Annotated in this window: 56 protein-coding genes and 2 pseudogenes (1 of these 58 running past the window's edge); 14 read left to right on the top strand and 44 right to left on the bottom strand. The window is 33.0% G+C overall.

The window, feature by feature from the left end; genetic code table 11:
- Both GC105_RS05660 and GC105_RS05655 read left to right on the top strand, forming a co-directional pair.
- The coding region (locus tag GC105_RS05660; RefSeq protein ID WP_152802592.1) for a transposase at positions 1-778 on the top strand (778 nt) is incomplete at its 5' end.
- 203 nt (positions 779-981) lie between these two features.
- A pseudogene (locus GC105_RS05655) lies at positions 982-1,170 on the top strand (transposase); the annotation flags it as partial.
- Positions 1,171-1,340: 170 nt separating this feature from the next.
- Here GC105_RS05655 and GC105_RS05650 read toward each other — a convergent pair.
- From GC105_RS05650 to GC105_RS05610, 9 genes and pseudogenes are all read right to left on the bottom strand, one after another.
- On the bottom strand, positions 1,341-1,484 hold the full coding sequence (locus GC105_RS05650) for a hypothetical protein (protein WP_207706945.1): 144 nt from the start codon (positions 1,482-1,484) through the stop codon (positions 1,341-1,343).
- A 59-nt stretch (positions 1,485-1,543) separates the two neighbouring features.
- Positions 1,544-1,651: pseudogene (locus tag GC105_RS17700) on the bottom strand (IS3 family transposase); the annotation flags it as partial.
- Positions 1,652-1,688: 37 nt separating this feature from the next.
- Positions 1,689-1,931, bottom strand: a complete 243-nt coding sequence (locus GC105_RS17695) for a DDE-type integrase/transposase/recombinase (protein WP_193708296.1) — start codon at positions 1,929-1,931, stop codon at positions 1,689-1,691.
- A 212-nt stretch (positions 1,932-2,143) separates the two neighbouring features.
- Complete coding sequence (rlmN, locus tag GC105_RS05635) at positions 2,144-3,124, bottom strand: 23S rRNA (adenine(2503)-C(2))-methyltransferase RlmN (protein WP_152802588.1); 981 nt, start codon at positions 3,122-3,124, stop codon at positions 2,144-2,146.
- Between the two features lie 46 nt (positions 3,125-3,170).
- The gene (locus GC105_RS05630; RefSeq protein WP_425481520.1) at positions 3,171-3,320 is read right to left on the bottom strand and encodes a cysteine-rich KTR domain-containing protein; all 150 of its coding nucleotides are present in this window, start codon (positions 3,318-3,320) and stop codon (positions 3,171-3,173) included.
- 409 nt (positions 3,321-3,729) lie between these two features.
- Positions 3,730-3,960 carry a hypothetical protein gene (locus GC105_RS16800; protein WP_207706944.1) on the bottom strand — a complete coding sequence of 77 codons (231 nt, stop codon included), beginning with the start codon at positions 3,958-3,960 and terminating at the stop codon, positions 3,730-3,732.
- A gap of 499 nt (positions 3,961-4,459) precedes the next feature.
- Entirely contained in the window at positions 4,460-4,900 is a 441-nt protein-coding gene (locus tag GC105_RS05625) for an NUDIX domain-containing protein (RefSeq protein WP_152802584.1), read from the bottom strand.
- Between the two features lie 253 nt (positions 4,901-5,153).
- Complete coding sequence (locus GC105_RS05620; RefSeq protein WP_152802582.1) at positions 5,154-5,915, bottom strand: class I SAM-dependent methyltransferase; 762 nt, start codon at positions 5,913-5,915, stop codon at positions 5,154-5,156.
- Positions 5,916-6,361: 446 nt separating this feature from the next.
- Positions 6,362-7,231: an alpha/beta hydrolase gene (locus tag GC105_RS05610; RefSeq protein ID WP_193708294.1), complete on the bottom strand. Its 870-nt coding sequence runs from the start codon at positions 7,229-7,231 to the stop codon at positions 6,362-6,364.
- Positions 7,232-7,383: 152 nt separating this feature from the next.
- On the opposite strand from GC105_RS05610, the gene GC105_RS05605 reads away from it, so the two are divergent.
- Positions 7,384-7,920 carry a TetR/AcrR family transcriptional regulator gene (locus tag GC105_RS05605; protein WP_152802578.1) on the top strand — a complete coding sequence of 179 codons (537 nt, stop codon included), beginning with the start codon at positions 7,384-7,386 and terminating at the stop codon, positions 7,918-7,920.
- A 383-nt stretch (positions 7,921-8,303) separates the two neighbouring features.
- Here the strand turns inward: GC105_RS05605 and GC105_RS05600 are convergent, their stop codons facing one another.
- The 3 genes from GC105_RS05600 to GC105_RS05590 form a co-directional block, all read right to left on the bottom strand.
- Positions 8,304-8,642, bottom strand: coding sequence for a pyridoxamine 5'-phosphate oxidase family protein (locus tag GC105_RS05600; protein WP_152802576.1), 339 nt, complete (start codon positions 8,640-8,642; stop codon positions 8,304-8,306).
- A gap of 301 nt (positions 8,643-8,943) precedes the next feature.
- Positions 8,944-9,303: a hypothetical protein gene (locus GC105_RS05595; protein WP_152802574.1), complete on the bottom strand. Its 360-nt coding sequence runs from the start codon at positions 9,301-9,303 to the stop codon at positions 8,944-8,946.
- Between the two features lie 368 nt (positions 9,304-9,671).
- The gene (locus GC105_RS05590; RefSeq protein ID WP_152802572.1) at positions 9,672-10,037 is read right to left on the bottom strand and encodes a DUF4180 domain-containing protein; all 366 of its coding nucleotides are present in this window, start codon (positions 10,035-10,037) and stop codon (positions 9,672-9,674) included.
- A gap of 533 nt (positions 10,038-10,570) precedes the next feature.
- On the opposite strand from GC105_RS05590, the gene GC105_RS05585 reads away from it, so the two are divergent.
- Positions 10,571-10,750 (top strand): hypothetical protein, encoded by a 180-nt coding sequence (locus tag GC105_RS05585; protein WP_152802570.1) that lies wholly within the window; start codon positions 10,571-10,573, stop codon positions 10,748-10,750.
- Between the two features lie 533 nt (positions 10,751-11,283).
- On the opposite strand, the gene GC105_RS05580 is transcribed toward GC105_RS05585, so the two are convergent.
- The 3 genes from GC105_RS05580 to GC105_RS05570 all read right to left on the bottom strand — a co-directional run bounded on the left by GC105_RS05580 (position 11,284) and on the right by GC105_RS05570 (position 13,256).
- Positions 11,284-12,441: a carcinine hydrolase/isopenicillin-N N-acyltransferase family protein gene (locus tag GC105_RS05580; RefSeq protein WP_152802568.1), complete on the bottom strand. Its 1,158-nt coding sequence runs from the start codon at positions 12,439-12,441 to the stop codon at positions 11,284-11,286.
- 28 nt (positions 12,442-12,469) lie between these two features.
- Positions 12,470-13,018 carry a MerR family transcriptional regulator gene (locus GC105_RS05575; RefSeq protein WP_152802566.1) on the bottom strand — a complete coding sequence of 183 codons (549 nt, stop codon included), beginning with the start codon at positions 13,016-13,018 and terminating at the stop codon, positions 12,470-12,472.
- 94 nt (positions 13,019-13,112) lie between these two features.
- Complete coding sequence (locus tag GC105_RS05570; protein WP_207706943.1) at positions 13,113-13,256, bottom strand: hypothetical protein; 144 nt, start codon at positions 13,254-13,256, stop codon at positions 13,113-13,115.
- Positions 13,257-13,524: 268 nt separating this feature from the next.
- Between GC105_RS05570 and GC105_RS05565 the strand changes: the two genes are divergently transcribed.
- Together GC105_RS05565 and GC105_RS05560 are read left to right on the top strand one after the other, a co-directional pair.
- The gene (locus tag GC105_RS05565; RefSeq protein WP_193708293.1) at positions 13,525-14,409 is read left to right on the top strand and encodes a transposase; all 885 of its coding nucleotides are present in this window, start codon (positions 13,525-13,527) and stop codon (positions 14,407-14,409) included.
- A 542-nt stretch (positions 14,410-14,951) separates the two neighbouring features.
- Positions 14,952-16,310: an MFS transporter gene (locus GC105_RS05560; protein WP_152802562.1), complete on the top strand. Its 1,359-nt coding sequence runs from the start codon at positions 14,952-14,954 to the stop codon at positions 16,308-16,310.
- A 464-nt stretch (positions 16,311-16,774) separates the two neighbouring features.
- Here GC105_RS05560 and GC105_RS05555 read toward each other — a convergent pair whose 3' ends face one another.
- From GC105_RS05555 to GC105_RS05530, 6 genes are all read right to left on the bottom strand, one after another.
- Positions 16,775-17,518, bottom strand: coding sequence for an ABC transporter permease (locus tag GC105_RS05555; protein ID WP_152802560.1), 744 nt, complete (start codon positions 17,516-17,518; stop codon positions 16,775-16,777).
- On the bottom strand, positions 17,505-18,233 hold the full coding sequence (locus tag GC105_RS05550) for an ABC transporter ATP-binding protein (RefSeq protein ID WP_152802558.1): 729 nt from the start codon (positions 18,231-18,233) through the stop codon (positions 17,505-17,507). The genes GC105_RS05555 and GC105_RS05550 overlap by 14 nt, the downstream gene beginning before the upstream one ends.
- A gap of 159 nt (positions 18,234-18,392) precedes the next feature.
- Positions 18,393-19,139, bottom strand: coding sequence for a MerR family transcriptional regulator (locus GC105_RS05545; RefSeq protein ID WP_152802556.1), 747 nt, complete (start codon positions 19,137-19,139; stop codon positions 18,393-18,395).
- A 278-nt stretch (positions 19,140-19,417) separates the two neighbouring features.
- Positions 19,418-19,612: a hypothetical protein gene (locus GC105_RS05540; RefSeq protein ID WP_152802555.1), complete on the bottom strand. Its 195-nt coding sequence runs from the start codon at positions 19,610-19,612 to the stop codon at positions 19,418-19,420.
- A gap of 113 nt (positions 19,613-19,725) precedes the next feature.
- Positions 19,726-20,190 (bottom strand): hypothetical protein, encoded by a 465-nt coding sequence (locus GC105_RS05535; protein ID WP_152802553.1) that lies wholly within the window; start codon positions 20,188-20,190, stop codon positions 19,726-19,728.
- A 238-nt stretch (positions 20,191-20,428) separates the two neighbouring features.
- Complete coding sequence (locus GC105_RS05530) at positions 20,429-20,686, bottom strand: hypothetical protein (protein WP_207706942.1); 258 nt, start codon at positions 20,684-20,686, stop codon at positions 20,429-20,431.
- A 344-nt stretch (positions 20,687-21,030) separates the two neighbouring features.
- Between GC105_RS05530 and GC105_RS05525 the strand changes: the two genes are divergently transcribed.
- The 4 genes from GC105_RS05525 to GC105_RS05510 all read left to right on the top strand — a co-directional run bounded on the left by GC105_RS05525 (position 21,031) and on the right by GC105_RS05510 (position 25,144).
- The gene (locus GC105_RS05525) at positions 21,031-21,696 is read left to right on the top strand and encodes a Crp/Fnr family transcriptional regulator (protein WP_152802551.1); all 666 of its coding nucleotides are present in this window, start codon (positions 21,031-21,033) and stop codon (positions 21,694-21,696) included.
- A 118-nt stretch (positions 21,697-21,814) separates the two neighbouring features.
- Complete coding sequence (locus GC105_RS05520) at positions 21,815-22,054, top strand: MTH865 family protein (RefSeq protein WP_152802549.1); 240 nt, start codon at positions 21,815-21,817, stop codon at positions 22,052-22,054.
- Between the two features lie 216 nt (positions 22,055-22,270).
- The gene (locus GC105_RS05515; RefSeq protein WP_152802547.1) at positions 22,271-23,305 is read left to right on the top strand and encodes an ArsR/SmtB family transcription factor; all 1,035 of its coding nucleotides are present in this window, start codon (positions 22,271-22,273) and stop codon (positions 23,303-23,305) included.
- Between the two features lie 135 nt (positions 23,306-23,440).
- The gene (locus GC105_RS05510; RefSeq protein WP_152802545.1) at positions 23,441-25,144 is read left to right on the top strand and encodes an ABC transporter ATP-binding protein; all 1,704 of its coding nucleotides are present in this window, start codon (positions 23,441-23,443) and stop codon (positions 25,142-25,144) included.
- A 512-nt stretch (positions 25,145-25,656) separates the two neighbouring features.
- On the opposite strand, the gene GC105_RS05505 is transcribed toward GC105_RS05510, so the two are convergent.
- From GC105_RS05505 to GC105_RS05450, 12 genes are all read right to left on the bottom strand, one after another.
- On the bottom strand, positions 25,657-25,866 hold the full coding sequence (locus GC105_RS05505) for a hypothetical protein (RefSeq protein WP_152802543.1): 210 nt from the start codon (positions 25,864-25,866) through the stop codon (positions 25,657-25,659).
- A 163-nt stretch (positions 25,867-26,029) separates the two neighbouring features.
- Positions 26,030-26,905: an SDR family oxidoreductase gene (locus tag GC105_RS05500; RefSeq protein WP_152802541.1), complete on the bottom strand. Its 876-nt coding sequence runs from the start codon at positions 26,903-26,905 to the stop codon at positions 26,030-26,032.
- Between the two features lie 298 nt (positions 26,906-27,203).
- Positions 27,204-28,457, bottom strand: a complete 1,254-nt coding sequence (locus tag GC105_RS05495) for an MFS transporter (RefSeq protein ID WP_152802539.1) — start codon at positions 28,455-28,457, stop codon at positions 27,204-27,206.
- Between the two features lie 78 nt (positions 28,458-28,535).
- A complete protein-coding gene (locus tag GC105_RS05490; protein ID WP_152802537.1) occupies positions 28,536-29,402 on the bottom strand; it encodes an SDR family NAD(P)-dependent oxidoreductase in 867 nt (288 codons plus the stop codon).
- 134 nt (positions 29,403-29,536) lie between these two features.
- Positions 29,537-30,436, bottom strand: coding sequence for a 3-methyl-2-oxobutanoate hydroxymethyltransferase (locus tag GC105_RS05485; protein ID WP_152802535.1), 900 nt, complete (start codon positions 30,434-30,436; stop codon positions 29,537-29,539).
- 810 nt (positions 30,437-31,246) lie between these two features.
- The gene (locus GC105_RS05480; RefSeq protein ID WP_193708292.1) at positions 31,247-31,996 is read right to left on the bottom strand and encodes a response regulator transcription factor; all 750 of its coding nucleotides are present in this window, start codon (positions 31,994-31,996) and stop codon (positions 31,247-31,249) included.
- Positions 31,997-32,190: 194 nt separating this feature from the next.
- Positions 32,191-33,087 carry a type I phosphomannose isomerase catalytic subunit gene (locus GC105_RS05475; protein WP_152802531.1) on the bottom strand — a complete coding sequence of 299 codons (897 nt, stop codon included), beginning with the start codon at positions 33,085-33,087 and terminating at the stop codon, positions 32,191-32,193.
- Between the two features lie 42 nt (positions 33,088-33,129).
- Complete coding sequence (locus GC105_RS05470) at positions 33,130-34,758, bottom strand: acetate and sugar kinases/Hsc70/actin family protein (RefSeq protein WP_193708291.1); 1,629 nt, start codon at positions 34,756-34,758, stop codon at positions 33,130-33,132.
- A gap of 231 nt (positions 34,759-34,989) precedes the next feature.
- The gene (locus tag GC105_RS05465; protein ID WP_152802527.1) at positions 34,990-35,757 is read right to left on the bottom strand and encodes a DeoR/GlpR family DNA-binding transcription regulator; all 768 of its coding nucleotides are present in this window, start codon (positions 35,755-35,757) and stop codon (positions 34,990-34,992) included.
- A 101-nt stretch (positions 35,758-35,858) separates the two neighbouring features.
- A complete protein-coding gene (locus GC105_RS05460; protein WP_152802525.1) occupies positions 35,859-36,863 on the bottom strand; it encodes an ABC transporter permease in 1,005 nt (334 codons plus the stop codon).
- Entirely contained in the window at positions 36,847-38,361 is a 1,515-nt protein-coding gene (locus GC105_RS05455) for a sugar ABC transporter ATP-binding protein (protein ID WP_152802523.1), read from the bottom strand. The genes GC105_RS05460 and GC105_RS05455 overlap by 17 nt, the downstream gene beginning before the upstream one ends.
- Before the next feature lie 87 nt (positions 38,362-38,448).
- Entirely contained in the window at positions 38,449-39,567 is a 1,119-nt protein-coding gene (locus tag GC105_RS05450) for a substrate-binding domain-containing protein (RefSeq protein ID WP_207706941.1), read from the bottom strand.
- An 833-nt stretch (positions 39,568-40,400) separates the two neighbouring features.
- Here GC105_RS05450 and GC105_RS05445 point away from each other — a divergent pair.
- The gene (locus GC105_RS05445; RefSeq protein WP_152802521.1) at positions 40,401-41,336 is read left to right on the top strand and encodes a ribokinase; all 936 of its coding nucleotides are present in this window, start codon (positions 40,401-40,403) and stop codon (positions 41,334-41,336) included.
- 246 nt (positions 41,337-41,582) lie between these two features.
- Here GC105_RS05445 and GC105_RS05440 read toward each other — a convergent pair whose 3' ends face one another.
- The gene (locus GC105_RS05440) at positions 41,583-42,281 is read right to left on the bottom strand and encodes a GNAT family N-acetyltransferase (protein WP_207706940.1); all 699 of its coding nucleotides are present in this window, start codon (positions 42,279-42,281) and stop codon (positions 41,583-41,585) included.
- Between the two features lie 88 nt (positions 42,282-42,369).
- The gene (locus tag GC105_RS05435; protein WP_152802517.1) at positions 42,370-42,627 is read right to left on the bottom strand and encodes a TfoX/Sxy family protein; all 258 of its coding nucleotides are present in this window, start codon (positions 42,625-42,627) and stop codon (positions 42,370-42,372) included.
- 337 nt (positions 42,628-42,964) lie between these two features.
- Here GC105_RS05435 and GC105_RS05430 point away from each other — a divergent pair, with 337 nt between their 5' ends.
- Positions 42,965-43,498 carry a DUF2284 domain-containing protein gene (locus tag GC105_RS05430; protein WP_152802514.1) on the top strand — a complete coding sequence of 178 codons (534 nt, stop codon included), beginning with the start codon at positions 42,965-42,967 and terminating at the stop codon, positions 43,496-43,498.
- A gap of 82 nt (positions 43,499-43,580) precedes the next feature.
- On the opposite strand, the gene GC105_RS05425 is transcribed toward GC105_RS05430, so the two are convergent.
- From GC105_RS05425 to GC105_RS05395, 7 genes are all read right to left on the bottom strand, one after another.
- On the bottom strand, positions 43,581-43,910 hold the full coding sequence (locus GC105_RS05425) for a hypothetical protein (protein WP_152802512.1): 330 nt from the start codon (positions 43,908-43,910) through the stop codon (positions 43,581-43,583).
- A gap of 46 nt (positions 43,911-43,956) precedes the next feature.
- Positions 43,957-45,339, bottom strand: a complete 1,383-nt coding sequence (locus tag GC105_RS05420; protein ID WP_152802510.1) for an FtsW/RodA/SpoVE family cell cycle protein — start codon at positions 45,337-45,339, stop codon at positions 43,957-43,959.
- The gene (locus GC105_RS05415) at positions 45,329-45,670 is read right to left on the bottom strand and encodes a PadR family transcriptional regulator (protein ID WP_152802508.1); all 342 of its coding nucleotides are present in this window, start codon (positions 45,668-45,670) and stop codon (positions 45,329-45,331) included. The genes GC105_RS05420 and GC105_RS05415 overlap by 11 nt, the downstream gene beginning before the upstream one ends.
- 298 nt (positions 45,671-45,968) lie before the next feature.
- Complete coding sequence (locus GC105_RS05410; RefSeq protein ID WP_152802506.1) at positions 45,969-47,540, bottom strand: hypothetical protein; 1,572 nt, start codon at positions 47,538-47,540, stop codon at positions 45,969-45,971.
- Positions 47,533-48,243, bottom strand: a complete 711-nt coding sequence (locus GC105_RS05405; RefSeq protein ID WP_152802504.1) for an ABC transporter ATP-binding protein — start codon at positions 48,241-48,243, stop codon at positions 47,533-47,535. Before GC105_RS05405 ends, GC105_RS05410 begins: the two co-directional genes overlap by 8 nt.
- A gap of 61 nt (positions 48,244-48,304) precedes the next feature.
- Entirely contained in the window at positions 48,305-49,960 is a 1,656-nt protein-coding gene (locus GC105_RS05400) for a MutS-related protein (RefSeq protein WP_152802502.1), read from the bottom strand.
- 2 nt (positions 49,961-49,962) lie between these two features.
- Positions 49,963-50,214, bottom strand: a complete 252-nt coding sequence (locus tag GC105_RS05395) for a hypothetical protein (protein ID WP_152802500.1) — start codon at positions 50,212-50,214, stop codon at positions 49,963-49,965.
- 333 nt (positions 50,215-50,547) lie between these two features.
- Here GC105_RS05395 and GC105_RS05390 point away from each other — a divergent pair, with 333 nt between their 5' ends.
- Entirely contained in the window at positions 50,548-50,832 is a 285-nt protein-coding gene (locus GC105_RS05390) for a PTS sugar transporter subunit IIB (protein ID WP_152802498.1), read from the top strand.
- Between the two features lie 146 nt (positions 50,833-50,978).
- Here GC105_RS05390 and yneA read toward each other — a convergent pair whose 3' ends face one another.
- Complete coding sequence (gene yneA, locus GC105_RS05385; protein ID WP_152802496.1) at positions 50,979-51,284, bottom strand: cell division suppressor protein YneA; 306 nt, start codon at positions 51,282-51,284, stop codon at positions 50,979-50,981.
- Positions 51,285-51,610: 326 nt separating this feature from the next.
- On the opposite strand from yneA, the gene lexA reads away from it, so the two are divergent.
- Positions 51,611-52,228: a transcriptional repressor LexA gene (gene lexA, locus GC105_RS05380; protein ID WP_246169732.1), complete on the top strand. Its 618-nt coding sequence runs from the start codon at positions 51,611-51,613 to the stop codon at positions 52,226-52,228.
- Between the two features lie 17 nt (positions 52,229-52,245).
- Here the strand turns inward: lexA and GC105_RS05375 are convergent, their stop codons facing one another.
- Positions 52,246-53,178 carry the 3' portion of a methionine gamma-lyase family protein gene (locus GC105_RS05375; RefSeq protein WP_343029958.1) on the bottom strand. It continues 366 nt past the right edge of the window, so only the last 933 of its 1,299 coding nucleotides appear in the window; its start codon lies beyond the right edge, outside the window — the gene reads right to left on this strand; the stop codon is at positions 52,246-52,248.

The following is a 53,178-nucleotide window of genomic DNA, read 5'->3' as shown; positions in this document are numbered from 1 at the left end:
TTGTCTTATGGATACACACGTCCACATTCAGCTTGATCCTCAAGGTTGTGATATCTCTAAATATATGCATGGTTTAAATCTTTGCTATGCTCAGTATTACAATCGCAAATATAAACGACATGGTCCAGTTTTTCAAGGTCGATTTCTCAGTAAAGTAATTGACGTGGATGAGTACAACTTAATCGTATCTGCTTACATTCATAACAATCCAAAAAAACTACCTAGTTATAGTGATTGTGTACATACTTATCGTTTTTCTTCTTATGGAATCTACTTAGGCATTTATCATGATGATCATGGTATGTTAAATACTAACTTCATTCTATTTCAGTTTAGCAATAATTCTGATGTTGCTAAAACTGTTTATGCCAATTTTATTACTAGCTGTAACAATGTTACTCAAAAACAAAAACAGTTTGAAATTATTGATGCTTATGTATCAAGAGAACCTTATGAATATCGAAGTGAACGATATATTTATTATAGAGATGTAACTCCAAGGAAAGTCATTGAAACCGTTGCAGAAGTACTTGATATTAGTACTCCTGAGTTTATAAAAATCAAATACAGTCATAGTGTTACTAGTTTTAAAGCTATATCCATATTTTTAATGAGATGCCTTTGTGATTATTCTTACAAAGACATATGCAAGGAAATTGGGAACCTGACTCTCTCACAAGTCGCTAATCTTTGTAGTAGAGGGTTTAAACTTATCCAAACTGACCCGAAATACCACAATCTTTTGCCACAACTACTTGAACAAATAAGAGTAGCTTAAACAACTCCTATATCCTTTTCTCTTAACTATTAATTTTCACCTATTCATACTTAATTAATTAATTATAGTTTTCTTACCCTGTTTGTTTTTATGTCTCACAGTTAGCTAATTCAATTTTAGCTTTCTTTTTTTTGTTCATTAACACTTTATCAAGCATTAATCTGTAATATTTTGTATCTATATTGCTAAAGGTTGATAACTGTCCCCTAGTCGTTATGGATGCAATTCATTACAAGGTTAGAGAAGATGGTAGAATCCTCAATAGAGCTGCTTATATTGTTTTAGGAATTACGCTAGATGGAACAAAAGATATCTTAAGTATTACAATCGGAGCCAATGAATCTTCAAAATTTTGGCTAGGTATACTAAATGATCTAAAAAACAGAGGAGTGATATAGGAACTGGGATATGGTAATAAACCAACTCAATATCATATATGGTGATATCTTAGCCCAGTATTTGTAGGATGATGGAAAAAGAATCGTCGCTAAAAAAATAATGCAGTTTCTTTGCGCCGAACCTTATTCCGTCGGCAATAATATTATTGCCATACTATTAAATTTTATTCCAGAGGTCGGGTATGGGCAGAGACATTATCCAAGGTGATTGCATCACGCTCAGCAGATTGTCGCCTTAACTTTGCATCTTCTATTTTTTCTTCTAACTCCACAATAATATCATACAGACCATCTAAACGAATAGACATATCATGCAATTTTCTCTTACAATAGCGGGTTGGATTGTCAACACTAATTAACACATTTATTAGTCGAACGATATATTTTTATAATCAACTGGCGTAAGATAGTCCAATGAGCCATGTAATCGCTTGTTGTTATACCAATTTACATATTCAAATAATTCTAATTTGAGTTGTTAAAGATTTTTAAATATCCTTTGAACACAAATTTCATTTCCCCTGTCCGTATGAAATATATTGATTTTTATTAAGTGATGATTGAATCCTAGAAAATGCCTTGGTAACTAAGCTAATATCGTTGTTTTTACCTGCTGAGTACCCAATTATCTCACGATTAAAGAGATCTATTAATACGCATATATAATGCCACTTACCATTGACATTCACATATGTTAAATTAAGGTTTTTTTTTTTGTAGATGCTTGCTCTAGATATTTTTAATATTTTGCTCATAGCACTGATATTGTGTCGAAATAAAATGAACATGACGCTACTTCCCCAAAACACCGCCATATCCTTAAAAAGGTCGACTTTATTATAGCCCCGTAATTCTATTTTTAAAAAGAAAAAAGCGGCTTAGTATTTGTTGCCATAAAAAATAAAGAGCCAATAACTGTGATTTTTACTCATAGTTATTGGCTCTGCGACTTAGCGACTGGCACTTTTTATTCATTTGTTTCGTTGTATTTACTAGCCAACTGTCCACAAGCCGCGTTAATATTTCTGCCATGAGAACTTCTCATTGTAACTTCAATCCCTGCTCGTTCCAACTGCTGCTTGAATACAGCCATTTCCTGTTTCGCTGGCTTTTTAATTTGCGTATTACTTGTAGGATTGTATTCAAGTAGATTGAGCATGACATTTTTGCCACGGAACCAATTTGCTATTTGCCTTATATCGGAAGGTCGGTCATTTATTCCCGGCAAAATCAAATACGCAAACACGACTTTTCGATTATGCCGTTTGGCGTAAGACAATGCTCCATCGACAACATCGCTAATTTTAGATAAGTGCATATTGGGAATAATACGGTTTCTTACAACCTGTGTTGTTGCGTGCAGAGATATTGTCAGTTGAATTTTCAGATGTTCCTCACGCAATTTTTTTAATTGTTTAACTGGACCAACGGTTGATACAGTAATGCCGTCCGTGGGAAAATTCATACCGTTTCTATCCCGCAGAATGTGAATTGCCTTTATAAAGTTGTCATAGTTGAATAACGGCTCACCCATACCCATAAAAATGATACGGTTTACCTTTCGGAGCAGTAGTATAACCTGCTGAACGATTTCTGCTGTTGTCAGATTACGAACAAATCCATTCCGCCCAGATTCGCAAAAAATACAACCAACAGAACAACCGACTTGCGTACTCACACAAACCGTTCCGCCACCTCGACGTTTAATAAAAACCGTTTCAATATACATGCCATCCAACAGTTCATAAACATATTTTTCGGTATCGCCATCCTTGTAGACTGTTTTTAGCGACATATTTAGGTGTTCTTTTTTGGGTGAATGCTTATATAGTGACGAGTATAAAATTTTTGCTTCTCTCTCACCAATGACTTCAACCATTTCTTTGTAGGTAAATCCATATGGAGCACTCCAAATATCTACAGGAGTATGTCTTTGTAAATTTTTCATTTTCTAAGTCCTCTCTCCGCAAAGGGTAAAATATAAGCTCTGCGACTTAGCGACTGGCACTTTTGATTACAATTTTCAGTTCTTCCACATCAATAATGTGTATCGTTTTGCATTTGGGGCAAAAAAGAGGAAAATCTTTCAATAATGTATTCTTAAATATTTGAACACGAGTTTTTCCATTGCAAACTGGACACACTATCCAATACTTTTCATTCACTAACTTCACTTCCTTATCAATTGATTTTTTTAATGGAATATAAAAAAGGCAATAAAAAATGCAGGTCAATTCTCAATGTGAGCATTGACCTGCATATATAGTGCGAGTATTAACACAACAAACATAGGTATAATTTTATAAATTATACCCTAAATAAAAAATTACTTGTTTGCTATTAATACATTCGCAAAATAGGCATGACAAAAAAAGCTCACATAAAAATGGAAACTGCTTCTTTTACTGCCTATATTTTTAAATGTAATTGTAGCTAAACATGAGTAATTACTCCTTTTTTTCTAAAATCATAACTATTATATACAAAAAATGGTGTTCCGTCAACCTCTCCCAATCATCATTATGATATGTATTTCTTCGCATACCAATCGAATCATATGGCTCTTTGAAAATACTCACTTAATCTTTCAACAATATCAGCCCTCTGATTCCAATCGCCATTACTAAATAAGGAAACATCTAATTGTCGTTCGGGATCGCCTCTCTTTTGATGACTTATATATTCAAAGGATTCTACAGAAGGGCTTGTCCCAAATGACATGACTAATCTACCAGTAAAAAATCTGATAATACTTAATATAACGGTTACCTTTCTATTTTCCATCGTTAAAATATAAATTGATACAAAGCCCAAATAATATATTGCCTTTTTCTGTTTCCATCAACAGCCATATTTATCAAATTTGTTTCCACCTGATAGCATTCATATGAGCTAAATATCCTTTATTGATTTTGGTTCAAGAAAAAGACACTGTCTTTTCAATGCGTTTTCATTCAAAAATCTGGCCCGCCTCAACAGTTGGAAAATAGTAAGGCTTATTTTCAAAGCTTTGAAGTAAAATCATCATTTTCTTTCACCCACAATTACACAATATCCAACTACTCGAAATATAAAGTGAAACTTTATTCAGTAAGAGTTTTCTTCATCCCCTACTGAATATTAGTTATCGCGAAACAACGAGACAAACAAAAATATGTTTTCGCAGTACCTTAGTAACGGAGCAGTTAAATATCTTGCTATTTTAACTGTGTAGTTATTAGGGTACGTAAATGAAGCTGCTTTCACTTGACAAATGTCATGAATAATTTTCTATAACAAATATTCATCGAATAAACGCTGATTTTCTATTTGATAAAGCATCTTTTAACCATCGAGGATTCATTTTCAATAAATCTTGCGGTAAATTAGTATGTTCAAAAAATTTGATATCTAATGACTCGCTTGAATTACATTTAAGCTCGCCGCCTGTAATCTCAGCAAGAAAACAAGTTGTTATAAAGTGCGTTACTTTACCATTTGGATATTCGAATACCTGTGAATTTGGGTCGGAGTACACACCGATTAATTTTTTTATTCTTATATCCAAATTGGTTTCTTCTTTTACTTCCCTAATAACTGCCTGCGAAACTGTTTCGCCTATTTCAACATGCCCTGATGGAATCCCCCAAAGGCCTACGTCAGACCTTTTTTGTAGTAAAACTTGGTTTTGATTGTTAAATATAACAACCGCTATACCAGCTTTTAAATTATTAATGCTTTCCATAATAATATAACCTCCCGAAATTATAAAAAGATCCAAAGAAAGGTTTCAACGTATAACAAACACGCTGAACCTTTCCCCTCGGACCTTTTATGTCAATAGGTGCCTTTTACATATTGCAAAAGATGTAGCCCTCGGTCACTGCCCTAACTAAATAGCGGAACCCTAGCTACAATTTTCCAGTTCATTCTTATTGTACTATAGTTTCATAAAAAATAATAGTCTCTTTCTTTTTCTCTTTCCTAAACCTAGTGAGCTAAATAACCTGCAAAAGCATCGTAACCCCAATTATTTCGTTTTCCAGTTCATCACATTCAACCTGTTGGCTTCTTATATAACTTTCAAACAATTGTGTTTTTTCAAGATATTTTTCTTTTAGTTCATTAGCTCTTCTTACAATAAATGACTGCTGTTCATCATTTAATCTTTCCAATGCATCTTCTTCGTTAAACCTTTCATCAAGTAACTTGACTCCTGCATTTTGAAAGAACATAAGCCATTTTTCTTTTGTTGGATATCTCCCGTCAAAATCGTCATTTCCATAAGCATCATCAATGAATATGTACCCACCGTTTTTAACTGTACCTTTTAATTTTTGAATTGTTTCCTCGATAGTTCCTAGTACATCTCCTACAGCACCGAGTATAACAATATCATAACCCTTTTCAACCGTTACTGTTTCGTTTATGTCTCCAATTTTAAAATCGCATAAACTATCAACACTATATTCTTGAGCTTTTTTATCAGCAAAATCAACAAACTCAGGAATAATGTCCACGCCCTTTACCTTACAACCTAAGACCTTGGCAACTTGGACACTAACAGCCCCTTTCCCGCAAGCCAAATCTAGCACCTTGATTTTCTCTGATACCTGCATATTCTTTTGTATCATGTTAATGATATCCTTTGGTGATGAGCCCAGTTCCCATAAATCCTGCAATAAATATGGAAGGTACGGTATCAGTTCTATGGATTCTGCAGTCAATGACTTTGCAAGCTTTTCTTCAACATTTAACATAGTATCTTACCCCTTTTAAAGAAATAACTACCTTCTATTCTTTTCAAGCTTCATAATCCTCCGTTGAAAGCTTATCATCCCTTGAATAAGCACCCAGTTTTGCACCGAATATTTCAATCCTTCTAAAATCCAAAGATTTAAGCAGCCATGCGATTTCACTTGGAACATAGTATCTTTCATTACACTCGAGCTTATATTCATTGCCATCATCAGGTCATTAAATCAAAAGTATCACTTTTGTAATGTGCTCCTTCCTGCATGGGTGAGAATTTCATGTCTAGATAATTTTAACAATCCGTCTAATGTTTTTTGTATCTATATTGCTAAAGGTTGATAACTGTCGCCTAGGTCGTTCTAAGCACAATTATTCTCTCGCTGACTTTATCTAGCTAAGGATAATGACATGAATTTTAACAAATAAAACAAGAATTATTATGATACGTTATCTATTTATTGTGATCGTTTATAAATCTCTTAACCATAGATATATATGTGTCTATCTTTAAAAACATAGTGAGATGCCCACCGCTCAAATCATAGCACACCTTAGGATTTGGCATTAGATTGACAAGTCCCTGTTTTATTGCTTCACTAAAAGTCTCATCGTCTTTAGATAATATGAGTAACACCTTCCCATCAAGATAAGAAAAGTCTTTACTGCTATTTCTAATATTTATCAAGTCTAACATAAGCTCACACATATGCCTTTCTCCTTTGTTTGTAAGCCTTCCAAACATAAGTTTAAACAGATCATGCATATATTGGCGTTCTTCATTGGTACACTCCTTTAAGTACTGCATGGATCGCTTAATAAATTTTTTTCTTAACAATGCTACAGGAATAATTCTAGTTATCCATTTTACCTTTTTAATTTTATTTAGCATTGCATAGATTGACTTCATATCATTCTCATCAATTTCCTCAGTCATGCAGCCTGTATTGGATAAAACCATCTCCCCCACAATTTCCTTATGGCGGCTAGCTATGACCTGAGCAATGAAGCCACCATAGGACTGTCCGATCAATGCCACCTTACCCAAATCAAGTTCTCTAATAAGTGATGCTATACCATCGGCAAGCACTTCATTATTTTTGAAGTTAAGGGGATAATCAAACAACAGTACTCTAAAGTCCTTGGCAAATTCTCTTGCATGATTGTACAAGGCATCCGACATGCCTAGTCCTCCCACAAGCAATACAATTGTTTTTTCACCATTACCTGCAAATCTGTATTCAAATTTCACTCCGTCTATAATCTTCATCTGATTTGGAAATAACTTTTCATACTCTTTCAAATCTTTTTCAAAGTTCACCATAGTATTCCCCTCCTGACTATTCAACAGATAAGCCATGTCACACTTGTGACATTTTTGATTTTATTATATAATCCTTATATAATTAATGTCAATAAAACCACCGCAAGTGCTACAAAACTTGGGTTTTGTGACAATATGGAGGTATTTAGTATATGCATACAAATAAATTAGCTGCCCAGTCCAGGAGTTGGCTTTTAGATTCCTTCTACAATATTCTGAGGGAAAAAGCCTTTCAAAACATCACCATTTCAGAAATATCAGAATGTGCTGATCTAGATAGGAGAACTTTTTATCGACACTTTAAATCAAAGGAGGCCATACTTCAGGAGTACTGCCAGTCAATAATATCAGAGTTTGCTAGTCTAATATTGAGCCAGGATAACATTAGCAAATCAAACGTGACGGTTGCATATTTTACATTTTGGAAAAACCATCTGGATTTTCTCAAACTTCTAGAAAGAGACAATCTACTATTTTATTTGCTAAATGAATTTGAATTGCTACTGTCAATAGTCAGAAATACTGTGAAGCCTGAGATAGATGAAGGTTCCATAACAAAAATAGAGCATTATCATCTCTCCTTTTTTATAGGAGGCTTCTTCAACCTATTAGTAAAGTGGTTATCTAAAGGGGCCCTAGAATCACCGTCTGAAATGGCAGCTATAATGGAAAAGGTTTATCCTCAATAAAAACCTATCATAATCAAGTAAAGTTGCGGTGTTTTTGCTAAGCACGCTATCACAGAATTATTTTCTACATAACTGTATATTGCTTAAACATACACAAAATATTTGCCATCTAAACTTGAAATTTTTAGACTATTTCACATTTTTAATAAACCCAGTAAATATGCTGCGTTTAAGTTGGTTTTAAGTCCACCCTAACCTCTCAATAAATAATTAAGGATTTATTAGTAAATATAAATTCTTGTTTAACGCAATGATGTACCAACTAAGCGCGTGAGTGGTTTTTGAAAAGATTATAACTATTACAGGGTAATACTACTGCTGTTCTCTAAGTCGATGGTTACATCAGCTTCTTTAAAATGCACCTCAAATAAAACAAGATATTCTCATACTTGCTCTATTGTCATGGCATAGTCAGGTATTTTCTTAATAAACTCATCCTTCATGTCATAAACGGTATAGTTACTTTTTTGAACAGTTCCTTTGTTTACTCGAACATGAGCATTACCATCGTGTGGAACAGTTGTAAACGCAACGACCGGATTTTTTTCAAACTCTTCTACTTTTTGATTATCGCCAAACGTAGAAAAATAAATAACCCCCTTAGAAGTGCTGTTATAACAGAAATTAACAATCCTTACGTTAGGATTTCCTCCTTTGCAAGTAGCCAATGCAATTTCTTTTTGTTCTTCCATAATACAGTTAAATTCTTTTACAAAATCCATTTTTAAACCTCCTTTTATTTTGATATTCATATCATACTACAGTAACCTTTACAACAGTACCTCTTGTTTACACTTTTTAGGATAATGCTAAGTCAATTGTAGCTACTGGTACCATGTTTTTATTCTTTTTCGTTTACTTTTATAACTTTGGAGTGATTAAGTCCGGGTTAGGACAGTACCACTTCTTTGATGAACAAATGGAGAGAATGTTTTCCGTTCTTGGTACAATTATGATTATCCTAGGAGTGATAGCCAATATTCTCGGTAGACTTGAGTTAAAAGCAAATTGGGCAAATCATAACTATGAATCGACACTTATTTGGCTCTCGATGAATGTTTTTGAAATAAGCATAGCTTGAATTATATGTTGAAAGCGATTGAATTGTGAACTTCCTTTTTCATATTTACTTTGAGCTTTTGTAGTTTTATTTATGATTGAAACTATTGGAGGTAGTGCTTCTCTCAAATCTTTGCTTGTATAATTTGTTGTTTTATTCTCTGACAGAAGAACCTTTGAAATATAGAGTGCTTTAATTCTGTTTTTTAAGAGTGAATGTTGAGACGACCCCTCCGAAAACTTAAGTTGCATTTTTCTACAATTTGTAATGGTAGAAGATAGAAACGATATCGCCCTTTCTAATTCTTCTTTACTGAATTCCATCACAATTCCTCCTATTCAAATTGGAATTTGTGTTATTAATAATATTCTGTTTAATATATACATTCTAATATTTCAATTGCAAATATTCCATAAATACTTTTTAGCAAGCTCCAACTTATTACATATCATTGTATTTATTATCCTTCATATTTTTACAGATATCTGCTTTTGCTTTATACTAAAGTTCGTAAAATCTATAATAATTCCTCTCTTTCACCCCTATAACATGTCCACGCATGATTATATGTACTTTGATTAGTAGTACATATATATTGTAATCTTTCATCATAAACCATCTGAAAAAAAGATGTTTTCAGATCTGCTAACAATTTGATTATAAATACTCTTCATTCTCATAAGAACTGGAACTAATCAATACTTAATTTTTCGATAGCTTGTTTTTCACTTGCCAAAAAAAATATATCTTTTCCTTTATTACATTCGTAAATAAAATCTTTCAAACTCTTGCTTGTATATATAGAGAAATCTCCTATGATAGCTATTTTCTTTCGATAATTTATAAATTTTTGCAGTATATCTCCTGCTATCTTAGTGCTTAGATCAAAAAACTCTTCACATATTGATGATTTATTTATAATCATACGACTACATCCTGTTTCATAATCTACTGTTGCAAAAAAATCCAATGCTGATTGCACATCTGTTATTAGTATATCTCCACTAGATACAATTGCAATTTTAATATTTTTCTCTTTAATAACACTTATTTGCATATTAATCCTCCATATCGATAAATTATTTGTTGCGTATAAAAATACTTATATACATTATACAAACACCATATTAACTTATCAATCTATTACTTCATATCCCTAACCTTGCTTTTCTCATTTTTATTCTAAAATTATACTCCCATTATTAATCTACGTAAATCTTCTTATGGTGTATTATCTCATCAATAGTTGTATTGTCAAACAAGAGAAATTTTTCATTGTTTCCACATTATCAAGCATTAAATTGTAATATTTTGTCTCTGTATCGCTAAAGGTTGATAACTGTCCCCTAGTCGTTTCTATGCATGTTTAAATCTTTGCTATGCTCAGTATTACAATCGCAAATATAAACGACATGGTCCAGTTTTTCAAGGTCGATTTCTTAGTAAAGTCATTGACGTGGATGAGTACAACTTAATCGTATCAGCTTACATTCATAACAATCCAAAAAAACTACCTATAGTGATTGTGTACATACTTATCGTTTTTCTTCTTATGGAATCTACTTAGGCATTTATCATGATGATCATGGTATGTTAAATACTAACTTCATTCTATCTCAGTTTAGTGAACGATATATTTATTATAGAGATGTAACTCCAAGGAAAGTCATTGAAACCATTGCAGAAGTATTTGATATTAGTACTCCTGAGTTTATAAAAATCAAATACAATCATAGTGTTACTAGTTTAAAGCTATATCCATATTTTTAATGAAATGCCTTTGTGATTATTCTTACAAAGACATATGCAAGGAAATTGGGAACCTGACTCTCTCACAAGTCGCCAAACTTTCAGGTAAAGGTTTTGCTCTTATTCATTCTGAACCTAAATATCAAAATTTATTATTTCAATTGCTAGAAAAAATAAGTGCTGCCTAAGCAACCCTTTTATATAACTAGCCTTCTTTTGACACCATTAATAAATGGTTTTATTAACATGTCATTCTTTCATTTATACAAGCTAACAATTAAGTTTGTCTTATTTTTTGTCTGTTATTTTCATTTTCTATAATTTTAATTACAACTGTTTTTTTAATAATATCTCAATTTTATATATTATTTAAGGTTAAACTGATAAAAATGCAGATATGTCCCCTATTGTTTCTTATAGCAGGCATCTTAGGGCGAGCCTGCTATAATAAGGCTTTTATCATTTACAAAAAACAGCACGGTACAATGGATATGATACTTACAAAGTAGACAGTCTAATAAATACTCTGCCATTATATTCCTGTATGATCTATTCTAGCATTCCAAGGAGAATCTAAAATATGAAGTCCGAGTGGATTCCTTGTTTTCTTCTCTATGTTTTTTAGCTCTATCTCTTAGATAAAAGTTAACCTCTAGACTTCTATTATCGATATCATAAATACTATGTAATAAAGTACGCACTGGTACCTCAGGAGGATTTTTAAAAGAACTCTTCTCAATAAATACCAAAGTATTTGTATCTTTAGCAAAATCCATGGTGAATTTTTCCTTATGCTGTTCAACTGTACCACTAAGGACCTTATACCTATTATAAGGACAAATTTTTTCGTCACTTACCCTTGGAATTTCATTTACTGATTCATAGGAATGTAATAAAAAGTTTGTAATAATTTGCGGCTTATCTTTTCCATCAATAATATATTCTTTATTGTGAGCATGAGAATACTCCCATATAAAAGAGTTTCCAAATCTATCTGCAATTAATAAATGTATGGGCTGAAACATATAAAAGTGCTTATTCATTAAAAGTGCTTCTTTTGCCTCCTCCACAGTAGCACAGGTGTCTAGCAGTAATTGTATGCTCTTAAGTTCATTTAGCCCAACAGCATTACAATAGGTTGGCTCCAGGTGATATTTTTCTGGTGATTCATCGTCAGCTAAATGAATTACCGTTAACCCCTCTGAGTTAATTCCTTCAAGAGCTTCTCCCAGCAACTGAAAGCTCAAAATTGAAATGGAAGGATATCCTTCATTAGGATACATTTCAATAATATATGGTTTTGATAAAGCAGGCATACTACTTGGCACATAGAAATCTAAATTCCTGCTTATAATTCCATGACTTGATGCTGTACTGCAAGGAGGATAATAAATTGCTGAACAACCTGTTCCTAGCATTGCTTCCCCTAATATAGAAAAATCAATTAAATCTTCTCTAAACTTTGAATTGTATGCATCTGCTACACCTTTCATCCTCTCAAAGAAAATTGGATAGTTTTTTTCTAAATACATTCTTTGACACCGAGTTTGTAGTGGATCCTCTGTAGGTAATTTTTTTATACCATGTCTTTCTTTTGCTATCTGGGCTAACTTCTTGCCGATTTCATAATTACTTCCCTTTAAAATCAAGTGACGAATCTCTAAAAAATCTTCCGGGCTGCTCAATATTACATTTTCTTTAAAGTCCAACAAATATTATCACTTCCACCTTCCTATTTAGTTAATTTTTCATAGTTTGAATTATTAATACATTTGCATATGCCCTTATTTTTTTAATCTCTTCTCCATCAACTCCTAGTGCTTCTAAGAAAATCTGATGCCCTTTTGGAGACATTTCTTCTAATTTTGCATGAAGTCTATCCATATCATCATCGTCTATACCTGCTAACTTTAATATTTCAATCAGTATATCTTTTTCAACAATTTGAAGACGTTTTAATAGTTCTTCACTCTTTAAAATGCTTAATATTAAATGCTGTTGTTTTCTAATGTTTTTTGCTTCATTATTGAGTACGTTTAACCTCTTCTCAAGAACCTCTTTGATCGTCCCTTCAGATGCCTCCAATAAACTTTTTATCTCTTCTAAAGATATGCCAGTTTGACGATATGTGCATATTTGCTCCAGTCGCTTTATATCCTCCTGTGAATACCTTCTATAATTATTATGTCCTCTACTGAACGGTGTCAAAAGTCCAATAGAATCATAATATAACAAGGTACTCCTAGAAAGACTAAATTGTTTGCATAAATGATTAATTGAATAATTCAATGTTACCCCTCCTCTTATATATAGCTTAAACTATAAAGCTATAGTCATGTCAATCTCATAATATCAAAAAAGAAGAACCTTTTGCGGTTCTCCCCTAAAGCTTTTGTATCATGTTAATAATATCCTTTGGTGATGAGCCAAGTTCCCATAAATCCTGCAATAGATATGGCAGATATGGAATCAGCTCTGTGGATTCTGCAGTTAATGATTTTGCAAGCTTTTCTTCAACATTTGACATCGTCTTTCCCCCTTTCGATTCGACTATTTACCATGATTCAAACATCTAATATCGTTAGTGAACAAGTACTGTGGGAGCCCATAGAGACAAGGCCATAGGGACACAAGGCCATAGGGACATGTCTCATCTTTTTATCATTATATCTTACTCTATTTATAAATTATAATATTTTTGTAAGTCTCATTGTATAATTTGTTGAATGTTCTGGTTGAATGTTCTTAGAATTTATATAATAATATACCCAAACACATGTTTGGTGGTGATTGTTATGCCAAGAGTTGCAAGAAGAAGAAATCCAGAAAACCCACACCATGTTATGTGCAGAAGTATTAGCGAAGTGACTCTTTTTAGAAATGATAGTGATAAAATTAAATACCTACAGCTAATGGCTTTATACTGTAAAAAGTTTAAATGCAGTATTTTGGCTTATTGTCTTATGGATACACACGTCCACATTCAGCTTGATCCTCAAGGTTGTGATATCTCTAAATATATGCATGGTTTAAATCTTTGCTATGCTCAGTATTATAATCGTAAATATAAACGGCGTGGTCCAGTTTTTCAAGGTCGATTTCTTAGTAAAGTGATTGACGTCGATGAGCACAACTTAATCGTATCTGCTTACATTCATAACAATCCAAAAAACCTACCTAGTTATAGTGATTGTGTAGATACTTATTGTTTTTCTTCTTATGGAATCTATTTAGGCAAATACCATGTTGATTATGGTATATTAAATACTAACTTCATTCTATCTCAGTTCAGCAACAATCCTGATGTAACTAAAACTGTTTATTCCGATTTTGTTACTAGCTGTAATAATGTTACTCAAAAACAGAAACAGTTTGAAATTATTGACTCATATACCTCAAAAGAGCACTATGAATATCGAAGCGAACGATATATTTATTATAGAGATCTAACACCTAGGAAAGTCATTGAAACTGTTGCAGAAGTATTTAATATTAGTACTCCTGACTTTATTCAAATTAAGTACAATCACAGTGTTACAAGTTTTAAAGCTATATCTATATTTCTTATGAGATGCCTTCGTGATTACTCTTACAAAGACATCTGTAAAGAAGTTGGGAACCTGACTCTCTTGCTAATCTTTGTAGTAGAGGGTTTAAACTTATCCTACTTGAACAAATAAGAGTAGCTTAACCAACTCCTATATCATTTTCTCTTAACTGTTAATTTTCACCTATTCATGCTTAATTGATTAAGTATAGTTTTCTTACCCTGTTTGTTTTTTATGTCTCACAGTTAGCTAATTCAATTTTAGCTTTCTTTTTTTTGTTCATTAACACTTTATCAAGCATTAATTTGTAATATTCTGTATCTATATTGCTAAAGGTTGATAACTGTCCCCTAGTCGTTTCCGGGGCAGTGACATCTAATCCGCTCTGTACGGGGTCATAAGGCCCTCTTGATATATAACTCTTCATTCGAAAATAAAAACACTACAATCTTTTAATTATCTGCCAATTTTAATAATAATGTGGTGTGGCTACAACCTAATATGTGTCATAAAATATATGATGAAAACATATACTCAAATAAGGTAGAATTTTATATAATGTATACGATTTACAATATTTGTATAGAGTGTAATTATTAGTATTCTACCTTAAATATTTGAAAGGAGAGAAAAAGTATCTTCAGTTTAAAAATTGAATTGAAAGGGTGTATTAGATGGATAATATGAACTCGTTATCAGCAACTAAAGTTAGCACTAAAGAGGTCTTAGCATTTAGTATGGGTTACATGGCCTTAACACTTGGAGGACTTGGTAATAGTTACTTATCTTTTTTCTGGACAGATATTGCATTAATTCCTCTTTCTGCTGTAGGTATGATATTTTTAATTTCTAGAATATTTGATGGTGTTACTGATATTATTATTGGATTCATGATTGACAAAACGAAGAGTAAACATGGAAAAGCGAGACCTTGGCTTTTATGGATGTTAGTTCCATCTGTTGTGTCAATGGTAGCGTTGTTTTATATGCCAAATATCAGTACAACTGGCAAAATAATATATGCCTTTATTGTTTATAATGCTGTGGCATTCTTTTTCGCAACGGCCACTGCAATTCCTTTACAAACACTTTGTTCAAGACTATCTAGCGATGGTGCTGAACGTTTAAAATTGAACATGGTAGCACAGATATTCGGTAGTGCTGTATCTGTTTTAGGTAACTATTTCGTTATAATCGGTATTACAAAATTCGGTGATGGTGCAGGAGGATATTTTAAGTTTTTCGGTTTATTGTCTATCATTTCAGGGATATTAATTCTTATAGCATTTGCCGGCACGAAAGAAAAAGTAGAAGCATCTAAAAAAAGTGATGAAAAGAAATTAACTTTAGGAGAAGGTTTCAAACTGCTCTTCTCAAATAAATACTGGATATGGGTAACTTTACTTCAAGTTAGTTCATGGTTATTCCCAGCTTTTATGGCTATTAATATTTATTATATGATATGGATTTATAAGGATCCGTCTTTAATGGGACCGTTTATGTCTCTAATATTCTTTGCTATGTTTGTTTCAATTATGATCTTAACACCTCTTTCACAAAAAATAGGTAAAGATAAAACCGCATTTTTAGGTATGTTTTTACAAGTTATAGGTGGACTAATTCCATTAGTCAATTTAACTTCTTTACCTATATTAATGGCTTCAGCTGTTTTTAGAGGTGCTGGACCAGCTGCAATGTTAGGAACTAGACTTGCTTTTACAGCTGATGTTGTGGAGTATGGGGAATGGAAAAATGGTACGAGAACAGAAGGTCTAATCTATAGTGGAACAAGTATGGGCCAAAAAATAGGAATGGGTTTAGGTGGTTTGATTGTTACCATAATGTTGGGAATCGGTGGTTATGTGGGAGGAGCAGCAACTCAAACACCTGCTGCACTTAACTCCATCGTATTTACTTTTACTTGGTTATCTGCACTGGCTTCAGCATTAGCTGTGGTTTGTTTATTTTTCTTAGGTAAACTACAAAAACAAATGCCTGAAATCATGAGAGACTTAGACGCAAGAAAACAATAAGATAACTAGATACATAAAAATTTAGCTTAGGAGTTTAATTGCTCCTAAGCAGTTTTTTTTATCACTCAGTATACTATCATAGACTTTCAAAATTAATCATTATTTATAAACATTATCCAAGGTGATTGCATCGCGCTCAAGGGATGTCTTCTGGTCAGAAAGGATTTTAAGTCCAACGCATACAGCACTCCCATTACACTGAATACACTGCCATTGACATATGAATATATCACCATCAGACGACCAAGTCCTTCTATGTTGACATTTGCCTTTTTATTTTTTGATAGTATTATAACTTGCAATTAGGAAATACCATTTATCCCGCATTAACAGGCACTAAGACTCCCGTCGTAGGTTGCGGGCTTTTGGCTCCTTGTTTCATGAAAACTAATATTTCAGTAGGGGATGAAGAAAACCCCTACTGAATAAAGTTTCACTTTATTCAGTTATGTGGTAAAAAGTTGTTATTCCCATTTAAAAAATCTAATAGAAACACTTATACAAATTATAGCAAACAAAATCATCACCATAATGGGAAATATGACACTTTCAATCGGTAATCCAAGGGAAGCAGCTTTCAAAAGTTTTATTCCTTGCGTGAGAGGTAGAATATTTGCAACTTTTTGGAGTGCTGTCGGCATAGCTTCATATGGTAAAGTAGCACCCGAAAAAATAAGCATTGGAAAATACAATACGCTTGTAATCACACTTGCTATTTTAATATTAGGTGCAAGCCCACCTACCAAAACGCCAATGCTAAACATGGATAAAATCACTAATAAATATCCACCTAAAAATTGAAACCATGATCCATTTAGTTGATATCCAAAGAATAATCTTGCTACAGTATAAACAAATACTAGGGATGTAATAGAGTACAGTGCATAAATCACCACTTGCACAGCTAAAATCATTAAAGGGCTAGACGGTGTTACTTTAAATCGTTTTAAAATCTTTTTATGCCTGTAATCAGATATAACCAAAGGAAGTCCCATAACACCACCTGCACAAATTGCAATTGTTGCTACTGCACTAAAAGATGGTTCTAAATAGGTATATTCAGCACCATCAAAAGCTGGAGTATCTCCGTAAATAATACCAATAATGATTATTACAACAATTGGCATGCAAATTGCAAATATAATCATATCAATTCCTCGCAATGATAATTTAAGCTCTGATTTGAGCATTATTCTAAATGTTTTCATTTTCAAATTCCTCCGTGTACCAAAGATAAGCATCTTCTAATTTTTCAAAAGGGCTGGCTAAAATCGCTTCATTTACATTACCATAGAATACAGTTTTACCTTGCTTAAGAATGCATATTTCATCGCATAAAGCTTCAATCTCGTCCATAAAGTGAGAGGTCAGCAAAATAGTCAATCCCTGTTTTTTTAAGTATGATAGGAAATTCCATACATCTCTTCTTGCTTTTGAGTCAAGTCCTGTAGTTAACTCATCTAAAAACACAATTTCTGGATTTGGAATCAATGCGAGGATTATAAATAACCGTTGTCTTTGCCCGCTAGAAAGTTCATTAACCAGACTTTTTGATTTTTCTGAAAGTCCGAATTGCTTCAGCAACACCTTATAATCTATAGTTGTTTTATAAAGCGATTCAGTGACTTCACATAGCTCCCCTACTCTAATATTTTCTTGATAATTTGCTTCTTGAAATTGAACACCAACTTTTTCAAATAACTTTTTTCGTTCTCTTTGAGGGTTCATTCCCAGTATTGATACCTCGCCACTGTCCTGCCTTTTCGTACCCAAGATGCATTCAATAATTGTGCTTTTACCGGCTCCATTTGCACCAAGTAAGCCGAATACCGTTCCGCGAGCAACACTAATATTTACATTGTCCACTGCGAGTATACCGTCATAAGTTTTGCTTAACTGCTTTACATTGATTGTAGTTTCCAAACTATATTCCTCCTTTTATTTTTCTACACAAGAAAGCGTCTTCTACGTGTTTTAAGTAAAATAGGAAAAATTCGAATATTTGCGAGCTAGTTGAACTTCCCTATCTTATAAAAAAAGAATAACACCAACGGTTGGGTTGGTGTTAAAGTGTAGGGTTTATTAATATTTATTTTTCATGCTATCAATGCATACAAGCATATTGTGCGCATTACTTTCAGCAACCTGCAATGATGTAATTAACATATCACATACAGATAAGATATCATCACTTTTCTGAGGTGTATCCAACACTTTTTTAATATTAATTTTAGAGTTATCTGACAACTCATTTAACATACGCAAGATAGATTGAAGTGAATAATTTGCACACCTAAGTGTTCGAATGATTTTCAATCGTTTTATATCTTCATCACTATATATACGATAGCCGTTTTCCTTACGTTTCACAATCAATAGTCCATTCATTTCCCAGTTTCGTAGTGTATCCATGGTAACTTGAACATATTGTGATGTTTGCTTTCTCGTAAGGCACATATTAAATTCTTCCTCTTGTATGCCAGAAAGCAATCTATCCGTGATATCAATAGCCTCTTCAGCATTTCTTTGCTCTATCTTAACCTGTTTTATATATTCATTCGTGCAAGTAATTGCTTCTTGAAACTCTCTTTTAGCAGATAATTTAATAATATGAATTATTTTTTTTCTAAGACCACTTTGTAATACCTCAACTTTAAGTCCAATCCTTGCAAGTTTAAATTGTTCAATATGAAAATCTGTAAAAACCCTATATCCATTAGATAATCTCTGGGTTTTAGGAATTAAACCAAATTTTTCATACAATCGCACTGTATTAGGATGTACTCCAAATATTTTGGATACCTGCGCTGTCTTATATGTATTTTCCAAGATACTTTCACCTCCCATTTTACTATATAATAACACTAATTAAAAGTCTGGTGTTATAGTAGAGAGTTTATATCTTGACATTGCATTACAGATTCTCAGGTAACTGACGTACAATCCTAAATCTGTTAGGTAAATCGTAGTCTTATATTTAAATAGCTGAGTTAAGCTATTTCTCGCGTTTAACGGAGTTTTCACATCTTCTATGATACTGTTTAATTCCTCATAGGAGATCTCATCAATTTTCTCAATAAATATAGAACTGTTGGCTCTATTACGACTTAATCTTTTTTAATTTTCAATCTAGATCTTAAAATTGATGCAATAAAAATAATAGCCATTGCCCCAGAAAACATATACTGAACAAAATCTGGAATTATATTATTTGTAACTACTAACCCTATCATAATCACATATGCTACTAACATTAGTACGAACCCTAAATAGACCAATCTTTTTAAGTAGTTTTCTTTCATACTACCCCACCCCATACTACATTATTTAAAATCTTCTACTGTTGTGCATCTTATAAAAAGAGCGAATATTTTAGTCTGTTTCATAGTCTTTGGAATTTTGTTATAAAGATACATTAAAATTTAGATTTATCATAGTTATACGGAACGCTTGTTCCTACCACAACATCTTCTATCTTTTCTACAATAAGCCAGTCATCCATATTACTTTGATGATCAAAATCTAAAGGCGCTATTTCTTTTACATCCGTGAATTCAACTAAGCACATACATTTTTTATGCCATCTTGTCTTTTGTTTTTCTGTAAGATTTAATTTATGTTGATATCTATCAAGAGTATTATTAATTTCATATTCCGATAATCTAACTAAATTTTCTACGTTTACAACTGTTGCTTTTGCAGTAATTTGCCCACTTCCTTTTTCCATAAAATAAAGAGTTTCATCGCCAAAAACCCTGCTATGTGGTATTTTTCTCCCTGCAGCAGCTCTAATAATCATGGTTTTACTTCCCTCTAGTATTTTATCTAATACCTTTTCGCCCTTCTTCCCTGTATTATCACAATAAACTAAATGTACCATATTATATTCTCCTCTCTAAACTAAAATCTTTTCTATGCCTCATCTAATGTTAATTTTTCAAATGGTTTATCAATAGGTGGATTAATATATTATATAATAGTATTCTTTTTGCCAATACATAATAAACCTCCTAATAGCTTTGTTTCATGCATAAATTTCTACTTTATATATGGTTGTTGCTTACTTATATGTATCTTGCTTCGTATTATAAGAAAAATATGAATTATGCCTTATTTAATTAATTTCTTAATAATGCTTGTGCATTATCATAATCATTCTTGTGCACATATAAATAATATGTTTTTGTGTATTCCATATTTATACCGAATGTACCAGCCCTTGCTCGGTTCGATGAACCAAAATAACTTGAAGTGGTACTATCGACTACATTATATTTATATTTAATTCCACTTATAGAAAGTGTAGAACAGACTTCATTAAATCTTTGTAAAGAGCATCCAACAAATACTTCTTTTCTGTTCCAAATCATTATCATAAATTTCTCCCCTTTTATGAACACTATCCTACAACTGTGATTATAAATATTTTAATTTATTCAGTTTTCTCTTAAAGTGAATTGTCCCTGAAAAAAATCACTATATTATATATTAATAATAGGTTACTATGTATTATTTTGTCAATTAAATATTGTAATTTGTCATAGGATTCTTATGCAGAACGCATACACTCGCTACGTTTGAGTTTCTTGTATCAAAGATAAAGTAGAATTGTGCTATAATATTATATAAATAGGATCTGTACTTTATCATTTCAGTTTAGTTATTTCTACAAGCTAAAGTACGAATAATCTTAAGTGAAAAGAAAGAAGGTTTGAAAAAAATGACTAAATCAGTACCATGTATGAAAGATTTAGATTTATTTTCTCCCCTCAATGAAGTTGAAAAACAAAACATAACTCGGTTAGCTCAAGGTAAAATGTATAAAAAAGGAGAATTTATTTTTCGTGATGGTGATCCAGCGGATACAATATTTCTTATATGTACAGGAAACGTATTACTCCAAAAGAATTCTTCAGAGGGTAAACAAATATCAATAGATATCCTTACTGAAGGAGCCATTATCGGAGAAAATACTATTTTTGAAAATTTAACATACAAGTTTGAGGCCTTAGCCCTAGAAGATTCATATATTTGTCGCTGTTTTAAAAGTGACTTTGTTGAATTACTTAAAAATCCTGAAATTTCTATAAAGATGATGAAGTCATTGTCCGAAAAAGTAAATAACTATACGGATTCTATCGTAACAAATGCATTTTACGATGTAAAAAGTAGAGTTTTTAGAACCTTAGTTAAATTATCAAAAAATCATGGACAAAGTAAGAATAATGGAATTCTATTAGAGATTTTCTTAAGTCATGAAGATCTAGCTCATCTTTCAAATGCTTCTAGAGTAATGGTAACAAAATCTATTGCAACTCTTAGAAATGAAGGCAAAATAAGTATAAAAGAAAGACGATACATGATTCATAGTACAAGCGAGGAATAAATGAGAATAATCTTAGTGCCTGTTAATGTGGGATAAATATATGAAATTGTAATGTATGATACAGAAATACGTAGACTGTACAATATATAATAACATTATTAAGAAAGGAGATGTTATTATGGATGTACGAGAAACAATTAAGTCACAAATTGTAACAGCACTAAAAGATGCACAGTTCCCTATAGCTACCCCACACTTATTAATTAATGCTTTCCCAAATGGTGCTGAAACTACTTGTGTTGCTGGCGACTTAAAAGTAAAGGCTGGCGATGCTGGAAAACTATTGACAGAAGAAGATTTTCCTTTTAAATCCGCAGAGGATGTTGGAGAAACTATTGTAAGTAGAGCAGGTTTGTAAATTGAAATAATGAAAACATAGTAGCTATAAACACGATCAGACATGTAAGTTTGGTCGTGTTTATTGTAGTACGCCCATCATTGGCGCAATATATATAGATCATCATCTACAATGCTTGATGATTTTTTATTTTTGTATTATACTCATGTAAATGAATTATTATCCAGATGGTACTTTGTATAATATATAAATAAAAATAACTATAAGGAGATAGCCATGTCACACAGAATTTTTACTGAACTAGACCCGTTTATTGAAACTTTAGGATTGCTGATACACAGCCATAACCTTGATGAAACAAGGACTTCTATTATAAAAGAACTAGATAATTTAGGATTTATCGGCACCGATCTTTACTCAAAACACTTTAAAATCTTTGACAAGTATATTAGCACATTCAAAAAGTATAGTGTAGTTGGAGCTGAGGATAAATTCTTTTTTGAAGATATCGAATCTAATCATATAAATATTATAACAATGTTAATGATATCAAATAAAGATTTCGTTGATAAGATTGACGAAATAAGTAGCCAGAAAATAAATCATGATATTATCGAATACATTGTAGAATCTATGGAAATATCGTTACCTGACAAGGAGATAGAGAACCTTGAAGATATCATATCTTTTCTGGACTCTAACAATAGCTTAGGCTTTAATGATAAATGGAAAATTATGAAAATGTTACAGAACTCTAAGTATTATTTAAAAAAATTAATTTCTATTATAAACAATAATATTGATGCTTATGCACAAGCTCACAAAAGTATAAGTAAACAATTGGAAAAGCTTATAAATCAATATAATGAAACTGTTACCCTAAATGGTACAGGACTCTTTAATGAAATGCTAAAATCTCTGACTGATAATATAGATATCTATCCTACACTTGCATTCCCTGCACTCTTGATAGCTTTTGAAAAATCATGCTATTATGGACTTCTAAGCCCTCTTGTAATCAGAGGTGAAAAGAATAGCAAGCTAACACAAGAGGATTTTTTATACTGTCTAAAAACTCTAAGCGATAAAAGTAAAATGGAAATTATTAAGACCCTTAAGGTCAGTCCAAAATATAACCTTGAAATTGCTAATGAGATTGGATTAACTGCAGCAACAGTGTCGTATCATATGGCAGTATTGCTTACATGCGGCTTTGTGAGTGTAGAAAAACAAGATGGAAGGGTCTACTACAATCTAAAAAAAGATACCATCAAAGACTTTATTGATCTAATGGAAGAAACCCTTATCTAAAAAATCCCTGATAAAGGTTTTTTTTTAGGTACTCATATTAGATTATCATCTATTTTAATTGACAAGTATCTAACGTTATTGTATTATGATTATATTAAATATTTGATTTTCATCTAATATATAGGAGGGTTTTTTATGGGTTCAATTTTAAAACAAAACAAACTATTACTTTTAATTACAATTGTTTTAAGCATAATTAGTTCAATTGCATACGTATATATTTCCATTATTTTAAAAAATGTCACCGATATTGCTCTTAGTGGAGATTTATCTGCATTCAAAATCGTGGTTATAAAATCTGTATTATATCTGATAATTTTGGGTCTTATCAGCTATATTTACTCCATCTGCAGCAAACGTCTAGTGTGCAATATAGTGCAGGCACTAAGAAAAAAGGTATTTGACGGGATTCTTAGGAGGAATAAGGAAGATTTTGCAAGGGTCAATACAGCTGATTACATCTCTGCCTTTACAAATGATATAAAGTTAATTGAAGAAGGCTGGATACTTCCCCTTCTAACACTACTACAGAACGCTGTTATATTTATAGGTGCTTTGGTCGTTCTTTTTATAATAAGTCCAATTATTGCTCTATTTCTAATAGGATGTTTTGTACTCATGCTGATTGTTCCTGCCATTTTTGGAAAAGGATTACAAGACAGACAGGACAGACTCTCAAAACAACTTTCAATTCTTACCACAAAAATCAAAGATGTGCTTTCAGGTTATGAAGTTATAAAATCATATAATATAGGTCGCCATATCCAAACACAGTTCAATGATAAAAACAATGAAGCTGTGACAGCAAGATTTCGCGCTGACAAGCTGATGGCTGCCAGTGAAAGCCTATCTGAGATATTGGCATATCTTACATTGTTCTCAGGATTTTTTATTGGAGCATATCTTATTATAGTAGGAAAAATATCTGCTGGTACACTTCTTGCTCTTATCCAGCTTAGCAGTTCTTTTGTAAATCCTCTTATGATAATTATGCAAAGTCTTCCTCATATACAGGGTGTAAAGCCTGTGTTAAAGCGACTTGATGATTTTTCAAACTATGAGGTTACCTCATTTATCGGAACCCACGAACCATCCTTTGAAAAATATATAAAAGCTGAAAATATTAGCTTTTCGTATAATGGAGATCAAAAAGTACTTGTCGATATAAATCTAACGATTAAGAGAAATAAAAAATATGCAATAGTAGGACACAGCGGTTGCGGGAAATCAACACTGATTAAATTACTTACAGGTTGTTATTCAGGCTTTCAAGGTAGTATTACTTATGATGGTACCAATATTTGTGAACTTGATACAGAAAAGCTTAATAAAATGATAGCTGTGATTCATCAGAATGTATATATGTTTGATGACAGTATAAAGGAGAATATCTATTTGTATGAATCCTTTTCACAGAACGAGCTTGAACACGTCTTGGAAGTAAGTGGAGTAAATAAGTTCATTAATCTTACACCTAATGGTCTAGAATCCAGTGTAGGAGAAAACGGTAGTAATATATCAGGTGGGCAAAGGCAGAGAATAGCAATTGCCAGGGCACTGATTCAAAACAAACCATTTCTTATTCTAGATGAGGGTACTGCAGCAATTGATATGCAAAATGCATATGATATAGAGAACAGACTATTAAAGCTTAAAGATCTCACACTACTTACCATAACACATAATATGAATAATGATATTCTGCGAATGTATGATGAAATTATTTATATGGAAAACGGGAAAATAGTTGAAACAGGTAGACTGGATGAACTGTTATCGCACGATAGTTCATTTCAAAGATTTTTTTATCTAGTAAAAGAAGAGACGGTTGCTCTCTAAGTTAGGTACTCTACATAATACTATATAAAAATATAAGTACAACTCTGACTTCCAAATTAATAAGATTATAAAATGAGAGTGTGAAACACTCTCATTTGCGTGCTTAAGAGTAGTATCTTTTTCAGCAAATCGTATAGTATTCTTCTTGGTATAGTACAATACAAAAGCTTTACTTACACAATAAGCTCAAACTATCATACTCAGATCCGCCTTTGATGTTGCTAAAACTATAAAGCTTGCCAAGGAATCCGCTCTCATAACAAGAGTCAAAAACCTCCTTAGTTCCGTTATCTAGAGTAAAAAAATTGCCGGCCATGGATGCGAAATTAATGAGTACTCCTCCTTTAACATAAGATTATAAGCAGCATCTGTTATATACATTGTGCAAAATGAGTTGGTGCCCGCAACCTACGACGAGAGTCTTAGTGCCCTGTTAATATAGGATAAAGCATCTCTTTTATAATTATAGTTTCAGATATCATTTCCTATAGGATCAATAGCCCTTGCTCCAACTATACAGATATTAGAAATTTATTTCGAATCTCGTATGAATCGTCAACTTTAAGATGAAGTATTATATGTCCTTTTGGAAAGTCACTAAAGTAATCAAATAATCTACTCATTGTACTCTCACAATATATGTAAATTGTTTTATCGGCAGCCACAATCTGATCGATGTAATTTTTGAGATATGGCCAATACAATTCTTCGAATTGTTTCACTGAAAGCGTACTGTGCGCAAGTAATGCGGTATAAAAATCAGTAATGTAATTACTAGAATCTTCTTTAATATTTTAGAAGTTACCATTAGATTGAACTTGAAATCTGCTTATAGCTATCTCAAATTTGCTTCAACTCTTAGTGCTGTGATCGTATGTAAATAAGTTATTTTCTCACAAACTTCAGCTTAATCTTATCAAAAGTTGCCCCACCCATGGGATCGTTTTGAATACCTGCTTGAGTACAAATTGATGTTCCATAATCCACGATTAGCAATTCTCCAGATACATACCTAGCCATATTACTATTCAAAAATACTACCGGCTCGGCCATTTCACTAGATTCAGCTAAACGACCTGCAAAACCAGTAAATTTTAGCAAGTTTTCATCTCCCCCTACTGCCTTACTGAATTCATTTTTTATGCCCGTATCCGTCGCTCCAGGTAATACTGCATTTACTCTGATGTGCTTTGAAGCGAATATCTCTTGTAAATATGCAACATAATAGTTCATTGCAAGTTTAGCAAATGCATACCCTAATGGACCTGGTAATGCATTTAGTTCCATACCTTCTAATGCAGTTACAGATTCTTTCCATGCTTTTGCTTTAATTAAAGGCATATATTCTTTTTTATTCCCATCTTTCTCCCAACCAATTCCACCTGTTGAAGTAATAAATGCTATAGAACTTCCTTCTTTCATCCGCTTCGTCAAGTAATTTTCACAAATATATTTGTTTGCTATGAAATCGATGGTTACTGTTGAATTGAAATCATTTTTCATACCGGAAACACCAGCAATACCAAAAAATGAATCGATTGAATCTGGTATATGAGTAAATGCTTTATCAATGGAATCTTTAATGTTTAAATCAGCTTGAATAAATTTCTCTATACCTTCAATTTCAACCTTATTATTCCGTCCTATAGCATAAACTTTTGCCCCTAGTTTACTTAACATTTCTGCGGTTGCTTTACCCATTCCAGATGTAGCACCTGTTACAACGCAAATTTTGTCTTTGTATCCAAAATAATCTTTCATTTTTTACTTCTCCTCCGTCTTTTCATTTTGCACCTAATATTAATTGTACAAATTAGCATAAACTCTGTTTTTATCTAATCAAATTGATTAATTAATAAAGCCGTAGTGGCACCACCATCAACAAGAAAATCTACACCTGTTAAAAATTCTGCTTCTTCCCTACATAAAAATTTATGCCAACGTTTGACTTTCTAATTATATTTTAGACATCTACCTTAAATAAATATCAATACAAGGGAAGTCATTGTATTGATATTTCCTGTATTAAAGAATTTATAATATTACTATAACTACTGTTTTAAACGGCTTCTTGATTCAATTTTTCTTGCTTTCTTTTTATGTTTGCAACTGCCTTCTCCCCTGCACCAAGCATTACAAGTAATATGGTTATAAGAGTTAACACTCCACCAGTGATCATCCATGCATTATATGTGCCTGTAGTATCAAATATATACCCTGCTATGGGTGCCCCGATCATGGCTCCTACGCTTTGTGCTGCGGAAGTAAAACCAACAAGACTTGCTGCTTCCTGTCGTCCAAATAGCTTGGGTAATGTGATTGGTCCCATCATGCTATTAAATGTCTTAAATGCCATCAATGCTGCGATAATAATTCCGCCTATAAAACCAGTTAACACAGTAGAAGCAAAGAATATGCCAGCCACTATTAATCCAAATAATGTTGTCGCTTTTAAGTATCCTATTTTATCCATAAGCGTACCATACAATGGTGCTGCAATAAAATTGGCACCATTCATTATAGATATCATTAACGCAGCATTTACTGCAGTAATACCCTTACTTTGGTATAGTGCTGAAGCATTATTATTGAATCCCGTACTAGCAGTACTAATAAATACTATAGAGATTACGATCATCCAAAACTGAGGTGTTCCCAGAATTTGTTTTACAGTAAATTTAGGTTCCGATTGATCTTTCGTATTCTTTTGATTATTACTTTCCTCATACCCAACTGGTTTAAGACCATATTTTTCTGGTTTTTCAGAAATGACAAATAAACCAATTAATACGATAATTCCTCCGACAACAGCCCCTTGACCAACTGCAGCAACATACACTCCAAATAACTCTATAATTTTAGCCATTAATACTGGGAAAACCATTCCACCGATACCAACTGCAGTACTGAGGTAACCTATTATTTTACCAGTACCTTTTTGATACCACCAATTGATTTCCGTTTGAGCGATTGGAAAACCAGCACATATAGTTGATACTCCAAATAGTACTGACGCTGCATATAGAACAACGATACTATTAATAAATCCTAATATTATAAAAAATCCACCTAGCAATACTCCTCCTGAGACTACTACTACCTTAGCACCAAATTTATTAATTAATTGTCCTATAAACATTGATGTTATTAAGCTTCCAAATCCAGCAAAAGTAAATAACAGGGCTATTTGACCGACTCCTACCTGCAATTTTTGCATTAATGGTACAATGTATACAGGTATTGATATATAAGAACCAATAGCTATTACAGTCATGAAAATTGTTGAAATCACAGTGTTACGAGCTCTGTTCATAATTTTATCTCCTATTCATTTTACAGATATTTTATTTATAAGTGCTACCATCTGCAAAAACAGTAGCACTATGCATAATTATTCTTGTATCATTAATCTAGCACCACCATCAGCTACCACAGTAGACCCATGCATGAATGCTGATACATCGGTACACATCATAAATACTACACGAGCTACATCATCAGGGTTTTGCGTTAATGGTGTTCTAGGTGATTTCTGATGTACCTCATACATGGAGGCATCCATACCTTCTGTGTGTAATGCCCCTGGTGTAAGCATTCCACCCGGTAAAACACAATTAATTGTAATTCCAAGAGGTTTTAGTTCTCTTGCAAGGGACTGAGAAATAGATACCAGACCACCTTTTGACGCTGAATAATGAGGCAAAAATCCATAAGGAGATTCCATGGATAAACCAGCTACTGATGCTATATTAACAATCTTACCTTTTATATTCTGTTTTACCATTTCTTTGGCAACAGCTTGACAGAAGAAAACATTTCCTTTTAAATCTGTATCTATAGTATCGTCCCAAGTCTCTTCAGTCATATTTAAAAATCTATTCATGCTCCATATTGCAGCATTATTCACTAAGATATCAATTTTGCCAAAGGCTTCAATGGTTGCTGCAACGGCATTGTTGATTTGATCAATGTATCTTATATCCGCTTCCTTGAATTTAACATTGTAACCTTTGTTCGTAAAATACTCTACAGCATCCTCAGCAAATTCGATGGCGATATCTACGATCATCACTTCTGCACCTGCTTCGCAAAGTCTATTTACAACGTGAAATCCTAATCCTCTTGCGCCACCAGTCACTATAGCTGTTTTCCCCTTTAAACTTAATACTTCCATTATAGGTTTATTGCTTTCTGCAATCTTCAAATCCATACCTCTTGATTTTTGATATTTGTCATCATAAACATATAATTTTTCCATTATAATATCCCCCTTTGTTATAATTTATAATTCATCACTCTGTGATACTTTATAAAGAATCTCTGCCAATTAAGATATCAGCAGAGATTGTAAGTAAAGGTGATCCCGTCATTGAGTATTATGTTTTTATTTTTTTATCTTACTGTGTACTTTTGCTCCAATGTATTCATAAATTTGTCGAGTTCTTTCTCCTCCATGTGGAAGCCGTGTTTATCCTCAGGATATACACCGGTACGGACGTCATTAGCCCACCCGCCGTATGCGCCAGCAGCCCACTTGAAAAAGTCACCATAAGCTTTAGCATGAGAAACAGGCGAAGGCATCATGTTAAAGGTGTCAAAATCCACCATCTCGCAACCATCAGCAGCGCCACCTGCAGCAATGGAAATCACTGGCACACGTAGCTTCTTGGCAATGGCGTTAGTAATTTCGATAGGAGTCAACTCAATGGTCATAGCCATCATGCCGTTCTCCTGATACTCATAAGCCATACGGAAGACATCCATAGCGTCTTCAGCGGTCTTGCCCAAGCGCTTGTATCCGCCGTGTCTACTCGTTTGCCATCCAGACAGTGCACCGACGTGACCGAACACGACTAGATGATTATCTGCCATGTACTTCAAGGTCTCATTACTAACGCCCATAGGGAGTAGGGAATCAGCGCCTTCAGCCATGTACATGGAGCCATACTCTAGAGCTTTTTCCTTGGAGCAGAAGGTCGGGGTCTGCATATAGAAATTGATGTGAATAAGCTTCGCAGCATTACGGACGGTGCGGATCCACCAGGGTGCGTGTTCAATTGACATTAATGTGTTCTCGGCTGGAACCGTTAGGCGACAGATGTCGCAACCTGCCATCTCAGCGGCCATAGTAAAATACTGATCTCTTTGGGCTGGACACATCTGTACAAGTTTCTCACCATTATCCTTCTTCTCTTGAAGATATGCGATTGTTTTCCTTCCCTTTTTCATTTTGGATGCTTGAACTTTTTTATCATCCTTATTGATTTCGACTTGTTTCTTTTCTTCTGACATACATATTCCTCCTTATTTTTTAGGTTACTATCCACCAACTTAAATACGTACGAACTCGCGCCTACTTCAAGTGGATGGTGTCCGTTTGAAACATGAACGAATTTTGTTAACGAGACGGTGTAATCCTTTTCATTTTTTGTTCATCTTTACTATATCAAAAATAAATTTCTACTGAAATTAGCTAACTTATGTATTAAATATTATTAATTTTAATAATATAAAAAAAATTTATATTATGATATACTTGATATGTCATTGTAATAAAATATTTAATTACAATTAATTTTCAAAGTGTCCAGTGTTCTTATTTACTTTAGAAGCGTCTCTTATGATTTCACTAATAGATATTTTTTTTTCTTTCAATGAGCATAATTATTCATTAAAACAGTATGCGTATAGATTTTACTTTTTCCATCATCTCTAAAAATTTACCCTAATTTAGTTCATCTCGATAAATATATACTCATTTAATTTCCAGTAACCTAATATGTTAGATTCCTATTGCACTCTTCTTTCTTTCTGCCCTTGGCATTGTCTTTCTCCTCTTTTTAATTATTAATTTCTATTTATTGGTCGTAAAAGTTATAACCATTCCCATAGGTGTTTCACTAGGGGATTATATTTCAAATCAAAAATATAGAGCAATAGAAAAGCAAAGACTCAAAAACATAGGACGTAAAAAGCGTGCAGTAAAAATCTGCACGCAGTAATAGACAATATATAATGTTGAAAATTTATGGGAATCCAAATTCAATGGTAGTAAAATACAATCGCCTATAAATATATTTATAAAGAGACATACTCATCTACTTAGCCCAGCAATCGGACTAGAAGTTCTTGTCGTGTGGAAACATGCATCTTATCATAGATGTTAGCAATATGTTTATATGTTGTAGACTGGGAGATAAATAGAGATTTACTAATAATAGCAGGAGAAACCCCTTGGCACAACAGATTTGCAATTTCGGTCTCTCTTGGCGTCAGGTTTGTGGTTTCCCAAGAAATTTTATCCATATTTTGCCTGCTTGTCTGCTGGCAAAAGAATTTCTTATGAAGGTTATTTAATTGAGGAACCGCTAAGCGTATCATTGTCAACTCATTATCTCTAAATTTTTGATCTCTTGTCTTATCCAAGGCAAATAACGTTCTAGGTTTACCATCTATATCATACAGAACAAAACCCAAGGAGTACTTAAGTCCACGAGAACGAATATAATTAGAAACAAATTCAGTGGTAGGTTCCTCATTCCATGACCTAACACTGATAGTAGGTACGGAAGGATCTTCACTCATTTTTTTTATTAGACCGTATCGACCATTCTCAGTTTTCGAGTAGTATTCAAGGTAGAGTGTACTCCATTGTTTATCAATGTTTGCCAAATATTGATTGCATACCTTGCCGTTTCCATCAAAAAAATAGACCAAGGACTGGTCGAACTCGCACAAAGACTCAAGACCAGATAGAATCTTTACGGAAAAGGCTTTTAGTTCATGCACATTTCCACATGACAAAGTAAAGTCATAAATTTTTTTCCAAGAGATATTTAAGTTATTATTCATCTTAATTCCCTCCATTATTGTGTCAGGAATCTTTCATCGAGCATCATAATATTAAATTAATTATATTTAAGTCTTATATAAATGTCAATGTAAGAATGTCTTTCGATCGTGTCATATAGCCTTCAATGTCGTCGAATCAAATTACAGAAAATAATATGCTTGAAAATAGAAATACAATCTTTAGTCTCTATTTTTTACTTTACTGAAGCTATTACGCATTTTAATTTATTCTCAATAGCGACCTCTTCACCCATAAATAAAATAAAGCTCATTCCTTTATGAAGATCAACACCTTCGAATGTTGTTCTACCCTCTAATAATGTTACGCAAATAAAAATGTCTGTATCGTTTTTAAATTGACCTTGTAACTCACAGAGTTTAATACTATAATATGGCTCCTCTTTTGTTTCACCTAATTTTAGATCTGTGGCTTCAGACCTTTTCATTACATCCAGAACATCTAGAGCTTTATTCAATTGTAAAGGGCGTTTATTTCCTAAACTGTCTATTCTGTCATAATCATAAAATCGATATGTTATATTCGTTGATTGTTGTATTTCATATACAAATGACCCTGAAGTTAATGCATGCAACGTCCCTGCTTCTACATAAACATACTGATCTTTTTCTACGGATAAGGTATCAATAATATTGTTCCAGGCAGTATTATCAATATTTTTCTGTACAGCTTCTTTTGTTTTCACTTTACACCCATTATAGATATATTTATTAGCAGGTTGATCCAGAAAAATCCACGACTCGCATTTGCCAATTTCCTTTCCTTCATATTTCCTGCAATATTCATTGTCCGGATGTACCTGTAAACTTAAGTCTTCTTTAGCATCAACAAATCCAATTAATAAAGGAAATTCTGTATATCTACTTTTGCCAAAAATTTCAGGGAAACTTTTATAGATATTACGCAGATTATCACCCTTGTATTTTCCGTTTAAGATAATGCTGCTTAGTCCATCATTAGCAGCAACAGTATAAAGTTGACCTAATTGTGTAATGTTTTTATCTCCGCCATAAGAATAGAGTTTCTGGCCTCCCCATACTGTGGGTACTGAAATCCCTTTTAATATTAGCAATTGTCTCCCCCTCCATGAACTCTCAAAGTTAAGAATATGATTTTATATGAATTCTCTATTAATAATGTAGACAGCGCCTACAGCCGATATATAATTCCTATTTTTTTTATTCAGTTTTTTTAATAGAGGTGATTTAATAACATCTTCATCCAGTCTTTGAATTTCATATTTTGGGTATTTTACTTTTAACCCCTTGTGAAAAAGGTCGAAGCATATGTCCGTTGCTAAAATGCCTCCACTTATAAGACGGGTAGTAGGTATCTCATAAAAGAAAAACTTCATTTCTTCCATTGTTTTGCCCATCATTTCCCCCATCTGTAAGAAGGTTTTTTCTATTTCCATATTTCCATTATTAAGAAGTTCAATCAAATACCTTGTCAATTCACCTCTTTTATCAACCGGTTCAGTGGGTATGACTAGAGCCTCTTGCCCCCCTATTTGCTTATATTGAAGATATCCTTTTTCAAACAGGCTACTGTAAATCTTCGGGTTATCATTTTGGATATTTTTAATCCCCAACCTAATTAATCCCACCTGGCTAACGTACTTTTGAACAGATCCAGAAATACTGGTGTTAAGATTGCGTATGCTACGAGCATCTTCTGGAACGTATCGGCTTTCATTGAGGCTCCCCAAATCTATGACATACTGATAACATTCCAAAGGAATATCTTGAATAGTGCCGGTTCTTGAGATAAAACCTGTTCCAATATCAGTGCCTATTGTGTGAGCAAACATACCACTATTTCCGATACTGTTCTCGTCCAAAAAAGCGTGCTCTACCGATACTACATAGGAAGCGATATTGCCGTCATTTAATATTCTAACCTTTCCATTTTCCTTGATATACTGCTTCGCAAGTATATCAAGATGAGACATCTTTAGAAATTCTTGGTCATAATCTATTTCCGAATTGTTTCTTATTCCCCTCTGTTTAGGAGTCTCTCCACCAGCTACCTTGTTTCTTATGACTATATCAGGAAACCCAATAACAACTCCGTCAAATATACGAGTATCACTATTTATAAGTGCTTCCATATCTTTTGTATATTTTTCAATACATTTATACGAAGCGTTTTCTTCAAAAACTTCACTATTACCTAAAGATAGTGGATCGTCTTTATAGGAATACTTATAAACGATGTACGCACTTAGAAACCTAATTAATAAGAGGACCGGGTTATTTATTTCATCAGCTGTTTTATAATCATCTGGAAACCATCGATAGCCTTTTAATAATTCAATTTCTCCGTTTACCACAGCAGCAGCCTTAATTGAATTTCCCCCAATATCTATACCACAAAACGATCTTCCTTTTAGTTCTACTGTACCCCTTATTAAATATTCAAGCTCTTTGCTCCTATTTTGAGGATTATATATCCTATACTCCTTTACACCTTCTGGAATTTTATATTTAGAAATATCTATGTAATCTATTGAAAATTTATCTATTCCCAATAAACTGTTTATTCTATTTATGTAGTTTATGTAACTGCCATACCCTTTTCTATTGTTCTTCGGTACATCAATATTGAATTTATCAATTGAACTTTTTACAATTGCAAGCAAGGCCCTGTCATCCATGTTTAAATAGATTTTAAGCTTAACCCCTCCAAAGGAGATTAAAAGATTATTCAAGTTTGCCAGGATATATCGTTCAATTAAATCCATAAGCTGTTTATTTGAAATGTCAACTTTAGGTATGCTAATGTTTATATTGCGATACTCACAATTTTCATTAACGATGAGATATAGAACTAAATTCTGTTTTTCATCCACATTTAAGCTTTCAAATGTTTTTCTGATCTCGGAGATAAATACAGGTTGGTTTATAAAGTCCTCTGGCAAATTCAGCATAAATATTCTCCTTTTATTTCAAAATATAGTACATCCATTCTTCATTTAAACTACAATGAGTTTCGTCCTCTTTGACAGCCTTACTCGTTCTTCCTCATCAATATTGCTATCTGTTATGACGTAGTCAATATCCTCCCATTTGACTGCCTCTACCAGTGAGCGCTTTTGGAATTTTGAACTGTCCAAAAGGGCAATTGAGAACTCACTATTCCTAACCATTGCTCGCTTTAGATCAGCATCATCAAAAGTAACTGCACACAGGCCACCCATACTCCTTGTGCCCCCTGAACCAAGCACTGATACTGATATTCCTACGCTATTCATACAATTGAGGGTCCACTGACCGTAAACGGACTTATCCTTTTGCCGAACCAAACCACCTAACATGTAAACATTATTGGTATCTTTATTGAAGAGCTCCGCTACTGGTATAGAGCTTGTAATTATGTTTTGCCCGCTTCTTTGAGCTAATAACCTAGCGAGACACCAAGTGGTGCTTCCTGCATCTATGGCTATAATGGTATTATCTGATTTAGGTATATACTTGAGTGCTTCATGGGCAATTCTATTCTTTATTTCAAGATTATCCATATTCCTAAATTCAATAGCTTCTTCCTCGTTTTCTGATATTAGTACAGCAGCTCCATGCTCTCGCTTAAGGATACCTTGCTGCTCCATAGCAATTAAATCCTTACGAATCGTTTCAACAGAGACATTTAAAGATGAAGCTAATTCACCAATTAATACTCTTTCATTCACGTTTAGCCTCTTGAGAATTATATTTCTCCGGTTTATTACACTTCTATTGCTCATTTCATCACCTCTAATCAGTGTAATTAAAATAATTTAATTAATTTCAATTCCAATTAACTGTAGTATTCTTATTTCATAAGTTAATATTTTCATTATTAGAATCAAGCGTTCCCACTTTTGTTACTTGATTTTCCTGAAAAAATCTTCATTAATAAACCTGTTTTATTTGAAATCTGGGTCTGAACAACTTCAATATAGGATGCGATAACGATAACTAAACCAGTTGCAATATACTGATAAAATGTATCTACGCCCATAACAATAAGTCCTACCTTAAGCCCTGCAAACAGAATTGCACCCAGTACAGTTCCAAGTACAGTTCCACGTCCTCCTGCCATGCTGGTGCCTCCAATAGCAGCTGCAGCAATGGCATTTAGTTCGTACCCCTGCCCAGTTGTAGGGTCTCCAGTGCCTAGCTTACCAATCTGTATCATTGCTGCAAGTGCAGTACCCAACATGGCAATGCCATAAATCAATGTTTTATACTTGTTTACCTTTACACCAGACAGCCTAGTAGCTTCCTCATTACCTCCTATGGCATGAACATAGGTGCCCAATTTGGTTTTTTTGAGGATGATATACATTAATACAGCAAACAAGAAGAAAAGAATAACTGACACACGAAGATACGGCAAAATCTCCCCATCCACCAATTTTCGGTACGTGTCTGGAACTCCCAGTACTGGATACCCCTTAGTCACAACATAAGCAAGACCGCGGTAGATAGCCATTGTTCCCATTGTAGCGATAAAGGGCTGTAGACCAAACTTGGTAATTAATATACCGTTGAAAATGCCCAATGTAAATCCAAATGCAAGACCAATTATTATACTAATGACAGGCGGTACGCCTGCAACAGTCATCTGAGCTACTACAGCGCCAACCAGTGCTAAAACAGAGCCTACAGAAAGATCTATTCCTCCGGTAATAATGACACCTGTAATGCCAATACCCATAAGGCCGTATATTGTTGCCTGCTCAATAATGTCTCTTATATTATTGGCTGATAAATAAATAGGTTGTATGATACCGAAAGCAACAAACATAATTACAATTGCGACTACAACACTTAGCTCTCTGCTATTATCTTTAAAAAACTTCTTCATTCTTCATTCCTCCCACTGCATAAGTGATGATTCTCTCTTCAGCAAATTCATCCCTATTAAACTCTGCAACAATCACTCCTTCGCGCATGACTATAATCCTATCGCTCATACCCATGGCCTCAGTAAGTTCAGATGAGACCATAATAATGGATTTTCCTTCTTCAAGCAGATCTTCCATCAGTTTATATATCTCTGCCTTTGCTCCAATGTCGATTCCCTTAGTAGGTTCATCCATGATTAAAACATCTACATTAGTGGACAACCATTTCGCCAGAATTACCTTCTGAGCGTTTCCTCCTGAGAGATTCGAAGTCATAAAATCAGGATTATTTGGATTTAGCTTTACCTTTTCACCTACTCTTACAGCGTTTTTCTCCTTGAGTCGTCTGTTAACAAAAAAACCGTTCATATAGTTTTGTATAGATGCCAAGGCAATATTATCAGAATTAGTAAGATTCTTTACAAATCCTTCTTCTTTCCTATTCTCGGATATTAACCCTATGCCCTCTTTTACACATGCACTAGGTGAGCTATTATCAAGTGTATTACCGTTAAGATATATCATTCCACCAGTTGCATGATCAGCACCAAAAATTGCGCGCATTACCTCTGTACGCATAGCACCTACTAGGCCAAAAAAACATAAAATTTCACCTTTCTTTAATTCAAAGTTAATATTTTTAAATCCAGCAGTTCCGCTTAGACTCTCAATCTTAAGAACAGTCTTATCTTTCTCAACACGGAAAGGCTTAATCCTTTGTCCAAACATGGAAACATCCCTGCCAACCATACTCCTTATTAACTCATCCTCTGTAGTTTGCTTTATGTTTAGTGTTGCTATATATTCTCCATCTCGCAGAACAGTTGCTCTATCACAAAGCTCAAATATTTCATCCAGTTTATGACTAATATATAAAATTGTGATACCGTTAGCCTTAAGCTCATTAATAATTTTAAAGAGTATTCTGACTTCACCATCACTAAGGGAAGCCGTAGGTTCATCTAAAGAGATTATCTTTGCATTTATATATAAAGCCTTAGCAATCTGGACCATCTGCTTTTTACCAGTGCTTAAATTTTTCATTTTCTCCTTCGCGGAAAAATTACATCCTAGCTTATCTAGCAATTCTTGAGTTTCTTTTATCATCTGATCCTTATTTAAAATAAATCCACATTTAATAATCTCATTACCTAACATTAAATTTTCAGCTACAGTCAATTCAGGTATTGCATTAATCTCCTGATGTACCTTAACAATTCCTTTTTGAATTGCTTCAAATGCACTTGTAAATTTGACCTCCTCTGAATTGATAAATACCTTCCCTTTTGTTGCAGAAAACATCCCATGGAGTATATTAAGTAAGGTGGATTTACCTGCTCCGTTTTCTCCAATTAGTGCATGAATTTCGCCTTTGCAGATATGGAATGAAACATCATTAAGCGCTCTTTGTCCTGGAAATATCTTTGTAATATTTTGAAACTTTATATAATCCTCCAAGTCCAGCTCCCCCCTTTTTACAAATTACATTAAAAGTATGTCCGGACCAGTTGTTTAGAAACCGCTCCGGACAATACTGATACAGAATTATTTTTCTCCAAATCCAGTCCAACCGATTATTTCTTCAGCTTGAACATCAATATTTGTTTTGTCAATAACAGCCTGTGGGGAGTAGATTACCTTAGGAACATCCTGACCGGCCATCTTTCTAATTAACATCTCAGTTCCAATCTGTGACATAAAGTATGGGAATGAGTCAACTGTTGCAGCCAATTCTCCATCTTTGATGGACTTGCGAGCTTCACTCGTACCATCTGTTCCGACTACGAGAACCTGTTCAAGTTTTCCAGCAGCCTTAACAGCTTCAAGAGCACCCATTGCCATTGTGTCGTTATTTGCGTAGATTGCCTTAAGATCAGGGTACTGTTTCATCCATATATCAACAACTTCTTTTGCCTTCATACGATCCCAGTCAGCGTTTTGTATAGCTACTACCTCTACCTTTGGATTATTGTTTGCAAACCAGTTCTTGAATCCTTCAGTCCTTGTTCTTGCTGGAGGTGCCTTAGGAAGTCCCTGAACAATAGCTACCGTTCCTTCGCCACCTATATTTTTATTCACCCATTCTGCAGCAAGTTCAGCAGCCTGCAGATGCCAAGCACCAACTGTAACTCCTATATGCGGCATAAATGCATCGTTTACAACGGTCATAGCAATATCTGATTTGATAGCATTTTCAATTCCAGGCACGAGGTTACCCTCAGAAATAGGTGACATAAGAATTCCATCATATTTCTTGTTTATCATGTCATTAAGTACAGCTAGCTGACCTTGTTCATCTGTTTCACCCTGAGCTGCACGGACATCTATTGTATATTTAATTCCAAGATCATTCATAGGCTTAAGCGCTGCTTCTGCGCCTTCTTTTTGCATTCTCCAGAACTCATTTTCAAAAGCTTTACATACATAACCTATCTTTAACTCTTTATCAAGCTTTGGAATTGGACCTAGTTCATCCACAACGTCTTTGTACTGCATCGCTCCGTCATAATAGTCAAAACCCTGTTCTGCGACGTCAGCTGCTGCAAGTTCTGTAGCTATTGTTGGCTTATCCTTTGAGTCATCTGCCGGAGTCTTTGCTCCACACCCTACAGCTGTAACTGTTAGTAATCCTACTAATATCGCAGCAATTAATTTTCTCTTCACAATAAATTCCCCCTTTTTAATCTTAAATCTTAGATATTTGTAATAAAACTATAGCCAATTCTATAAACAATTAATACCCTTACCCCTCAAATAACTTATAATTAATAACATAGTATTATAACTAATTAGAAACCCATTATATTAAACGTTTCTTATAAATAAAGATGTTGCAACTACAATTTTCACCTCCTTATAGCATCAAATTAAGCCCTAACAATAGATATTTGAGTGGCTTAGATAATAATAAATGGATTAAATATGTGAGACAATTGGATTATGTATGGGATATAATATTGATTAGATATATATTGCTACTATAATTACCTAAGGTAATTCGTGTTACCAACTGATATTTTAGATGCCCAGTATTGAAATGGAAAAGTCATTTGATGTGAGTAAATTGCAAATAATTTAATCTCTAACACACTTGTTTTTCTTGTTTTTTTTATAGATAAATAAGATAAGCGGTTTGTTCTATTTGTGTGAGAGTAGGAATAGAATCTATAGAATAATTTGCCTCACTTATAATTTATACTACAAAATTGGTTGGCTTCCAATTATAACAATAGAACACCACGTATTTCCCAAGCCATCAACAACAAAATGATAATTTAAATTATGCTGTGAAGTATTAGTACTACCTACTTAATTAATATGTAGTATAAAATGAAATTATTCTGTGTTTGTTTATTTAAATTGATAACATAAACTACTTGATTATTTCAACAACCAACTTTAAACACAAGCTTTCCAATAAAAATGCAAGAAAAACCAAATTGAATAGCATCTAAATACTAGAATTTTATAATTAAAATAGAAAGGAGTATATTTTTATGAGTATAAGAATATTCGTATTAGGAAGTATTAATTATGATATTGTCGCCAAATCTACAACTCTTCCTGATGTTGGGGAAACAGTAGAAGGCTTTAGTGTTGATATGTATGTAGGGGGAAAGGGTTCTAATCAAGCCGTACAAGCAGCAATGTTGGGCGCTCAAACTTACTTCATTGGAAGTACCGGATCGGATCAACAGGGGATTGTTGTCCGTGAAGGACTAGCAAGTAAAGGGGTTGACATTCGCTATTTAAATATCTCACCAACACACCGTACTGGTTGCGCTTCAATTATCGTAGACTTCAACGGTGACAATATGCTTGTTTATGCACCAGGAGCAAATAAAACAATTACTAAAGATATTGTGGATTCTGCCGCCCAGGATATTGCCACTGCCCAGGTGTTCATTACACAAAATGAGATTAATTCTGATATGGTTACCTATGGCCTTGAAATAGCAAAGGCTGCTGGTATCATAACTATCCTTAATCCAGCACCTGCTCTGCCCCTTGATGAAAATATATTTAAATTGGTAGATTATATTACACCGAATGAGACTGAGAGTGAAGTTTACACAGGTTTACTGCGAAAAAATATGGATATAGACAACTGGAAACGTAAAAACGCAGAGTGGTTCCTAGAACGGGGTGTAAAAAATGTCTGTATTACCATGGGAGAAAAGGGTTCATATTTTTATAATAGAAAAGAGGAAATCTCCCTAGATGCATTTCAAATAACACCTATTGATACAACAGCTGCAGGAGATGCCTTTAACGGTGGTTTTGCATATGGTATAGCTAACAAATGGTCAATCCGAAAGTGCATGAAATTTGGTAATGCCTGTGGTGCTCTTGCCGCACAAACAGTAGGTGCACAAAATTCCATTTGCCCCTTAGATGAGTTAACAGATTTCCTAAACCAGCAATCTATATAAGTTTAAACAATAAGGATGAACTACTTCAGAAAATCAGAAAACTTTATTTGGAAGATCGTAGAATCCCTTGAATACCTTCTCACTAAAAGGAGAAACGTTACTGTGATAAATAGCATATGAGCTTAGAGGTTAATAACCTGCCCTAAGTTCTTATTTTCAAATGTAATCCATGAAGAACTGATAACTATAGAGAAATTTAAGTTACACTTTGCGTTCGTTATTTCTTGATTTGTTACTCCATCCAATTCACACAAGTTGACCTGGACGTTTTTCTTTAATCTTTGGAGAGAACTTTAGGTCAAATTCTTCCACAGCCTCATCTGATACAGTGTAATCATCCAGTTCTATGATTTTACCCACTGTTTCATCGAGGAAACCTTCCACCAATTCTTTTATCATAAAGAAAGGAGCTTCTTCAGTACGAGGTAAATTAGCATAATAAATCTGAAACTCCGAACCACTTTTAAAACCAAATCGACGATAGTATTTAGGGTTTCCTGTAATTGCAACCGCTCCATATCCCAATTCTTTGGATTTTTGCAAAGAGTACTCTATTATCTTCCTTCCAAAGCCTCGATGTTGAAATTCTGGCAATACGCTGACAGGGCCGAACATAAGAATCTCTATTTTTTCTCCGCTATCTGATAAAATAGTTGCCTTACAATATATAATATGTGCAATAATTCTCTTACTGTCATCTTCGATTACTAAGCTCAGGTCACTTACTAAAGCTGGATGACTTCGCAGATTATGCACAATGAGATGCTCAGTACAGCCTGGTTGATATACATTCCAAAATGCTTCACGAGTTAAATTTTCAACTTCAAACCAATCATTAATATTTTCTAATCGAATGTTCATCTGCTTTTTCCTCCATATTATAACTCTTGTAAGTTTAGTTTCATTAATGTCTTTGTGCATTTTTAATTCTACTAATGTCATCATTACTATATACTACACATGTGGTATCACATTAATAAGATAATAATTAACAGATAATCATTTCTCTTCTTCAATAGGATAAGGATTTTATTTATTTGCTAAATGCATTATAAAACTCCTTCAGCTCTTCTTTTGTTTCAGGTGGTAGCAAACTCTTCATTCTTCCCTGTATTGCACCCTCTAGCGCATATAGCCGGTGGATGCAGGCAGAAGAATCTATTAGCCGTATCTTAAGCCAAGCCTGCTCACTGCCACATTCCCTTAGCTGTTCATATGTCATAATCCCAACTAGATTAAGCTGTTTTTCAATCACTTCTCCAATATTAGGAAGTTCAGTTAATACTCCCATAAAGTTTACCTCCTTTGATTTTAATCACTAGGTTAGGTGTTTAATTTAGCGATTTATTCACTCCTCTGAATGTCAAGATTCCTTTGAGTCGCTATTCTTCCGTCTATATGCTAGATTCACAATATCCAATTATTATATTTTGGGAGGTATCTTGTAAATATTCCTCCCATAGTGCTGTAAATATCACATTAGCATTAACAGTGTAGTTATCACCAGACGAATAGTTCTGTTCTCCATATATTATATTATGGTATAATTAAATAAATCAATTAGTAACGTAAGTAATCTGTTTTTTTGACAAAAGCTAATACAAATACCTTGATAGGAAAATACATAGATGATTACAAAAGAAGTCATTGAAAAGAATATTACTAAATACCCTATATTTGAATATGCATTTTTTGATACATCTGAGCTGGGGTTTTATCCGAATATAAGAACTATATGTAAAAGCGAATGTCCTCAATACGGTAAATCATGGTCTTGTCCTCCTGCCGTTGGAACACTTGAAGAATGTAAAGCAAGATGCGCTAGATATGAGAATGCCTTTATTTTTAGTACTATTTCTGAAGTAAGCGATATTTTAAATATGGACGAGATGCTATCGACTAGAAAAGAACATATACAAATAGTAAATGAGATAAAGAAAAATGTTTTCGAAAAAGAACAAAATATACTCATACTTACAGCGGAATCTTGTGCCTTATGTGATAATTGCACCTATCCTTCACAACCCTGCCGGCATACGGAAAGAATGTATCCTTGTATTGAAAGCCATACAATCATCGTTACAGAAATATGTGAAAATCATAACTTATCTTTTTTAAATGGATACAATACAATAACCTGGTTCTGCCTAATACTATACTAAGACCGGATTTTACCATATATTTTGTAATAATACCTATTGTATTTTTGACTTTCTGAATATATATCCTTTCCTTTCCCCCTACCTAATATGCAATGATACCACTTGCAGGAATATAACCTTTGTTCCAATTCCACCTTATATTTTCTAATTCCTCTTGCACATCTTTGGGAAATTTCGTGTATACGTCTTTATCTAAGATACTTAATGCTATAGAAGCAGAAATTTTTTTATCTGTATAATCGTCTAATTGATCCATATTAGCAATTGCAAAGTTCAGATATACAACTCTGTTTTTTTCATCAAGAGTAAATACTTGTGCTTTGTTGTCTATTTCATCATTTGCTGGTATAGAACAAGATGATAAAATAATAATAAAGAAAATTGCTAGATACAATATCATTAATTTTTTCACTTTAACAATCTCCCTTCTCATTACAGGTTACAATATGTACGTTGTTTTACTTTGTTGTTTTACTTTTTAAGTTGATATGAATAGTACCATTATCATATTGTATAAATGGTACTATTCCCACTAATATACCCTTCTTATCTCTCACATAATCACCTGTACGAAATACTGAAAGAAGTAAACCAAGAAGAAACATATTTACAACTAAGTACTTACCCCCATATGAGAGTAATGGAAATGATAAGGGTGTAAATATCATTAATCCTAAATTAGCAAATATATATATAATACATTGTACCATCATGGTTGTAATAATTGATAAGGAAGTTAAATAACCTAATACACTCTTTTGTTTTGCCGTAATAATAAAACCACGTATAATCAGAGCTGCAAATAGTAGTAAAATACCAGCAAACACAATCCAACCAAAGTTATATACGCTATATGTAAGTATAAAATCAGTATGAATAGCAGGCATACTTTCAGCAATTTGGATAGTTTCTTGTCCAATGGGTGAACCTGTACCAATTATTTTTGAATTGGATAGGAGTGTATGAATCTGTGTTGTAATCCAATTCACACCTCCCATAGATTTATCGTTTAAAAAAAATATCTTTATCCTTTCACCACGATAACTAAATATAGTAAAATAATACACTAATGAGATAAAAGCAAACAAAGTTGGCAAGTAGATAAAAAGTAGTCCTAAAAGTTTTTTAACTTTGAACCATCCTTTTACAACTGCAGCTGTCAATATAGTGAGACAGGAAATATATAATAGTAAAAGTGTACTCATACTTGGTGATACGAATGCAATACTAGCAGGTATAAGAAATGCAACACTACATATAAAAATCCCTATATAACCTTTATTTCTCATACTATATACTAAACCAGCATACACCGTTGGGAATAATAGCAATGGATATATAGTATCTGTAATAGCTCCATTTACACGATTTCCTTCAATAATATAATAGACATTTAAGATAAACAAAAATGAAAATATGATTTTAGGATACTTCCCTATAATGGTAAAATCAAATAAATAAGCAATAAAAAATATTGGTATACCGATTAAAATTCCTAGTAACTGCCCGTAAATATTATTACTACTTAGATCATTGTTGCGAAACAAATACAGTTGAATAAGGATTCCTAATATAAAGAGACTGCTGATAAGTAATAGAATTGCCCAATCAGGCTTTGGTTTATGAATACTGTTAAACTGTTCTCCAACCACTATAGGGTCTCCCATTTCTTTAATTGCTTTATCAAGGGCTTTGTCTTCATTCAACCCATCTTGAATGAATGCATTTTTCTGGTCTGCAATATGATTTTCAACTTCTTCTATTACTACAGGCTGTGCTTTTTTCCACCTTATTTGTTGGCGTACTGATTCTATAAATTCTGATGTTTTATCAATAGGCAAAGCTTACTCCCCCTATAATATCGTTTATTGTTGCAGCATATATTTGCCATTCATCTTTTTTATCCTGTAATGCTTGCTTTCCCGCTTTTGTGATACTATAATATTTTCTTATCCTAGAATTATTAGCCTCTTCATCATATGAATTTACAAATCCCTTTTTCTCCATAGTGTGGAGTAGTGGATATAAAGTACCAGCTTTTAACTCGAATACATTTTTTGATTTCTTCTTTAACTCCTCTATCATTTGATAGCCATACATGTCTTCTTGCTCTAAGAGTTTTAACAAAAGCATCGTAGTACCTCCAGTTAAAAGACTTTTATCAATAGCCATAGTTTACCTCCTATATATAGATTGTCTATATATATTATATGTAGATAATCTATATATGTCAAGATACAATTGAGAGTTCTTTTTCTGTCTTATATTATTTCTAGAAGTGTACTCTATAGGGTAAAAGCTTACTAATAACCACAAGAAACGCGCTTTGCGAGTTTCTCGCGGTTACGCAGTAGTCGCCAAACGTCTGCAAGCAGCCACTTGGCTCTTTACTTCGCGATAATAAAAAAAAGACGACTTTTTAGAATAGACTAAAAGTCGTCTTTTTTAACTGTATCCTACTTAACATAACTTATTTTACTCTAAAAGTCTTAGGCGCTTTAGTATATACGACAACGAGTGCGACAATAGTATACAGCACTGAAAACAATATTATTATCGGCAGCAAAACTGTTTGTGGGGATTCAACCCCTATCATAATCCAACAAAGGAAATAAACTATTCCTTTTAGCACTCCATACATAGGACTCTTGGTTTTAAGGTCTTCTGTATATGGTTGAAAAATGTAATAGATAAAAAGGTAATGAACAGTAAAAAACAACCCTAATACTATAGTCATAATTGTGACAAGAACCATTGCCATAAGTGCATCTGATGCAAAAACACTCGTTAGTAAAATTAAACCTACTGAGATTGTTAATGTAATAATTGCATTTATCAGGGCAACATCACGAAGCCTTAAACTAAACATCTTTAGCAATGCCTTTTTCTCTTTGTAAAAGCCGAAGCGCATAAGACTAAAATCACAGTTTAAAAACATTGCTCGTGTTACTTTTTCGGAATTACAAAGCATATAAAGCAAGAATGGAAACATTGTATATTGATTAATAACTATATTAATACCTTCTTTTACATGACTACTATTAAACAAAAGCCCATAAATCAAAGCAAAAATGAAAATTAATGTGCAAACTGCACTCTTTATTAGAGCTGGTTTTATTAAAATACGACGATGTCTTCTGAAAAAAATAGTGTTTAGCAAAGAATAACCAGTCTTTTCATTCGTCTCGCTTATACTTAAGTCTGAATTTTTTAACTCGACATTAGAAAAAGTTACAGCACCAGGGTTTAACATCACATCGTAATACTCCTTACGTGCTACCATTGCAAATGCTTCATTGTAATGATCATAATTTAAAATATAGTACCAAGACAAGCCAGTTAATCCTGTAATAAAAATTATTGAGATATAATGAGTTAAGATATCACCATAAATTCCTACTTTTAGAAGTACACCTGCACAAATAAGAATTATCAAAATTAATACTATCATATAAGCTGTACTCAAACTTGGCGCTTTACCTTTCTCTTTATAAAGCCATAAATATCCTGCCTCACCTATTAATTGACCACCAAGACATAACAAGCTTATTATAATTGCAGATAAAATGCTAATATCAAAAATCGGTAATATCAAAATAAAAATAAGTGTACGTCCAAAACATTGAATCAATCTACTAATTAAACTTAAGCTTAGACCTAAATTCGTGGGATTGGCTTTAAATACACATATATTATAAAAGTTACTTACCTCCTTAGAAAGGACCTTTGGAACTATTAGCCCAAAACAAAAATAAAAGAAAAATATGGCAACTTGGAATCCTTCTTGCATGATGGTAAAATCACCTAATAATAAAAACATAATAAGTACCACAACTCCAAGAGACATAGCACTTTTAAATATCGCTATTATAAAAGATAATACGAATGATATACCTCCAATGAATGTCTTTAAATTTGGATAATCAAAAGTATCACTACGAAATATTTTTTTTATAAAGGGGATTTTTCTGAAGAAGTATATGTACCCGTTAATTGTTTTAGCTGTTCCCATTTTTGAGAGCCAATGATAAGTCTTAAACATCTTCTACCTCCCTAAGAATGTCTACAACCTCTGCTTCAAAATTCGGATCTTTAAGCATTTCATGGTCAATTAGACGTAATGCACCATTATGTAGTACTACTATCTCATCGCAAAGATCCATGGCCAATTGTAGCATATGAGTTGAAAATAAAATAATATGATCAGACCTAATAGAACGGATGAGATTCTTAATCTCTGATGCAACTACTACATCTAGACTAGTTAAAGGCTCATCCATTAATATAACCATTGGGCTAGCAATTAAAAACATCATCATCTGTAGTTTATTTTTCATTCCATGTGAATAACCTTTTACTAAACGGTGTCGATCTGCTTCATCTAGTTGAATCATATCGAAGTAATCATCAATAGTTTTCGTAGAATCAACACGTTGTTCATTAATATCCCAGAAAAATTTAATAAACTCATAACCTGTTAAAAACCCTGGGAGAATCGGCGTTGAGTACATATAAGAATAATCTTCAGTAGACAATTCTCGCTCACTACCATCTTCTTCAATAAGTAGACTCATACCTTCGTCTTGTTCTAATTCTTTTGCTACAATATTAAAAAGTGTCGTCTTCCCTGCACCATTTCTACCTAATAAGGCATAAATTTTTCCTTGATCAAATTCAAAATCGATATTCTTGAGTACTCTTTTTTCACCAAAATTTTTAGTAATTGATATTAATTTTAATTTCATATATCCTCCTTGTAAAATTCATCTTATAATATCCATAAAGTCTAGACCGAACTTATATTGACTATATCATGGCTTTTAGCATAGCTTTAGATCTACTGATTATTTCTTCATTAAAATCAAAAATTCTCAGTAACTCGATAGCATTAGTATCTAGTGACTTTCCATCTTTAATTCGATAATCAAAGTAAATATCATTATTAGTAATTTCACTTTGAAAATGATAATTATCCATCTTTTCTTTTAATAAATCTGTAAGTTCTATATCGTGAGTTGCAGCGTACACATAACTATAATTACTTAAATAGTCTAAAATTTGATATGCCCCTACTATTCTCTCTTTTGTATTAGTACCCTTTAGCAACTCATCTACTATACACAGCACCTTTCCGTCTTCTTTTTTCACTTCATCTAAGATTCGTTTAACGGCTTTTATTTCTGCAATATAGTAACTTTCATTTTGTAAAATATTATCTTTTACACTCATAGCCGTACATACTTTTACTAATTTAGATTCATAAGAAGTAGCTAATACCGTGTAAAAAGTTTGTGCAAAGATTTGATTTATTCCTATAGTCTTAAGAAAAGTAGACTTTCCAGAAGCATTTGCACCTGTGATTAGAATAGACTGCGATTTATTCAATGTATTTTTTTCTGGTTTTGTCAATAACGGATGATACGCTTTTTCAAATCTCAGGAAATCATCCTCCTTAGTATGAATAATTGGCGTAGTATACTCTTCTAACCCTGATCTATATGATGCTAGGGATATTAATGCATCTAACTCTCCTAAAACTTCAAATATTTCTTTTATATATATTTTCTTGTCAGATATTAGTCGAATCATTTTACTGTACATAAATAAGTCAAATAAAGTTATAATGCGTAAGTAATCAAAGATAGCTCCAAAGAGATCTTCCGAAGCATTCGAAGGATAAAGGAATTTAAACCGTATACTACTTAAGATCTTTGCATTATTATATAAGTCTATTAACTGACTTTGAACATCTTTATCAGTAATATAGGGAATACATTTTTTTGAAGTAACAATTAGATTTACTACATATTTAATAGAGCTTATATTATTTTCAATCTGTTTGCGGGAACTATAATGAATCAACATATTAAGTGGAAATATGGTAAAAAGAAATATTAATCCTATCTCAGGATATATTAAAATAGAAATCAGCCAAAGTATAGATATGATTGAAAGAATTCTAATTAGAAGTATAGGGGTCCCACGATAGTCTTTCATAGTGCCATATACGATATCTGATATAGACATACTTCTTTTTTTGTCCAGTTTCTGTAATGTTTTTTGAAGAGCTATACGATTTTGTGCATCTAATTCGAATTCTTCCATTTTAATATTACGTTTTTTTAATGTATCTTGGTTAAAAATAGGCGTACGGAGCAAATAATAGAGATATTCTTCTCCAACACTGCTCATGGTATGATTTAACTTCTTATAAATCTCATCAAATTCTAAATCATTCCACGTAATATCATCAATGTAGAATTTGTCAGACATCTTATGATTAAAGAAAGTAGCTATATTTTCAAAATCACCTTCATGGTATTTTTCGTAATCTCCTATCCCCCAAGTATCTATTAGCTTTTTTACACTTTTTTTATTATTAGTCCATTTATTATACCTATCATAGATAATAAAACAAGCAACTATGAAACTAAACAAATAAATAGTATAGTAATCCCCCAAAATTAGTCCTCCGTCTCTATTATATCTCTGTCTATTTTTTGACTCACCCAATCCAAAAACATATCCTCTTCTTCCTCTGAAAAGTCATGGTCTACCCCATCTTGTATATCTTCGATTTCTATAACTTTATAATCCGAATCTATTTCAATGCAATTACAACAGTTATCACATATTTTTTCTTTATCTGTATCACATAATTCACACGCGCCGCATTCATTGCACTCTTTATATTCTTGAAGTTCACAATTTTTCATTTTTATCACCATTTCACCTTTAGTATAATTAGAGAATAATTACATTATTATCTAGTTATTCTACCACGAAAGCATCATTTATAAAAGTTCTTCATAAAAAAAACAACAATTTTATACATTTGTTGTTTTCATAAGTCTATATAAATTAGTTATAATAGCAACTTTATTCTACCAGATTTCACCTCAGCAGCTTTAGTGACCGTCGTTGGCACTTGCTCCTTAAGAAGTGAGAAGTATTTTACATCATTTATGTTATAGTGAATATTAATTATATAGTAGGGTATATGTTATATATTAATAAGTTAATCAAATTTTAAAGGAGATGTATAAAAAATGGCTAAGAAAATTTTAGTTGCTTGTGGTACTGCAATTGCAACTTCTACAGTAGTAGCAAAAAAGATAGAAAAAATTTGTAAAGAACAAGGTATAGCTTGTATGACAGTCCAATGTAAAGCGACTGAAGCTTTATCTAAGGTAAAAACATTAAAACCAGATGTTCTAGTTAGTACTACACAAATCATTGGAGACCCGGGAATACCTGTAATTAATGGAAGATCTTTTCTAACAGGCGTAAATCACCAAGCTACTATTGACGAACTACTGGCAGCATTAAAATAATAGTTTAAAGCAAGTATACTTGGTAAGAGTATATTCTTTAAAAATAATCTCTGCTACTATTACTAAAGCAATTAGTGTTAAAACTAGTTGCTTTTATATTGTACTCGCGAGTTGTGTTTTTCTTGATTATATTTAAGCTTTTAGGACTAATTGTTTTGTAATGTTGGTATCTTTATAGTTTGTCCTGGATATATATGATCACTGCCACCTATATTATTTGCCTCAGATATACGATATACGACTTCTCTAATATCTATACTTTCATTTGATACTAAGTCAGCAATTTTCCAAATTGTATCTCCTTTTTCAACAATATAATCTTTATATTCTAAATTTTCACTTCCAGATACAGTATTAAAAGTTAACATCAAAACACATGAAATAGAAACTATCAAGATGCACAAAGCAATGGTAAATCTGGTTTTATCAACTATCACTATTCTTTTTCTCATAGTAACCCTCCTTGGGAACGTTTGTTCTATTTACATTCTACAAGAACACACGTTCCATGTCAAGTTTTTTGCGAACATTTGTTTGTTTTTTGGTAATCCTTATGATATACTTGTTTGCAAGCAATAGATAAGTCGGTGTACGCGACTGAACTTTTTGATTTCTGTCAAGTGACTACTGGCTTTCTCCATAATACACCTACACAGATTAGCTGGTCGAATTTATATTGTTTTTCTGTACATAAAGAATGATAACCTGTAGTTATTTATCCCGCATTAACAAAAATATAGTTTCACTTTATTATAATATACAAGAGGAGGTTATTTTATTGCCTGAAGATATAAGCAAAAAACAAAGAGAAATTTATGAATTTATAAACGACGAGTTACACACTAGAGGATATCCTCCATCTGTTAGAGAGATATGTAGTGCAGTTAACTTAAAATCCACCTCTACAGTTCATGGACACTTAGAAAAATTGCAAACAAAAGGATATATCAAAAGAGATCCAACTAAACCAAGGGCGATTGAGGTTGTAAACAGAAATAAGAGCCAAAAAAGAACAAGAGAAATAGTTGAAGTACCAATTATCGGCCAAGTGACAGCAGGCCAACCTATATTAGCTGTTGAAAATATTGAAGATACCTTCCCTTTGCCTGTTGACTTTATTAGTAATAAAGAATGTTACATACTAAATATAAAAGGCTCTAGTATGATTGATGCTGGAATATTAGACGGAGATTATGTAATCGTAGAAAAGCAAAACACTGCAATAAATGGTGATATTGTAGTGGCTCTCGTAGACAATGAAGAAGCTACTGTTAAAAGATTCTTTAAAGAAGATAAACGCATTAGATTACAACCAGAAAATTCTACAATGGAACCAATTTATAGAGATGATGTAGCTATTTTAGGTAAAGTTGCTGGAGTTATAAGGCGATTCTAATTAAAACACAGAATTTATTAATCTAGATTAATAAATTCTGTGTTTTTAAGTTCTTGTAGGGCTATATATATTCCTAATTTACCATGATCATGAGTCAACCCACCTTGTAAATAGGCTATATATGGTTCTCTCATAGGAGCATCAGCACTTAGCTCGATAGATGACCCTTGTATAAAAGATCCCGCTGCCATAATAATTTTGCTATCATATCCTGGCATATCCCAAGGTTCTGGTACTAGGAATGAATCAACAGGAGCAGCTTTTTGAATTCCTTTACAGAAATCCATAACAGCTTTTGGATCTTGAAATTTAATACCTTGTATAATGTCACTTCTATAGTCATCAGACTTAGGACATACTTCAAATCCTAGATCCTCAAATATTCTTGCAGCTAAAATAGCAGTTTTTATTGCTTCTGAAACAACATGAGGTGCTAAAAATAATCCTTGTAAGTAAGTTCTATTTATACCTAATGTTGCTCCCGTTTCTTTTGCTATACCTGGAGCAGATAATCTACAGGCAGCTTTATACACTAATTCTTTCTTGCCAACTATATATCCTCCAACAGGAGCTAATCCACCACCAGGGTTCTTTATAAGTGAGCCTGCAATTAAATCTGCTCCAACGTCTGTTGGTTCACAATAATCCATAAATTCGCCATAACAATTGTCTACCATTACAATGATTTTTTTATTGATTTTTTTAATATAATTTATAAACACTTTTATTTCTTGGATACTCAGAGCTTTTCTCCATTCGTAGCCAGTTGACCTTTGTATGTATATCATCTTTGTTTTAGGATTCAAAGATTGTTCTATTTTTTTTGTGTCAATTTTGCCGTTCAATAGTTCTATTTGATTATAAGTAATGCCATAATCATACAAAGTTCCTAAGTCTTTATCTGATTTGTCACTACCAATAATAGTCTTGATAGTATCATAAGGATTTCC

This window comes from Alkalibaculum sporogenes, from assembly GCF_009362815.1.
Taxonomy (GTDB): Bacteria; Bacillota; Clostridia; order Eubacteriales; family Alkalibacteraceae; genus Alkalibaculum_A; species Alkalibaculum_A sporogenes.
The sequence above is the reverse complement of the archived record's forward strand: the minus strand, read 5'-3'. Positions and strand labels throughout refer to the sequence as shown.

Coding starts and splice junctions, on each gene's coding strand:
- GC105_RS05650 (WP_207706945.1), bottom strand. CDS start 1,484: ATGTCTATTCGTTTAGATGGTCTGTATGATATTATTGTGGAGTTAGAA.
- GC105_RS17695 (WP_193708296.1), bottom strand. CDS start 1,931: ATGAGCAAAATATTAAAAATATCTAGAGCAAGCATCTACAAAAAAAAA.
- rlmN (WP_152802588.1), bottom strand. CDS start 3,124: ATGAAAAATTTACAAAGACATACTCCTGTAGATATTTGGAGTGCTCCA.
- GC105_RS16800 (WP_207706944.1), bottom strand. CDS start 3,960: ATGGAAAATAGAAAGGTAACCGTTATATTAAGTATTATCAGATTTTTT.
- GC105_RS05625 (WP_152802584.1), bottom strand. CDS start 4,900: ATGGAAAGCATTAATAATTTAAAAGCTGGTATAGCGGTTGTTATATTT.
- GC105_RS05620 (WP_152802582.1), bottom strand. CDS start 5,915: ATGTTAAATGTTGAAGAAAAGCTTGCAAAGTCATTGACTGCAGAATCC.
- GC105_RS05610 (WP_193708294.1), bottom strand. CDS start 7,231: ATGGTGAACTTTGAAAAAGATTTGAAAGAGTATGAAAAGTTATTTCCA.
- GC105_RS05605 (WP_152802578.1), top strand. CDS start 7,384: ATGCATACAAATAAATTAGCTGCCCAGTCCAGGAGTTGGCTTTTAGAT.
- GC105_RS05600 (WP_152802576.1), bottom strand. CDS start 8,642: ATGGATTTTGTAAAAGAATTTAACTGTATTATGGAAGAACAAAAAGAA.
- GC105_RS05595 (WP_152802574.1), bottom strand. CDS start 9,303: ATGGAATTCAGTAAAGAAGAATTAGAAAGGGCGATATCGTTTCTATCT.
- GC105_RS05590 (WP_152802572.1), bottom strand. CDS start 10,037: ATGCAAATAAGTGTTATTAAAGAGAAAAATATTAAAATTGCAATTGTA.
- GC105_RS05585 (WP_152802570.1), top strand. CDS start 10,571: ATGTTAAATACTAACTTCATTCTATCTCAGTTTAGTGAACGATATATT.
- GC105_RS05570 (WP_207706943.1), bottom strand. CDS start 13,256: ATGTCAAATGTTGAAGAAAAGCTTGCAAAATCATTAACTGCAGAATCC.
- GC105_RS05565 (WP_193708293.1), top strand. CDS start 13,525: ATGCCAAGAGTTGCAAGAAGAAGAAATCCAGAAAACCCACACCATGTT.
- GC105_RS05560 (WP_152802562.1), top strand. CDS start 14,952: ATGGATAATATGAACTCGTTATCAGCAACTAAAGTTAGCACTAAAGAG.
- GC105_RS05555 (WP_152802560.1), bottom strand. CDS start 17,518: ATGAAAACATTTAGAATAATGCTCAAATCAGAGCTTAAATTATCATTG.
- GC105_RS05540 (WP_152802555.1), bottom strand. CDS start 19,612: ATGAAAGAAAACTACTTAAAAAGATTGGTCTATTTAGGGTTCGTACTA.
- GC105_RS05535 (WP_152802553.1), bottom strand. CDS start 20,190: ATGGTACATTTAGTTTATTGTGATAATACAGGGAAGAAGGGCGAAAAG.
- GC105_RS05530 (WP_207706942.1), bottom strand. CDS start 20,686: ATGATAATGATTTGGAACAGAAAAGAAGTATTTGTTGGATGCTCTTTA.
- GC105_RS05525 (WP_152802551.1), top strand. CDS start 21,031: ATGACTAAATCAGTACCATGTATGAAAGATTTAGATTTATTTTCTCCC.
- GC105_RS05520 (WP_152802549.1), top strand. CDS start 21,815: ATGGATGTACGAGAAACAATTAAGTCACAAATTGTAACAGCACTAAAA.
- GC105_RS05515 (WP_152802547.1), top strand. CDS start 22,271: ATGTCACACAGAATTTTTACTGAACTAGACCCGTTTATTGAAACTTTA.
- GC105_RS05510 (WP_152802545.1), top strand. CDS start 23,441: ATGGGTTCAATTTTAAAACAAAACAAACTATTACTTTTAATTACAATT.
- GC105_RS05500 (WP_152802541.1), bottom strand. CDS start 26,905: ATGAAAGATTATTTTGGATACAAAGACAAAATTTGCGTTGTAACAGGT.
- GC105_RS05495 (WP_152802539.1), bottom strand. CDS start 28,457: ATGAACAGAGCTCGTAACACTGTGATTTCAACAATTTTCATGACTGTA.
- GC105_RS05490 (WP_152802537.1), bottom strand. CDS start 29,402: ATGGAAAAATTATATGTTTATGATGACAAATATCAAAAATCAAGAGGT.
- GC105_RS05485 (WP_152802535.1), bottom strand. CDS start 30,436: ATGTCAGAAGAAAAGAAACAAGTCGAAATCAATAAGGATGATAAAAAA.
- GC105_RS05480 (WP_193708292.1), bottom strand. CDS start 31,996: ATGAATAATAACTTAAATATCTCTTGGAAAAAAATTTATGACTTTACT.
- GC105_RS05470 (WP_193708291.1), bottom strand. CDS start 34,758: ATGGATTTAATTGAACGATATATCCTGGCAAACTTGAATAATCTTTTA.
- GC105_RS05465 (WP_152802527.1), bottom strand. CDS start 35,757: ATGAGCAATAGAAGTGTAATAAACCGGAGAAATATAATTCTCAAGAGG.
- GC105_RS05460 (WP_152802525.1), bottom strand. CDS start 36,863: ATGAAGAAGTTTTTTAAAGATAATAGCAGAGAGCTAAGTGTTGTAGTC.
- GC105_RS05445 (WP_152802521.1), top strand. CDS start 40,401: ATGAGTATAAGAATATTCGTATTAGGAAGTATTAATTATGATATTGTC.
- GC105_RS05440 (WP_207706940.1), bottom strand. CDS start 42,281: ATGATGACATTAGTAGAATTAAAAATGCACAAAGACATTAATGAAACT.
- GC105_RS05435 (WP_152802517.1), bottom strand. CDS start 42,627: ATGGGAGTATTAACTGAACTTCCTAATATTGGAGAAGTGATTGAAAAA.
- GC105_RS05430 (WP_152802514.1), top strand. CDS start 42,965: ATGATTACAAAAGAAGTCATTGAAAAGAATATTACTAAATACCCTATA.
- GC105_RS05415 (WP_152802508.1), bottom strand. CDS start 45,670: ATGGCTATTGATAAAAGTCTTTTAACTGGAGGTACTACGATGCTTTTG.
- GC105_RS05410 (WP_152802506.1), bottom strand. CDS start 47,540: ATGTTTAAGACTTATCATTGGCTCTCAAAAATGGGAACAGCTAAAACA.
- GC105_RS05405 (WP_152802504.1), bottom strand. CDS start 48,243: ATGAAATTAAAATTAATATCAATTACTAAAAATTTTGGTGAAAAAAGA.
- GC105_RS05395 (WP_152802500.1), bottom strand. CDS start 50,214: ATGAAAAATTGTGAACTTCAAGAATATAAAGAGTGCAATGAATGCGGC.
- GC105_RS05390 (WP_152802498.1), top strand. CDS start 50,548: ATGGCTAAGAAAATTTTAGTTGCTTGTGGTACTGCAATTGCAACTTCT.
- yneA (WP_152802496.1), bottom strand. CDS start 51,284: ATGAGAAAAAGAATAGTGATAGTTGATAAAACCAGATTTACCATTGCT.